The organism is Enterocloster citroniae (assembly GCF_040545455.1).
Classification (GTDB): Bacteria; Bacillota; Clostridia; order Lachnospirales; family Lachnospiraceae; genus Enterocloster; species Enterocloster citroniae.
In genome coordinates this window covers 1-57,671 of record NZ_JBEPLZ010000030.1, presented here as the reverse complement: position 1 = coordinate 57,671, position 57,671 = coordinate 1, and the positions used below count along the sequence as shown (strand labels likewise).

Below are 57,671 nucleotides of genomic sequence, written 5' to 3'. Positions count from 1 at the left end.
ATCTGGAGGTGGTAATGGAGGTATGCCAGAACATCAATGTGCTTAACTTGGGCACCATGCTTGCATCCGGCACTCCTGATGAGATCCAGAAGAACCCGGATGTGATCAAGGCTTATCTGGGAGAAAGGAGGAAGAGAAATGGAAAATAAGCAGAGTATGGTAAAGGTAGAAAATCTGGAAGTTTTCTATGGAGGCATACAGGCGATCCATGGTATTTCACTGGAGATATTCCAGGGGGAGATGGTTGCCATTATTGGAGCAAATGGAGCGGGAAAGTCCACCCTGCTTAAGACCCTGGCCGGTGATAAGGATTACCGTTCAGGAACCATTGCCTTCCAAGGACAGCCGCTTCCATCCAAGTCCCATCAGTTTGTGGAAAAGGGGATCAGCCTGGTTCCGGAGGGAAGAAAGATATTTGTGAATCTGACAGTGCGTGACAATCTAATGGTAGGAGCATATGCAGTCAGGCAGCGTTCCGTGATTCCTGAGCGTCTGGAGGAGGTCTACAGTCTTTTTCCAAGACTTAAGGAAAGGGAAAAACAGATGGGAGGAACCCTATCAGGGGGAGAGCAGCAAATGCTGGCAGTGGGGCGGGCTATGATGGCGTCCCCTAAACTGATGATGCTGGACGAGCCGTCCCTTGGGCTGGCACCCATTATCATTGATGAGATGTTTGAAAAATTTATACAGATCAACAAGAAATATGGAACCACCATGATCATAGTGGAACAGAACGCCCAGTTAGCCTTGGAGACAGCCCATCGGGGTTATGTCCTGAATGTGGGAAAGATTCAAATGGAAGGGGAAGGGCAGGCGCTGTTGGATGATCCGAGAATCCAGGAAGCATATTTAGGTTTTAAGTAAACTAAGGGTACTATAATAATATAATAGGGAAAGAGGTGTGAAAATGACACTGGACTATCTGATCCACAGCGCGTATGTGGTGACCATGGAAGGTCCTGGAACAGGTGTGATTAATCACGGTGCAGTGGGGATCAAAGACAATAAGATTGCCGCAGTGGGAGAAAGCAGCGTGATACGCAGGCAGTACAGCGCCCACAGGGAGATTGATGCTTCCGGCAAAGCCGTTCTCCCGGGATTTGTAGATGTACATATGCATACGGGAGATACTATTTTCCGCGGCTGTGCACAGGACCTGCCGGGGAAAGACTGGATGTTTAAGGGAATACTGCCGCTTCTTGGTCAGGCAGGAACCGAAGATATCCGCAGAGGTTCCATGGTTAATATCGTAGAGGCTCTTAAAACAGGAACCACTACCTTTGGAGACTTTTATTACCCCATGACAGAGTTGGTGAAGAACCATATTAAACTTGGAACAAGGGCAGTGGTCAGCAGTATGATCAACCAATTGCCCCCGGATACTTCCCAGATCGATGTGACGGTTCCTTATCCTCTGGATCCGTCCATTGGGGAAAAGAAGCTGAGGGATAATATTCAGCTTATAGAGCAATATCATGAGAGCCAGAATGGACGGATCCAATGCCGGTTCGGCCCTCATGCTCCGGATATGTGCACCACGGAGATGCTGGAGGAGATCAAGGCGCTGGGCGATAAGTACGGGGTGAATTTTTTTACCCACCTTTCCCAGAGCCCCAAGGAAAACAACCAGGTTCTGATGCGATCGGGAATGAGGCCCACTGATCTGCTGGAAAAACTGGGATATTTAGATGACCGTCTCCTGGTTGCCCATATGACCTATGCCACGGACGAGGAAGTGGAGCGCGTGGCAAAGTCAGGCGCTGCCTTTGCGTTCTGCTGCAACAGCCTGTGTATTATTGACGGAGAACTGCCTAAGGGACAGAGATTTTCAGCATGTGGAGGACGCGTGGGATTTGGAACGGACCAGGCACCGGGCAATAACTGTAATATTATGTTAAATGAGATGAAGGTGGCATCTCTATTACATAAATTTAAAAACGAAGACCCAACCGTAATGCCGGCCTGGAAGGTGCTGCGCATGGCTACCATTGAAGCTGCCCAGGCGCTTTGCCTTGGAGATCAGGTAGGATCATTAAAGGAAGGAAAGCTGGCGGATCTTATAGTCATTGATTTGAGCGCACCTCAGTTAAATCCAATTATGGAAGCCCCGGTCCGAAATCTCATACCCAACCTGGTTTATGCAGCGCGGGGAAGTGAAGTGGAATCAGTTATGGTTGACGGCAGGTTAGTAGTGGAGGATCATGAACTAAAAACAGCGGATGAAAGGGAGATCATCCGTCAGGCGGCAGAATCAGCTGTGCGGATCCAAACAGAATTGGGAAAAAACACATGGGCCAATGACCTTCCACTTGCCAGATGGACGCAGGAAGGCTACTATTAAGCAAAAAAACAGAACCAGGAAAGAGAGGAACAAACATGGCATTTGTAATACCGGAATACCATCATCCGGACTTCAGCCTTCCAAAGTTTATGCAGGCGCCGGATGCGGCATACCAAGCGGTGGATCAGGATGGAGTTGCGCCGGATTATTTCCACAGTACATCTATGTACCCGGAGTATTTTAAGATAAATGGAACGTGGGTGTTGGCAGAGGAGAGCCGTATGGATTCCAGCGTGGTGATCTGTGATGACGGACATCTGGAAGTGGTGGAGAACAGAAACCTGAAAAGGGGTGACAAGGTTATCCTGGGGCGCAGTGAAAATTGTGAGGAAGGAATCTACATGCACTGCAACGGCTTTGCGGCGGAAGGGGAAAAGACAAATGACCAGTTTGTATTCCGCCAGGGGAGAAGCAGGGAGACATCCTATGCAAGGGATTACGACAATTTATTTGAGCTGCTTAAGTATGAGAGGGAACACGGCAATATCCTTTGGGTTATGGGGCCGGCATTTTCCTTTGACCATGATGCACGGGCTGCCATGCAGGCATTGGTGGAACATGGTTATGCCCATGGCCTGATGGCAGGCAATGCCCTGGCTACCCATGATCTGGAAGGGGCACTGCTCCACACGGCACTTGGGCAGGATATTTATACCCAGGTATCACAGCCCAACGGACATTATAACCATCTGGATGTGATCAACAAGGTAAGGCGCAGCGGTTCCATACCGAAATTTATTGAAGACTACCACATTGACAACGGAATTATATTCAGTTGTGTAAAAAATAATGTACCTATTGTACTCACTGGATCCATCAGGGATGACGGTCCCCTTCCGGAGGTCATAGGGGACGCATATGAGGGGCAGGGAGCCATGCGGGGCCTGGTGCGCAGATCCACCTGTGTGGTATGTCTGGCTACCATGCTCCATACCATTGCCACAGGCAATATGACCCCGTCCTTCAGGGTCATGCCGGATGGGACAATACGTCCTGTTTACCTATATACGGTGGACGCGGATGAATTCGTGGTAAATAAGCTGCTGGACAGGGGAAGTCTGTCTGCAACCACAATCGTCACCAATGTTCAGGATTTTATTTCGATTGTAGCCAAGGGTCTGGGAGTGGTATAATAGGGATAGCATCCTGAAATCATTTCATACAGGAAGAACGCATGCAGGAGGTATAAGATATGGGCGGCAGTAATGGTGACAGACTGGAGATCAGCGAGCTGTTAAAGCTGAAACGATGGAATACGCCAACGATCTACAATGGATGGGAGCAGATTACAAACCATGATATTACCAGACATTTTAACAAAGAAGCGGTGACGGACTTCATGCCTTATATGGGGCCTATGGTAGGATATGCGGTCACCCTGCAGTTTGAGCCTTCCAACAAGGACCATAAGAAGAATGAGACTGCATGGAAAGAATACAGGGAATATGTGGCCGGCATACCGGGTCCCAAGATTGTGGTGCTTCAGGACCTGGATAAGCCTGAGACTTACGGCTCCTTTTGGGGAGAAGTCAGCAGCAATGCCCACCGTGCCCTTGGATGCGTGGGAACCATTACGGACGGTGCGGTCCGGGATGTGGATGAGATGATGAACGCGGGGTTTAAGGCCATTGCCCGGCGCATGTGTGTGGGCCATGCCCACAGCATACCGGTAAGATGGAACTGTGAAGTGGAAGTATTTGGCTGCCCTGTGCTTCCGGGACAACTGATCCATGCAGATAAGCATGGATTCCTGGCCATCCCCAGGGAGGATGAAAGGCGCCTTCTGGAAGCCGCCCGTTTTATGGATGACAATGAATGCAACTATGTCATACCTGCGGGCAGGGACACCGCAGGCAGGACAAAGGAAGAGATCCTGGAAAATATGCTGGAGGCCGGCGGCAGATCCCAGCAGGAGATTGAGGGCAGGTATGGGCGGAAGGGCGAGATGCATTAACATCCTCCAGGGGTTAATATACTCCAGGGGTCAGGCGGCAGCTAATTTGCTCCGTCCGGCCCTTTAACCATTTCCAAGGCGGCCTGAAAGCATGACCGGCTGTCGTAATGATATTTTTCCCGCAGCTGGGGGCCGCTTCCGAAACCGGCATAGACCTGGGGGATTCCCATCCGTCTGAATTGTCTGGGAAAGACCTGACGGTCGCAGATCAGGTCGGCGATGGAACTTGCCAGTCCTCCGTACATAAGATGGTCCTCCAGGACCAGGATATTTTGGGTTTCTTTGATGCACCGTAGGACCAGTTCGTCATCCAGGGGTTTGATGGATACCATATCCACCACACGGGCCTGGATTCCCTGTTCTTCCAGCATCCGGGCAGCGGACAATGCATCCACGATCAGTTCGCCGTGGACAAAGATGGTCAGATCCCGGCCGTCCCTTGCCACGATTCCCTTTCCTATGGACAGGGATACGCTGCCCTTTTCATAGATGACAGTGTCAGATTTACCCTGTGCCAGGCGGATATACATGGGACCCGGGTATTCCATTCCAATATACAGCGCGTCACGTATCAGGTTGGGGTCGCCGATGGAGAGCACGGTCATATTCACAAAGGTTTTCATGATGGAGATGTCCTCCATGGCGTTATGGGTGGAGCCGCCGCCAGAGGTAAGGCCTCCCCCTGTCCCAATGATGCGCACAGGCAGATTCTGGTAGCACACATCGGTCCTCACCTGTTCGCAGGCTCTCATGGACAGGAATGGGATCATTCCCATGACCACGGGAATATTGCCTTCCAGGGCCAGTCCGGCAGCCAGGCCAATGACATTCTGTTCCGTGATGCCGGTGTCAATATACCGCTCCGGGAAATCGTCACGGAAAGACTTTAATGCACCGCCAATATCCGGAGTGCACACAAAAAGCCGGCTGTCCGCTGCTCCGATTTCGTGGAGCGTGTCCCCAATCACGCTTCTACCGGATAGACGAAGGCTGAAGTTGGTGGTTTTACTCATGATGTCACACTCCTTTCCCTGCATCGCGCAGCATCTACCTGGGCAATGGCCTGTTCCATATCCTCCAGGGAAAGGGAACCTGCATGCCAGCCAATGTTGCGCTCCATAAAAGATACGCCCTTTCCTTTGACTGTGTGGCATACAATAGCAGTGGGCACATGCGAATCACAGGAGGGCAGGCTGTCAAGGGCATTTATAATCTGCGCCATATCATGTCCGTCAATCTCTTTCACATTCCAGCCAAAGGATTTCCATTTATCCCCATATGGCTCCAGGATCATAGGTTTCTCGGAAAACGTGGTCATAAACTGTTTATTTCTGTCAATCAGGGCAATCAGGTTTCCCAGCTTGTAGGAAGGGGCGGTAAGGGCGGCTTCCCATACGGATCCCTCGGTGGTCTCACCATCTCCCAGCATGCAGAAAACGCGGTGTCCCTGTTTTTTATACCTGGCGGAAAGGGCCATTCCCACGGCCATGGACAGTCCGTGCCCCAGAGAACCTGTGGAGCATTCCACGCCCGGCAGCTGGACCTTGCAGGGATGCATTCCGAATGCGCTGTCCAGTTTCCCGTAGGTGGAGAGTATCTCATCATAATCAAAAAATCCTCTCATAGCCATGGCAATATACATACATACGGCTCCGTGGCCTTTGGACAGGATAAACCGGTCCCTGTCCTCCATGGAAATGTTTTCCGGGTCCACATGGAGTCCGTGGTGAAAAAGACCGACCAGAAGGTCTGCCATGGAAAGGTCGCCTCCAATATGAACGCTGCCTTCATAGTGACCGCACAGGTACAGCAGCTTTTTCCTCATTTCACAGGCCAGATCTTTAAGCCTGTCCACTTCGTTCCTGTCATTCATAGGTTACCTCCTAATTCTGCTGAAGTTCGATCATGTTTCCGTCAGGATCCTTTAAGAATACCCAGTACTTGTCTTCTCCCTTTTTTCCGCGCTCAGACGGTTTAAAAAAGAACTCCACGCCTTCCTCTTCCATGCGTTGGCAGATCTCTTTTATATCAGGTACCCTCAGGCAGATATGGTGATAGCCGGGCTTGTTCCAAACAGCTGCCTCGCATGGAACCTGGACGCTGAACTGGAAGAGCTCAATGACAGTTCCGTCCGGCGCTTCCAGGAAGCCAAAGCGGCATCCCGTGCCATTGGGAAGATGATACAGGGATTCATAGGCTGCAAAAAATTCCGGCTTAAAGCAGCTGTCCAGAGTCTGTTTGAAACCAAAATACCGTGTATAGAACGCCTCGGTCTGCTGAAGATCACTGACTGTCATGCCCACATGCATAAATCTGCATTCTGACATTTTGTCACCTCCTTAAAGTCAATCTGAATTTAATGTAGAACAATGACAGGAGGATTAGTAGTTCAAATAATGCCACAACTTTGACAAAGATGTCGCAAGATGAACTTTATGGTAAAAGTTAAGTGCGGATATAATGGGGTTAACTGAAAACAGAAGGAGATTTACAGGAGGAGGTTACTTAATGGATTATAATTCGTTGAAAATGGAACAGCTGGGGAGTGTCAGGGACATGTTTGGGCTAAAGGGGAAAAAGGCCCTTGTGACAGGGGCTGCAGGAGGGATTGGACGAAGCTGTGCCCATGCCTTTGCGGAATTGGGGGCGGATGTGGCGCTGATGGATATTTCATCCCGGCTGACGCAGCTTACAGGATATGCCGGGTATCTGGAAACTAAGTTTGGAATAAAAGCAGTTCCCCTCACCGGTGATGTGGCGGATGAGGAGTCGGTGGATACGTTCATGGAGGATGCTGTAAGGGAGTTTGGCACACTGGATATCCTGTTCAGCAATGCGGGTATTGCGGGCGGTGTTAACAGGGGTTCTGATATTTCCATGGAAGACTGGAATAAGATCATTGGGATCAATCTGACAGGAATGCTTCTCACCGGAAGATATGGAGCAAATGTTATGAAACGGGACGGGCATGGAGGAAGCATTATTTTTACTTCCTCCATGTCTGGAGCTATTATCAATAAAAAACCGGAGACAGGGGCCAGGTACGCCCCCGGATACCCGGCCACAAAAGCGGCAGTCAGGCATCTGGCCAAATCCATGGCAATGGATTATGTGGAATACGGAATACGGGTAAATTCCATCAGCCCGGGCATTATCCTGTCAGGGCTCCACGATGGGTGGGACCGCGCGATCATGGACGAGGCTGCCAGGATGATTCCCATGAGGCGTTTTGGAAGCTTAGATGAGATTATGGGGGTGGTGGCATTCCTGGCAGGCGGTCTGTCCTCCTATATGACAGGGACCGACATTACAGTGGATGGCGGGTACACCGTGTGGTAATGGAACAGGGAGAGGAAAAGGGGGCAAACATATGCAGATCAGGGCAGCGGTCACCAATGGATTGAATGAGGAATTTTCCATAGAGGAGGTAGAACTTCAGGAACCCGGGGAAGGGGAGATCCTGGTTGAGATCAGGGCGGCAGGAATCTGCCATACGGACAGCGGTGCTGTCAGAGGCAGGTATCCTCTTGGTTTTCCGGCAGTGCTGGGACATGAGGGCGCCGGTATTGTAATAAAAACAGGAAGGGGAGTCAGGAAGGTAAAGCCAGGTGATCATGTGGGGCTGACCTATGGCACCTGCGGGTCCTGTGAGGAATGCAGGCATTCCCGGCCCTATGGATGTACCCACATGGTAAAGATTAATTTTGGAGGTGGGATGCGGGACGGAACACACAGGCTGTCCAGGAACGGGAAGAAGATATCACATTTTTTCGCCCAGTCTTCCTTTGCCCAATATGCGGTTGTCCATGAAAGCAGCGCAGTACTGGTAGAGGACAGGGACATCCCCTTTTCCGTCATAGCGCCCATGGGATGCGGGGTGCAGACAGGAGCAGGGATCGTATTAAACCAGATGAAGCCGGGGTTTGGGGACAGCCTGGCTGTATTTGGCTGCGGTACGGTGGGAATGAGCGCAGTGATGGCGGCCAGGATCGCGGGATGCAGGATCATCATAGCTGTGGGAGGAAATGATGAAAGCCTGGGACTTGCAAGGGAACTGGGGGCAACCCACACAATAAACAGAAGGACAAACCCACGCATCATGGATAGGATCAAGAACATCACCGGGCAGGGCTGCGGCTTTGCCATTGATACCACAGGCGTGCCGGAATTTGCCAGGATGGCCCTTCTTTCCGCTGCGTACAGCGGAAGGACAGCCTTTGCAGCTAATTGTGAGATCAATGTAAACACAGGAAGGGATATGGCCAACAGGACCGTGTACGGCGTGTCGGAAGGAAACGGGATCCCGGACCTGTTTATACCTGAATTGCTCAGGTATTACAGGGAGGGGAGGTATCCTGTGGACCGATTGATCCGTACCTACCCCTTTGAGGAGATCAACAAAGCATTTACGGATTCCCTGAGCGGAAAAGTAATTAAGGCAGTGCTCCTTATGCCAGGATGAGACTTGCTTCTTGTTCCAGCTTTTGGTAAAATAAATGATATATATGCTGGGATAAGGAAGAGGGTGGTGCGGGGTGGATTATCAGTTATTGCGGCGTATCAAAGGCTTTTCCGCCAGGGTTTCTCTGCTGGGGGTTGATCTGCATGTCAACAATATTTCTTATTACAACCAGACGGATGTCCATTTCTATCATTCCCATGAATTCAGTGAGATCATATATGTGCTGTCCGGTGAGATTAAGGTAGGGATCGGTACGGACATCGTCACAGTCAGGGAACATGAGATCCTGTATATGGGAGGCAATATCCGCCATAAGCTGAAGATCTATCCGGATATACCGGTGGAATGCCTGACAATGTCATTTGAACTTACCTACGCCTTGCAGGACAGCCAGATCGCGCCCCAATGGATCAGGGAGGAGCAGGAGCTTGTTAAAACCCTTATGTCCAGCCGTTTTGGGGTGACGGAAGACAAGGGAAGCTGTATCAGGATAATTGACGATATCTGTGAAGGGATCGGGGAAGGGACAGTTGGGGAGTACTCCAAACTGAAGAACCACCTGGGCAATCTTTTTATCTGTACCCTTCAGGCATTTGGAAATAACAGGAAGAGATTAGAGGAGGACGCTGCCAGGGAGGTTGATTTTGTCAATAAGGCTATTCAGATCAATGATTATATTGGCAAAAACTTTACAAGGGAGCTGACTCTCCAGTCAGTTGCGGACGAACTCAATTATTCCACCCGGCAGCTTCAGCGGATCATAAAGCTTTATTATAATATAAGCTTCAGGGAACTGCTGATCCAGTACCGGGTGGGGTATTCTAAGGTACTGCTGGGCCTTACGCCCCACAGCCTTGAGGTGGTGGCCGGAACATGCGGTTTCAGCAGCTTAAAAAGCTTTGAGAAGTATTTTAAATTAAGTGAGGGAATGACCCCATCAGCATTTAAGAAGATCTATGGCAAATGTAATAGTTGATATGGCAGCTGTTTTAAGAAGGAGAGAACATTGGATTTATCTTTATTTTACTATTTTACAGCCCTGTCAAAGTATATGAACTTTTCAACGGCGGCAGAGGAGCTCTACCTGTCCCAGTCATCCCTGTCAAAACGGATCAAGAGCCTGGAGACAAAACTTGATATGGAATTGTTCATAAGGCATCCCCGGACCATTGAGCTGACAGAAGCCGGAAAGGCGATTCTGCCGTATGCAGTCCATATTTCCAATGAATATGAGATGATGAAAGAGGCCCTGGCCGGGTACACGGATGGCCGGAGTCTGCTTCGCATTGCAGCCATCTCGTTTCTCTCCTATTATGGAATGATGAACGGCATTTCCCTGTACATTAAGGATAACCCCGGTGTGAATGTAAACATTAAAGAGATCAATTCCCAGCATGGGATGGAGCTTTTGGACACGGACCGGGTGGATGCATGTATGATGTTCAGCAAGCTGGTATCCACGGATAAGTATAATAAGTATCCCCTTGTAAAGGATGAGATGGTGGCTGTGATGAATGAAAACCATCCCCTTGCCATGAGGGATACCGTGACCCTGGAACAGCTGGGGAACCAGGAGCTGGTCCTGATCTCGGAGCGGGATGAACCCTTTTTTAAAAACTTTATCCTGGAAGAGTTCCAGAAACGGGATATAACACCTAAGATCAGGGCATACGGGGTGTGGATCAGTGCCATTTGGACCATTGTGAAGCAGAGCAGCAGTATATCCGTGCTTCCAAAAAAGGTGACGGAACGGATCGCAGGGACAGGGATCGTGTATAGACGGATCCATGAACTGCCGGAATTTCACTTTTCCCTGATCACAAAATACGATTACAATAAAAAGGTGATCGTGGATTTTATACGGTATATCAAGAATCATTAAAGCAAAGACAATTCAATTTAGGATCAACTGTCAGGAAGCCGGACTTTGGAAACAAAGTCTGGTTTCTTTGCGCTAATGATAAAATGCACAAATAATATAGATATATCTATTCCAAAATGGCAAAAAATACATCTTAAAGCGGAATTGCTTATTGAATATAGTTAGAATATAATAAAAATATCGAAATATCTATAGTTAAATGATGAAAATTATACAATCGGCCGATTGCGAATGGAAAATGTAGGTACAGTTTTAAAAGAGAGGAGATCAAAAAAATGAAATTGGATGCATTGCTTGACCCCAGAGGACATCAGGAACGAGAAGTGATTGAGCTGGCCAGGAGGGTTACCCTGGATGAACTGAGAAATGGGAAGATCCTGTTTTACAATAACACCAAACTGGGATTCTGTAATTATTATACGGTGTTTGACCGGATTAAAGAGCACTTTACAGAGTTGGGCATTACCAATTTTGTGGAGTACACGGAAACCGTCAGGGGCAAGGATGCAAAAAAGCTGTATGAGTATGCATCGGTCCTGGCCAAAGAAAAGCCCACGGCTGCCATTGTGGCATTCGGGGATATGGGTACCTCTTCCTCCACCACGGTGGTGACCATTGCCCTTGAGAAGCTGGGAATCCCCACCGTATACATGACGGCGCCTCCAGGAACCGCCATAACCGAGGGCGTGGGAGTATACAGGGCAGGCCATCTCTGCCTGTGTTCAGTGGACATCTATCAGGCCAGTACAGTGGAGGAAGTGGCGGCCCAGGTGGATTTGAAATGGGAGTACATTATCAGTTCCCTCACATCCAATGGGGACCAGTTGGAAAAACTGGCCCATATTGATTTTAAGATGGACAAGGTGGCTCCGGCAGAAAATGGCCTCCTGCCTCTGGAGCTTGACGCAGATGAGGAGCGGTCTCACGAACCCGGAGCATATATGGAGGAGGTAAACGCATATTTTAACGAAATGCATATCAGTGACGGGCTTCCCATTATTCCTCCCACCAGAAGACGCTACGAGGCAATGATGGAGTATTGTCCCTATGCAGAGGACACGGTGCTGTGCGATGCCAGCGGTCCCAGCGGGCGGACCGTAATGGTCAGGGATGTGGCAGTGGCGGCGGTAATGGCCGGGTGTGTTCCCAAATCCATGCCGGTGCTGATCGCAGCATTTAAGGCCCTTAACAGTCCTTTATATAACCTGAACCAGTCAGTCACCACCTCCCATCCGGGAGGGAATCTGGTGCTTGTGTCCGGTCCCATTGCCCAGGAGATCGGAATATCGGGCAAACAGGGATGCCAGGGACCGGGCTGGCCCATGAACGCAACCATCGGCAGGGCGGTCAATCTGGTAATGATGAATGTGTTCCGCTCAGTTCCCGGGGTGTGCGATCTGGACTGTATTGCTTCCCAGGCCGAATTTACTTACTGCTTTGCGGAAGAGCCGGATGTGGCGCAGTGGAACATGATCAATGAGGACCACTACGATAAGGATACCACCACGGTTTATGTGCTGAAGGCAGAGCCCATCCATGACATCATTGATTTTCTCAGCCTGGATGGATATGATCTGCTGGATACCATCACTGCCTGCTGCACCACCCTTGGTTCCAACAATGCATATATGCCCGGACCCATGATCGTCTGCCTTACACCGGACCATGCAATGATGCTTAAAAAGGCCGGATTTACAAAGGAAATGATTCAGGAGCACATCCATACATATGCCTATCATGAGACACCCATGGTGAAGAACAGGGGATTGGTGCCGGTAAGGCCTGCAAGCTTTAAGAATAAACATCCCATGCCTGTAACCAGATCACCAAAGGATGTGGAGGTAGTTACCATCGGAGGAAGGGGAGGCCATTCCGGCGTCATCCTGCCATGGGCGCTGCACAGCGAGGGATGCATCGAGCCCATTGCGCTTCCGGACGGAACCATTGCAAGAAGCATAGAGGAGTTCAAACAATCATAAGGAGGTACTCATGTATAAGAAAAACAGGTCTTTATTGCTGGCTATGATCATGTTAGTATCATCTTCCCTGCTGTACGGCTGCGGAGGGAACAAAGAGACAGAGGCGCCTGCAAAAGCTCCAAAAGCAGAGAGCGCCGTGGAAACAGATGCAAAAACCGATGAAACCGGAAGCAGCGGTGTGGATTACGGTTCCCTGGAACTGACCATGGGATCCACGGGAGCCGCGGATGATATCTCCACCCAGGCAATGACCTATATGAAGGAATACATTGAGGAAAAGTCCGGCGGGGCCATTGTTGTGAATACATTCCCGTCCTCCCAGCTGGGGGCGGCAGTGGATCAGCTGGAAATGACAGGACAGGGGTCCATTGACCTGTTCCTGGAAGCCAATTTCATGACCAATAACGGGGTAACTGAGGCAAAGGTGGGGAGTCTTACCTTCACCTGTACGTCAAAAGAGGATTACAGGAAAATAAATGAAAGTGAGCTCTGCGAGGGATGGAAGGACAAGTTCTGTGAACTGAACAATATTAAAGTCATTGCAAACAACTGGTACAGGAATGGCACGGCCCTGGTATCCAACCGGGAGATCCATACAGTGGAGGACATGAAAGGCTTAAAGGTCAGGGTTCCCCAGGTGGACATCACCATGGAATCATTTTCAGAGGTAGGCATGAATCCAACGCCCATTGCTTATAACGAGTCGCTGCTGGCGCTCCAGCAGGGAATCGTGGAGGCGATCTGGTGTACGGAGGACGCTGCCTACACCATGGGATTTTACGAGGTGGCCCAGTATCTCATAGAGCTTAATTCCTATTTTGATTCCATGTATGTGTACATGAATAATGACCTGTACAACAGTATTACGGATGTGCAGAGAGATCTGATCGTGGAAGCGGCCCTGGAAGCGGGAAAATACTATTCAGAGCTGGCCGATGAGGCCCTTGTGACCAATGTGGTAAAGATGAAGGAATCCGGCATAGAAGTGATTTCACTTCCTCCCGAAGAGGTGGCAAAACTGCAGGCGCCCATGGAGGCAATGGCTGATAAGTATGAGGCAGCAGGTGAATGGCCGGTGGGGACGTATGACGAAATATTAGAAATCTTAGGAAAATAAAAGGCAATCTCTTCGATAAGGGCCTTCCATATGAGAGGCATCCGTATGGAAGGCCCCTGTTCTACCCTGAATACGTAGAAAGGAGGATTTAATGAAATCACTCACAAAGGCTTTGAACCGGTTTATACTGGTCAGTTATGATGTGATCAAAAATATTGCAGGAGCAGTTATGGTTGCCATTATCATGATTGTGTCTGTAGGTATTGTTTCAAGATACATATTCTCCCATGCTATTTCATGGATTGAGGAGATATGCTGCCTGCTTCTTGTATGGCTTTGTTATTTGAGCGCCTCCCTGACCACTGTGACCAAAGAGCATGTGGTAGCAGATTTTTTATCCGGCTCCCTGCCCGCCAATATGCAGAAGGTTTTAAGAAGTATGATCCGTATTGGAGAAATTATCTTTTTTGGGGTTGTGACCTACAGCGTGATCCGACTGCTGCCAAAGCTCACCAATGTCAGCGCAGCGTTAAAGCTGCCCAGATACTGGTATTATCTTCCCGTATTGATGTTTGGTGCGTATATGGCCCTGGCCATCGTGGTGGATATGGTCAATGATTTTGTGCCTGGGTATGATTATTTTGGTCAGCGAAAGGAAGAAAAGGAAAAGGCGCGTATGGAGCAGGAAAGGAAGGAAAACCTGGAAATGCTAAAACGGGTTGATGCGTTTATGGGAATCGGAAATGAGGAAGGGAAGGGGGAGTAGATATGAGTACAAGTATGATTGTAGTGATCATCAGTTTTCTGGTGCTGATGCTGTTGGGGTTTCCTGTGCTGTATGCACTGGGAATTCCAGGACTGATATGGCTGGCCATGAATGAAAAGATGCCGGTTACCATATTGTCCCAGAACATGATGGCCTATCTGAATTCATTTACCCTTCTGTGCCTTCCCGGGTTCATGCTGGTAGGGCGTTTGATGAACACATGCGGTGTTACGGACCGTCTGTTTAATCTTTCCCTTGCCCTGGTAGGGCGTTTCAGGGGAGGGATGGCATATGCAAACTGTGTGGCATCGGCCATGTTTGCATCCATGTCGGGTTCCGCTATTGCAGATGCAGGCGGACTGGGCCTGGTAGAAATGAAGATGATGAAACAGGCCGGTTACGATCCCGCCTTTTCAGCCGGTGTGACAGCCGCATCATCCATTATAGGGCCGATCATACCGCCCAGCGCGGCCATGGTACTTTTGGGGGCTATTTCCCAGATTTCGGTAGCCAGCATGTTTTTTGGAGGAGTGATCCCGGGCGTGCTGTTGTGCAGCGCTTTGTGCTTTCAGGTATTTCTGATCGCTCATTTTACCAAAAAGGGAAAGGCAATGCCGTGTTCACCCATCCCTGCAAGGCAGGCTCTCATGACCATACCCAAGGCATTTCCCGCCCTTCTCACATTTATCATTATATTGGGAAGCATTCTCACAGGAATCTGTACCACCACGGAAGCTGCTGTGATCGCTGTGTGGTATTCCATCTTTTTGGGGATCTGCTATAAAAAAGTTACCATCAGGAACCTGTGGGAGACATGCAAGGATACTGCGGAGGCATGCGGGCCGCTGTTTATCATTATGACATCAGCAAGCATGTTTTCCTGGATCATAACCAGGGAGGGACTGCCCCAGATGATAGCCTCAGCCATGCAGCGAATTGCGGAAAATTCCAGTGTGATCGTAGTTATCTTTATATGCGTTATCATTTTCCTTCTTATAGGATGTTTTATGGATACAACCGCAGCTGTACTGCTGCTGGCTCCGATCATCATGCCGGTGGTAAAGAGTATGGGCATTGATCCGGTTTACTTTGGGGTTTTGATGATACTAAGCCTGATGGTGGGAATCATAACACCGCCTTTTGGTATATGCCTGTTTGTTGTTTCGGGGGTTGCCAAGCTGCCTGTGAAGGCGGTCACGAAAGAGGCGGTCAGATATATTCCGGGTATGCTGGCGGTTATTGCCCTGATCATGTTTTTCCCTCAGATCGTGGAAATATTGCCCAACCTGCTATTTAAATAGTGAAAGTGAGAGGAATCCAGATGAAAACATTATGTGCCATTAAACAGGGAAGCCTGAAAGATAAGGACCAACATACCAGGGGGAAGCTGGAGGTATGCGAATTTCCTGACAGGGACGTGGGACCGGAGGATGTAAAGGTCAAGGTTGCTTACTGCGCGATCTGCGGTTCAGACCCCCATATTGTGGAGGGGATATTCGGCCCCATAACAGGCCCCAGGGGACTGGGGCATGAGGTATCGGGCGTGGTCGTGGAACTTGGCTCCCAGGCTGGAAAGAGCGGACTTAAGGTAGGGGACAGGATTGGAGGAAATCCATCCGCCTTTTGCGGAACCTGTTACTACTGCCAGAACGGACAGCAGCAGTTTTGCCCTAATATTAAGCGTTACAAAAGTCCCGGGATGTCCGAGTATGTAGTATGGCACGAGTCCATGGTACATAAGCTTCCGCCGGAGGTGGGGCTGAAAAAGGGATGCCTTTTAGAGCCTGTTTCCATTGCGGTGAGAATGGTTGACAAGGCATGTATAAAAATAGGCCAGAGAGTGGCCGTGTGTGGGGGAGGTCCCATTGGACAGCTGGTACTGCAGTGCGTGAAGCGTTTTGGGGCAACTTCCCTTACCATGATAGAACCTGTGCTGGAAAGGCGCGGGACGGCTGCCAGGTACGGAGCGGAATTCACCATAGATCCGTCATCTGAGGATGTGGTGGGCCGGTCAATGGAGATCACCCGGGGACTGGGGTTTGATGTGGTGATCGACTGCTCCGGTTCTGCCAGAGCAGTAGGTTTGCTGCCCCAGATCGCGGCAAAGGGAGGATTAGTAGAGTACGGCTCCATGTATCCCGATGATTTTGAGATGCCGGTCAACCTTTACCGGACATTTTTTGAAAAAGAATTGACCTTTACAGGATGTTTTCTTTCTCCATACAGTTTTCCAAGAGCCGTGCAGATGCTGAAGGAACTGGACCTGGATGAATTTATCCGGGAGGTGTATCCGCTGAGCCGTGGGCCTGAGGCTTTTGATGAGCACGCAGGAGGGAAGTGCCTTAAGATATTGATACAGTGTAATGAAGATCTGCAGGATTGATGAGAGGATAATGAGAGAGGAGGAATAGAGAAGTGTTAGGACTATATGGTAATTATGATGTTGTTGTGTGCGGAGGAGGGACCTCCGGTGTGACGGCTGCGGTTGCTTCAGCAAGAACCGGGGCAAAGACCCTCTTGATCGAGAGGGTGGGGCAGTTAGGCGGACAGATGAATTTTTCCGGCCCTCCGGGATTCTCCTTTGCCCACTTGTTTAACGGAAGACAGGAACAGATCATTGCTGGATTTGCGGAGGAAACTCACAAACGGTTGCTGGATGAGGGACATGCATTGCCCCATATGCTGGTTGAGCACAGAAGCCATTACACATTTTCCTATGTGGATCCCGACTGGTGGGGGCTTTTGGTATACAAGATCTGCAGGGAAGAGGGCGTGGAACTAATGCTCCATTCGCTGGTGACAGAGGTGATCCGGGAAGGGGATGTGGTAAAGGGCGTGATATGTGAACATCCGGGCGGCAGATCGGCGGTGCTGGCCAAAGTAGTCATAGACTGTACCGGAGAGGGTGAGGTGTGTTATCAGGCAGGAGCGGAATGCGAGACCGCACCCATACAGATCCTGGAGCCATCCACGGTCGCATTTACGGCTGACGGCGTGGACTGGGACAAAGTAGTAACATATATCCATGAACACATCGATGACTTTATCTTTAATCAGATCTACAATCCTTACAGCAAATGGACAGATGAAAAAATAAGACAGAGAGTCATGGAAATTGACGATATTCTGGAGATCGGCGAGGTGATGGGATACCTGGGATTCAAAAAGAGGGCCACATGGACTGGAGAGTGGCACAATAAATCAGGGGTAGGCTTTTTCCTTATGCCTAAGGAAGGCCGGATACTGGCCCATTTCCAGCATTCATCCCAGGAGGATCTGTGCGATTGCTCCCAGGTAAGAGGGATCACCCAGGTAGAAGTGGAGTGCCGCAGGCAGAATATGATGGCATGGCGGTTCTTTAAGAAGTACGTGCCCGGGTTTGAGAATGCATACATTACCAGGACATGTCCGGAAGCCAGGATCAGGGAAACGAGGCGTGTGATGGGGGATTATGTGCTGAAGTTTGAAGATATCAGGGATGCCAGAAAGTTTGATGACGTGATCGGAAAGAGCGCCTTCCCCACAGGGGCAAAACACGCAGTGAACGGCCGGGCCCTTGCCCTGGAGCACATGGCTGTTCCCAAGGATATGGGATCCAATGATATTCCTTACAGGGTACTGGTGGTAAAAGGATTGGAAAATATCCTTGTGGCAGGCAAGGCCGTGTCAGCGGACCGGGCATCCCATCAAAGATTCCTGCAGCAGACCATTGTCACAGGTCAGGCGGCCGGTGTGGCGGCGGCGCTCTGTGCCCGGGACGGGATCACCCCAAGGCAGCTGGAGGAGAATGTAAGCGAACTTCAGGAGATCTTGATCTCACAGGGCGCTATATTATACGGAACACATTAATCAGGAGGTGGAGAGATGTTAGGATATTACGGCGAATATGATGTAATTGTATGCGGAGGAGGGACCTCCGGGGTATCAGCAGCCATTGCGGCGGCCAGGGCCGGTGCAAAGACCCTTATCATAGAGCGTGTGGGCCAATTGGGAGGCCAGATGAATTATTCCGGACCGCCAGGATTTTCCTTTGCCTGGTTATATAATGCAAGGCATGAACAGATCGTGGGCGGAATCTCCAAGGAGATTTACGACATGATGCTGGAGGACGGACATGCCATGGCGGAGCACCATCAGAAGTGGAGAGCCGCTTACCAGTTTAACTACATAGATCCGGATTGGTTTGGCATGTACATTTATCAGCTTCTCACCGAGGCCGGATGTGAGTTTATGCTCCACTCCCTGGTTACGGAAGTGGTCCGGGAAGGTGATGAGGTCAAGGGGGTCATCTGCGAACACCCGGGCGGCAGGTCCATGGTGCTTGGGAAGGTGGTCATTGACTGCACGGGGGAGGGAGAGGTCTGCTATATGGCCGGCGCCCAGACAGACATTCTGCCAAAAGACCTCCTGGAACCGGCCACGGTTGCATTTACCTGCGATGGGGTGGACTGGGACCGGTTTATGGAATACTTTATGAACCATCTGGAGGAGTTTGATTTTAACCATATCTATGATCCCTATATTAATATGAACGAGGATGAGATCCGGGACGAGATCCGGAAAAATGTAAAGACCATCGAAGATGTGGGCGAGATCATGGGCTTTGTATGCCTGCATGAAAAAGCAATGAAGGTGGGGGAGTGGCATAATTACAGCGGTGTGGGATTCTTTATCATGCCAAGGGAAGGCGGACGCATCCAGGCCCATTTCCAGCACTCCTCCCAGGTGGGGCATGTGGACTGTACCGATGTAAGGGATCTTACAAGGGTGGAGATCGAGGCAAGGGAACAGAATGAAATCGCATATAAATTTTTCCGAAAGTACGTTCCGGGCTTTGAGTCCATGTACATCACCAGAGTATGCCCTGAGGCCAGGATCAGGGAGACCAGAAGGGTGGTCGGGGACTATATCCTGACCGCAGAGGATGTGGCTGAGGCCAGGAAGTTTGAGGATGTAATCGGAAAGAGCTCCTTCCCCACCGGGCCCAAGCATGTGCTTCCCACGGATGAGAACACCACTAACGGAACACTGACCGTTGCGTCCGTGGCAAGGCATCCAAAGGATGGCGGTTCCAATGATATCCCCTACAGGACGCTGGTGGTCAAGGGACTGGAGAACATTCTGGTAGCAGGAAAGGCCATTTCCACGGACAGACCTTCCCATAACCGTTTCCTGCAGCAGACCATGGTGACCGGACAGGCCGCAGGCTGCGCCGCTGCCATCTGTGCCGGGAAGGGGATCACCCCCAGACAGCTGGAGGAATCCGTTAACGAGCTTCAGGACCTGCTGTTAAAACAGGGAGCGATCCTATACGGTACACATTAAACATGTTTGAGCAGTAAAACTGCTCTCAGGTAAATGGCAAAGTTAATGGCAAAGTATATGGCAATAAGCTGACATTCTTAAATAAGGAATGCCGGCTTATTGTTTTACATGTTGGTATCAGCTGTGATATACTCAACAGATGGGAATAGCATTGGTTTGATATTAAGGGGTTAATTATGACAGTAACGCAGATGAGATGTTTTTTGACAATATGTGAGACAAAGAGGTATTCAGAGGCAGCGGATAAATTGGGAATGATGCAGTCCACCTTGTTTAAGCAGATAAAAGCCATGGAGGATGAGCTGTTCATCAAGATATTTGATAAGGATAAAAAAGGGGTAAAGCTGACCGGAGCCGGGGAGGTATTATACCCTTATATTGTTTTTATGTATGGCGAGTATGAGAAAATGATCGGCCGGCTTCAGGAATATTCCATCAGTGAAAATGCAAGCCTTCAGCTGGGAAGCCTGTATTTTACAAAACAGTATGACATCCTTCAGATCATAAAGGAATTCGGCACCATACAGCCCAATATAAAGATCAGCATGGATGAGTACCGGTCCAATGAACTGGAAGAAATGATCCGTACCGGAAAACTGGATGCGGGTTTTACTTATAAAGAACTGGTGGAATGGGAGTATAGGAAGATCCTGCCCATACGGGAGGATTATCTGGTAGCAGTGATGAATAAGAACCATCACCTTGCCCTGCGCGACAGCATACAGCTTTCTGAACTTAAGGCAGAACAGTTTGTGCTTATGAAAGGGGATGAAAGGCTGTATAAACAGCTTCTCAAATTCTGTATCGATGAGGGGTTTGTCCCTAAGGAATATAATATGGATATCCGCCTGGAGACTATGAAGGAATTGATCTCCACCAGCGGATGCGTGACAATCCTTATGAGGACCATGGCAGAGGATCTGATCGAGGATAAGAATCTCGTGATGGTCATGATCGAAGGCAGCAAGAAACTGACACTGTCATTTGTCATGGAAAATGATACCAAGGCATGTGAGGCATTTGCCAACTATATCAGCTGACCATAGGGTAAAGCCCCCATAAAAGCCCAAGGGACGCGCCCATGCACGTCCCTTGAATTTACTCAGGAAGATGTTTCATATGCCTCAGTTCCCGCACCACGAATGTAACCGCTAATACAGCGGCCATCAGATCCGCCACAGGGGCAGAGAACATGACGCCCTCGATCCCGAAGATCATGGGAAGGGTGACGATCAGGGGCAGAAGGAAGATGATCTGTCTGGTCAGGGAGATGAAGATGCCTTTGGCCGCCTTGCCGATGGATGTAAAAAAGTTGGCTGTAATGGGCTGAAGCCCGTTTATAAATGTAAAAAACAGGAAGATACGGAAGTACTCCTCCGCAAAGTAAAAGTATTCCTCGCTTCCCGAACCAAATATGCTTATGATCTGGCGGGGGATCAGCTGGAAGCACAAAAATGCAAATACGGATATGGCTGTGGCGATGCAGACTGCCTTTAGGTAGGCTTCACGCACACGGCTGTATTTTTTTGCCCCGTAGTTAAAGCTGACAATGGGCTGAAGACCCTGGGACAGACCGATGACCAGGGAAAAGAAGATCATGTTTACTTTGGTAATAATGCCTGCACAGGCCAGGGGGATCTCGCTGCCATAATGGGACTGTGCTCCGTAATGGCGCAGGACATTGTTCATCACGATTTGTACCACCATCATGGCCATCTGGTTAAAGAAGGGGGCCATGCCCAAGGCGGCAATGGCTTTTAAATGGGATGGTATGGGCTTAAGGGAGTGCAGGGACAGGTGCACTGTCTTAAACCGGGTCAGGTAACCGATCACCATGAGACCGGATACAAACTGGCCTATGATGGTTGCCAAAGCGGCTCCGGCCATTCCCATGTTGAATCCAAATATAAACAGGGGATCCAGTATGGTGTTGATCACAGCGCCGGTCAGGGTACACATCATAGAGTACCTGGGGCTTCCGTCCGCCCGGATGAGATTGGAGCCGCCTGTGGACAGGATCAGGAAGGGAAAACCAAGGGATGTGATCCCTGTATAGGTAAGGGAATAGTCCAGCACGTCCGGTGTGGCGCCGAACAGGACCATCATGGGGCTCAGGAACAATCGGACGGCCAGACACAGGATGATACCGATGGCAAAAAGCATGAAGACCGCGTTGCCAGCATACCGCTCAGCCTCCTCCCGGTCCCCCCGCCCCATGGACAGGTTAAAATTGGCGGAGCCGCCGATCCCGCACATCAGTGATACGGCCGTGCAGGTGATGGTAAGGGGAAATGCCACATTGGTGGCTGCATTGCCCAGCATGCCCACACTGCGGCCAATAAAAAACTGGTCCACTATGTTGTAAAGCGCGCTGACCAGCATGGCTATGATGCTTGGAATGGCAAAGCGGGCTAAAAGCGTGTTAATGGGAGTGGAAGCAAGGGGATTCTCCCGGGGCGGCTGGCCGGAATCCCCCCGGAGCGGTTGGCGCGTTGATTCAGAAGCCATTTTGTTACCTCATCTTTCGTGGAAATGAAACAAAGGACTCCCTGTCAGATATCAGGTGACAGGGAGTCACTCGTATAGATAGAAGTATACTACGATTCATGAGAAGGCGTCAAGATGTTATGTTCACCCAATACCGCCAAACACGATTCCCAGAATGAACACAAGCAGGGTCAATCCGCAGAACACATACCTGGCCATAAAGCAAAACCATTTCCCCGGTTCCCGCCTGCGCCCCTTCCTTACCTCACTCTGCACAAAATCCCATCCATATACCCAGAAGAACATAATGCCTGCAAGACCGGCGCCCAGGGGGCAGATATAGATGGATACAAAATCCATCCGGTCAGCCACGATCCCCCGGATACAAATGACAATGAGAAAAGCCAGGGCCACTATAAGGGATACGGAGATCCGGCGGCTTAAGCCAAGCTGCTGTTCCATGGCGGCGATGGGCGCCTCAAACAGGTTGATCATGGAAGAGATCCCGGCAAAAAGCACGGCCACAAAAAATACTATGATCAGGATATTGCTTCCCGGCATGGCCTGGAACAGATTGGGCAGGAAAATGAAAATAAGCCCCGGTCCGCCCTGATTGGCCAGCCCCAAAAGACATTTCACCGATCACCCCGGAAAGCCCGATTACAATAACAAAAAGAAAATATGGAAAAAGAAAGGTTCCTCCTCCAGATAACGCACTGTCTGTCAATGATTTGCCAATATTTTTTATGTTATAAAATCGTAATTTTTTATCCATGTAAAAAATTCTGGGATATCTTACAGAAATTTGGCAAGGTAAAAACCCGCGGTCCAGAGATAATAATAAGGACACGTGTTGTTACGTTCATTATGAAAGGAGTGTTATTATGAATTTATGCGATTGCAGCAAACCTGCACCTGCATCCTGCGGATGCGGGGATAAGCTTCCCGCGCCGGGACCAGGGCTTCAGCTGGGTATAGCTACGGTTCCCATGCAGCCATGGGAGACACCATATGAACCAGCCAAGGCCCTGAAACAGGGAACCATATTCCCAGGCCTGGATCTTCCATTTTTTATAACAGGAGGTGGGACAAATGCCTGACCGCTGCCAGCTTCTCAAACAGATCAATGAAGTAAGTTTTGTGGTAAATGACCTGAACCTGTATCTGGATACCCATCCTCTGGATCCGGAAGCCCTGGACGCATTCAGCCAGGCCATGGCTCAGAGGAGGCAACTTCTGGATACCTTTGCCAAGGAGTACGAGCCTCTGACATTAAACTGTGTGTGCCCTGAAACAAATAACAAAACGGAAAGCAAGACAAAATACCCAGGCCAGAAACATTTTACCTGGTCCGATGGACCACTTCCCTGGGATAATCAAGGAGGTGCCGTATAATGTGGACTTATGAAAAAAGACTTCAATTTCCTGTTAACATCACTCAGACCTGTCCCAAAACCGCTTCTTTGATCATCAGCCAGTTTGGCGGACCTGACGGAGAACTTGCAGCTTCCATGCGTTATCTTTCCCAGCGATACACCATGCCATGCAAGGAAGTGGGAGGACTTCTCACCGATATCGGAACAGAGGAGCTGGCCCACCTTGAGATGATATGCGCCATCATCTATCAGCTGACCAAGAACCTGACCGCAGAGCAGGCCAAGACAGCGGGATTTGACGCTTACTATATAGACCATACAACTGCCCTTTGGCCCACTGCAGCGGCAGGGGTACCTTTTAATGCCTGCGAATTCCAGTCCAAGGGTGATGCCATCACGGACCTCCATGAAGATTTGGCGGCTGAGCAGAAGGCCAGGACCACTTATGACAACCTGATCCGTGTGATCGAAAATCCGGAAGTACGTGAACCCCTTAAGTTTTTAAGGGCACGTGAGGTGGTCCATTTCCAGCGGTTTGGGGAGGCCCTGGAAAAGATAAAATCCAAACTGGATGAGAAGAACTTCTATTATTTTAATGCGGAGTTTGATAAACAGTTTGTAAAAGAGCAGTAGATTTCCTAAAGTCCAATGATAGGGTATTGATAGGGCATTGACAGGACATCAATAGGGCATCGGGGCAGGTATCGGGGTCTGGCATTATGATCATTGTCTGCCCTATGCTGCCCTGTCCTGATAACCCTGATACCTGTACATATTGAAGATACTTAATTTAATTAGGAGAAATGAATAAAAATATTGTTAAAATAAGGTTTTAACTTAATATAGTTAATAAAACAAATAATTCTCCAAAGTATTTCCTTTTGATGCAGAAAGTGATATGCTCCAATTATATAAATTGCCGGACCGGGGGTTCGGACGCCGGCACACAAGATAACAGGAGGAAGGTAAAGTTATGGCTACCAGGGAGGAATCGGATTCCATAGGATTGATGGAGGTGCCTCAGAAAGCATATTACGGGGTCCAGTCATTGCGGGCAAAGAATAATTTCCACATTACAGGAAGGCCGCTTCATTCGGAGTTTATTAAGAATCTGGCAAGGATCAAGAAGGCGGCTGCATTTACCAATATGACAGCCCATGTGCTGGATGAGCGCACGGGCAATGCCATTGTCCAGGCATGTGACGAGATCATAGGAGGTAAACTCCACCCGCAGTTTATCGTGGATGCCATACAGGGCGGGGCAGGTACATCCGCCAATATGAATGCCAACGAGGTGATCGCCAACCGTGCGATCGAGATCCTTGGCGGCGAGAAAGGAGATTACTCCATCGTGCATCCCAATGACCATGTGAATATGGCGCAATCCACCAATGATGTGATACCCTGTGCGGGCAAGCTCACCATCCTTGGCCTGCTGCCCGGCCTGACCGATGAACTGGATCGGCTTCAGAAAGCCCTTCACCAGAAATCCATTGAATTTGATGATGTGGTAAAGATGGGCAGGACCCAGCTTCAGGACGCGGTGCCCATCCGCCTGGGCCAGTCCTTTGAGGCGTATGCGGCTGTGATCGGAAGGGATATCAGGCGCATACGGGAGCAGATGGACGAACTGAAGTATTTAAACATTGGCGCAACCGCGGTGGGAACAGCCATCAATGTGAATCCCGTGTACCTGTTCCATATCATCCGCAACATCAACCTGGTGTGCGGTACGGACTGCGTCCAGGCGGACGACCTGTTTGACGCGACCCAGAACCTGGACTGTTTTGTACATACCTCATCTGTTCTGCGCATATGCGCGGTGAACCTGTCCAAGATATGTAATGACCTCAGGCTGTTATCCAGCGGTCCAAGGGCGGGACTTGGGGAGATCAACCTGCCGCCCAAGCAGAACGGTTCTTCCATCATGCCCGGTAAGATCAATCCTGTTATCCCTGAGGTGGTTTCCCAGGTGGCGTTTAATGTAATTGGAAATGATGTTACGGTTACCATGGCGGCAGAGGCCGGACAGATGGAGCTGAATGCATTTGAGCCCGTGATTTTCTATAAGATATTTGAATCCATTGATACCATGAAGGGCGCGGTGGAGACACTGATCGATAACTGTATTCTTGGGATCACTGCCAACAGGGAACACTGCCGTAAGCTGGTGGAGTCCAGCGCAGCCCTTGCAACAGCGCTGTGCCCTGCGCTGGGGTATAAAAAATCAGCGGAAATAGCCAAGCGCTCCATGGAAACGGGGATTCCCGTAAGGAGACTGGTGCTGGAAGAGGGGCTGATGACAGAGGCCCAGCTGGACCAATGTCTGAACCTGAAGGACATGACCCAGCCGGGACATCAGGTGGAGTACCACAAAATGGGCGGGGCGCCCATTCAAAATCATAAAGAATCATAGAAAACAAAACAGAACGGCCAGGCACTGGGGATGCCTGGCCGTTCTTATATTGTATTGTGTATAAAGGGGGATAAAATGTGTGAAAGGGGGAGGGCCCTTTCGGTTTTTGCAACAATTTATTTGCTGTATTTCTCTTGCTTACAGGTGATATTATATGATATTTATATTGCAAAAACCATTGCCATAAGCCAAAGAAATATTGCAAATCGCGCAAAAGCTGATACAATGGAAATATGGATGCCGGAAACACAGTCAGAAACACAGATAGAAACACAGTCAGAAACACAGTCAGAAGCACAGGGAGGCCGAATTGTACCAGGAGGAAAGTTTTAAGACAAGCAAGGTGATCTATGCCCATACCCGCAGCAACGAGGCGGATATGGAGTATAAGATGCACTGCCACGGCAGCTATGAGATCTATTATATGATAACGGGAAATGTGGAATACATGGTGGAGGGAAGAACCTATATACCCAGGCCGGGAAGCCTTGTCATAATACCTCCGGGCTGTTTTCACGGGCTGAGGATACTGGATTGTGAGGAGTACCACCGCATACGCCTGCATTTTATGGAGGATCTTCTGGGGGACAGGGAGCGCGGGCTTTTATTAAAGCCGTTTTCCTCAGAATGGCGCTGTTATGAGGAGCAGTTTCAGATGGAGTGGTATTTTCATGCGCTGGAGGAGTGCGGGACCTATGGAAAAGAATTACAGGACATTGCAATCAGCGCACGGGTCCTGTCTGTTTTAACCAGGATTTTTGCAATATACCAGGAAGGGTCGGGAACGGCTGCGGGCCAGGAAGGGCAGGCCAGGGAGATCATACGTTATATCAATGAGCACCTGAGCGGGCCGCTGACCCTGGAAGGGCTGGCCGGAACATTTTTTATGAGTAAAAACCATCTGACGGCCGTGTTTAAGAGGGCCACAGGGACTACGGTGGCCAAATACATCCAATATAAGCGGATGGCGATGGTGCAGGGCTGGCTGGCGGCCGGGGTCCCGGCAGCTGAAGCGGCAGCCAAAGCGGGATTTGGGGATTATTCCAGCTTTTTTAGGGCTTATAAGAAGATGTTCGGATGCGCGCCATCGGACAGAGGCAAGGCTGTGCTGCCTGACATGGATAAAAGCGGGATGTTCTGACCGGGAAATTAAGAAAAAAGTTTGTGGTAACCCCAGGAAGTGATGATATAATAAAAAGCAGGAATACAGTATGGATACAAGGACAATCAATACGATTTGAGGAAAAGTGTATGAGCGACAGAGACTTCAGCAAAAGCTTTGTATTTCACAATATGGAGTGGGTGGATGATATCCTGCATATGTCGGACCTGGGACTGTGGAACATGGTAACGGACCCGGATATGCGGGACGTAAAATTTTATATTGACCAAACCATGGCAAGGCTGCTGGGGTTAAAGGAAAACCTATCCCCGGAAGCCTGTTTTGAGTTCTGGTACAAACGGATCAACAGGGGGAACCATTCCTATGTGAATGAGGCTATGGACCGGATTGCCCACTCCGGCAAGCTTTGTGAAGTCCAGTACACCTGGAACCACCCTGAATGGGGGGATATCCCGGTACGGTGCGGGGGCAGGACCAGACAGCTTCAGGATGGACGGCTTCTGATCACAGGATATCACCAGAATATGACCAACCTGGACCAGATGAAGAGGTGGTCCCTGAATGTGAGCTGGGAAGAGGTATTTGAATATAACATGACCAGCGGCACGGCATTGACATATACAGACCATAAGATTACATATGGAACAGAAAAACAGATCCAGGATTTTCCCCAGTCCTGGGTGGATACACAGATCGTGCATCCGCAGTTTGGCAAGACATTTTTGCAGGCATTTCATGTCCTGCGAAATGGGGGGGATCATGCCCGCTGTGAGGTAAAGATCAAGAACCGGAAAGGGGAATACAGCTGGTTTGCGGTGGAAATGGAGGTCCTGGCCTACGAGGAGGGAAAACCTGAGATTGTTCTGGGGCGGTTTGAGGATATAACCAGACGTAAGGAACTGGAGAACGCCTATATCAGGCAGGCCAGGGTCAATCAGCTGATCCTTGAAGATGCTTTGGCATACGGCGAGGTGGATCTGACGGATGACAGGGTGAAGCGGCTTCACGGAATCTGGAAGTGCTTATCCGGCTGCGGGGAAGAGTGCCGCTACACCCTCCTGACGGAGCAGTTGACGAAGAAGGCTGTAAAGCCTGAGGAAAGGGAAGCTTTGCAAAGGGCCTTTTGCAGGGAGACGCTGGTGGAAGGGTTTGAAACCGGCAGGGACCGGATTTCCCTGCCTTATATGCGCATGTCTGATGGCGGCAGGATGGGGCTTGTCCGAATGGAAGGGTATTTGTACCTGAGCCCGGATAATGGGCATGTGGGCGGCCTGTTCTGCCTGTGGGATATGGATGGGGCGGGGAGTGAAGCAGCGGGGGAACCTGGGGACGCCGGGGAGAAAAGGGCGGAATCGTCCGGTGAATTTGAGCGTCTGCTGTCGTCTGAGGGAGATCCTGCCTGCCTCATTGATCCGGATACGTATGAGCTTCTTGCGGCAAACCAGGCATACTACACCATGGTCGGCAGGAACGGGGAGGAGTGCAGGAACCGCAAATGTTATGAACTGTTCTGTGGCAGCAGCAGCCCCTGCGCGTTCTGCAACGGCTTTAACTGGGCTTGGGATCACTTTTCCCTTTGGGAGAATCCGGATTCGGTGCGCGGTGTAAAGCGGCTGGTGAAGACACGCTTGGCGGAATGGAAAGGAAAGCCTGCCGTCCTGTCCATTGGGATGGAGCGGTCAGATAAGGCGGATGGCTATTTCCGGGGAATGAGTGACGGAAGCGGCGGTTCAGGGGCGGATGTGGCCAATACGGTGATCAGCTGTATTTACGCCATGGTGGAAGCCAAAACCATGGAAGAATCCCTGCGCCGCCTTATGGATGTGCTGGCGGACCACTATGAAGCAGTCCATATCCAGATATTCCTTCAAAAGGACAATGGCTTTGGCTATGAGTGTGCCTGCAGGAGAGATGAACCTGATCTGCCGCCGGCCAGCCGGGATCTGGAATGCCATCTGGAAGGATGGCTGGACCAGCACCATCAGGGCGGGGTCAGAAGCATAGAAGAGTCCCATGATATCCTGCCGGAATCCTTTGAACTTTATCAGGACATGGAGAGGGAGCAGATCAACAATATGACGGTATTCCCCGTTGTGAGCAAAAAGGGTGAGCTGGGATACATCGTGATGATGGGGTGCAGAAGCCGGCATTCCCTGGAACTGATCAATATGCTGATCTATTTTATTGCCCAGGAGATCAGCCGGAGGCAGGATGCCAGGCAGCTGGAGCACAGCATTTACTATGATTCCCTGACCGGACTTCTTAACAGGAGCAGCTATGACGGGTACCGAAGGACGTATAAGGCGGATGAGGTGGTTTCCATAGGCGTCATCATGGTGGATATCAATGACCTTAAATCCGTCAACGACACCATGGGGACCGAGGCGGGAGATGAACTGATACGGCTGACGGCCCAAATCATTGAGAAGAGATTCAAAGATTGTATCGTATTCCGGCTGAACAGCAATGAGTTTGATATTATCATGGAAAATGTATCCAGGGCCGAGTTTGAGCACAGGTTCGGGGGTCTGATAGGTGAGCTGAATGCAAGGCCGAATTTGTCTATATCCGCGGGAAGGGTGTGGGATGACAGGCAGAAGAATCTGGACTGGGCGGTTAAACAGGCAGGGGAACTGATGCGTATTGACAAGCAGCGGTATTATGAGACAAAGCCTGATCTTTCAGGAAATGGGCGGTTGGAGCTGATCAAGAAGCTGCTGCACAGCATTGACCGAGGAGAGTTTAAGGTAGTTCTTCAGCCGAAACTCTACCTTAAGACCGGCACCTGTGCAGGGGCGGAGGCCCTGGTGCGTTACTTCCACCCGGACAGGGGCATGATCATGCCATCCAGGTTTATCCAGATCCTTGAACGGCAGAATCTGATCAGCTACGTGGACCTGTTTGTGTTTGAGGAATGTTGCCGTCTGTTGGAAAACTGGAAATCTTTGGGGTACAGGGAACAGATCCTCTCCTTTAATTTTTCGCGCATGACCCTTCTCAATGCGGATATTGTATCAAGTGTAAGCTCCATTGCAAAAAAATATGATGTGGAACCGGGAATGCTGGAAGTGGAAGTGACGGAGAGCATCGGGGAGCTTGGGCGCGATATGGTTTACAGGGCCCTGGCGGAGTTAAAGAAAAGAGGATACCGTATTTCCCTGGATGATTTCGGCACTAAATACAGCAATATGGATATCCTGTCGGATGTGGAATTTGATGTCCTGAAGCTGGATAAAAGCCTGGTGGACAAGATCGACAGGGACCGGGTGAGCGGACAGATCGTAAAGCATATCATCTCCATGTGTCATGACATGAAGATACAGACCATTGCAGAGGGCATAGAGGAGGAACTGCAGGCAGCATACCTGAAGAAGTGCAGGTGTATGATCGGTCAGGGATACCTGTATGGGAAACCCATGTCGGTGGAGGAATATGAGAGACAGTTTTTAAGCAAAGGATCTGTGGATCACACAAGCGTGTAAAAGGAAATGAAAAACCGGAAACCTGGAGAAATTCAGGGGGCCGGTTTTTGCATATAGGAAAGACCGGTCCCATCCCATGTCTTCTTGTTATACCTGTTCGTTATGGCCCTTTGCCACACTTGATTGTAATCGATAACATGACCGATGCATTTGAAAAGTTAAATATTGGAAGTAATGAGCCGGTTATTTAAGAAACTGCCTGAATTTAGAGGATAAAAATCTGATATCGGCCAGATATTCCAGATTCCGGCCTGGATTTTTGATTTCCTTGTTGTTATCGGTTACATAAAAAACAGGAGGGGGAGGGATTGGATGATAAAAAAGACAAAATGACGAATAAAATGCACAAAAATAAAAAGATATATGTGTATATAGTGACAAAAATGCAAAAATACTATTGTGTTTTTGGCGAATATGTAATACAATCGCTTTATGAAATTGATTACATAAGGAGAAGGAATGAAAGAAAAGCAGAGTGTAAATGAACGGTTAAATATCCAAGAGATATCCAGATTGGCGAATGTGTCCACGGCAACGGTCTCAAGGGTTTTAAATGGAAGCTCTCATGTATCGGATCATACCAGGGAAAAGGTACTTGATGTGATGCGGAGGACAAATTATACGCCGAATGTATTTGCCCAGAGTTTGAAACGGGACTCCACAAAGACGGTTGGTATCATGTGCCCGGATACCATGGACGTCTACATAACCAGGGCAATCTTTAATGTACAAAGGGAATTGAGCCGGTATAACTATTCATCCCTGTTAAACTGTACAGGATACGAGCTGGAGGATAAGAAAAAGGGAATGAGCCTTCTGCTTCAGAAACGGGTGGACGGGATCGTGCTCATAGGTTCCAGTTTCAATGAGGTGGATGCAGATGATAACAAGTACATCATTGAAGCCGCCGGGCAGGTCCCCATTATCTGGATCAATGGAACACTGGACGCGCCCAATATATACAGTGCTTACTGTGATGACCAGGAAGCGGCTTACCGGGCGGCTAAGCGGCTGTTTAGCACCGGAATGAACGGAAAGCGCACCATTTATCTCTACAACCGGGAATCCTACAGCAACAAGTGTAAGATCAACGGATTCCTGACAGCCATGATCGAGAGCGATCAGCCTGTTTTTGAAAATTCCATTACGCTCTGTCCGCTGGACCGTGTGGACCAGGTTTTGGACAAGCTGATGAAGAATCCGGAGGATCTGTCAAAGATCGGAGCGGTCATGACCTCGGGTGACAGCCTTGCCGTCAGGGTGCTGAGGTATCTGCGGAGGCGCGGGCTCCGGGTTCCGGATCAGATTCAGGTGATTGGATACAGTAATTCGGAGTTAGGCAATTACTGTGTGCCGGAGCTGACCTCCATTGACAGCTGTGTCAACGAACTATCAGGGGAGGCGGTGAAGATGCTTCTAAAGGTGCTGGGGGGAGAGACAGTGGAGGAAAATAAAGTGCTGAAGGCCAGGATCATCCCCAGGGAATCCACCAAAGAATTATACAATGGGATCCAGGATGATACGGTCCAGTAAAGAAGAAGCATAATATGAAGATGAAAGTACAGGGAGGATGGTAATGGGCGGTCTGTGGATCATTGCCGGTTTTGTGGCAGGATTTGTGATGATTATAAAGGGCGGGGATGTCTTTGTGGATGCGGCGCTCTACATTGCACGGAAGATGAAGATACCCACGGCGATCATGGGGGCAACCATCGTCAGCCTGACCACCACATTGCCGGAACTGCTGGTATCCAGCATGGCGGCAGCCACCGGGCACAGTGAAATGGCCATTGGAAATGCCATCGGCTCCATTATCTGCAACACCGGACTGATCCTGGGCTTGTGTCTGATCCTGACAAAGACCGTACATTCGGACCTGTTTGCATTAAAAAAGAGCCTTTTGCTGCTGACCACCATTGTAGTCTACGGACTGTTGGTATGGCTGAACCATGGACTGGGAAAGGTGAGCGCCCTGGTCCTGTACGCGCTGCTGGGCGGTTTTGTGTGGCTGAACCTCATGGAACTGAACGGCGGCCAGGAGGAAGACACAGGCGGGGAGGAACCATTCCAGCTGATGCAGGTGCCAAAATTCATACTGGGAGCGGCATTGATCGTAATAGGAGCCAGGCTGCTGGTGGACAACGGCAGCGCTCTGGCGGTGCTCATGGGAGTACCGGAAAAGGTAATCTCCCTAACACTGATCGCCTTTGGGACATCCCTTCCGGAGCTGGTTACCTCCATTACGGCCATTATTAAGAAGGAGAATGCCCTTTCCCTGGGAAATATCATTGGCGCCAATGTCCTCAATATTACGCTGGTGCTGTCCACGGCCACCATGGTTTCCAGCACAGGCATGCTTCCTCTTATCAGAACGGAAACAGGGCGTTTGGCAGGACAATACCAATTATTTCTTTTGGATATACCGGTGGCCATGGCGGTTTGCATAATCCTGGCGGCCGGGGTGTGGAGGAGGAAGCTGACCAGGGTCCACGGGGTGGTCCTTATGGGAACCTACATCATATACCTGTTAATTCTTTTGTTTACTATGGGGTAATCATATGAAGAGAGAACTGTTTTCTTTGCAGGATAAGGTTGCGCTTATTGCCGGAGGGGCCGGCGATATCGGGGCGGCTTGCGCCAGGGCATATGCGCATTACGGGGCCAGGATCATTATCTTTGACCGGGATCCCGGAAAAATACGGGAACGGCTGGACGAATGGAAAAAAGAGGGGATCCAGGCGGACAGTTACTGTGGAGACATCACAGACGAAGGGTTTCTGGAATCCATGGTAAAGGAGATTGCCGCAATCTATGGGCGGATCGATATTGCACTGAATAACATTGCGGTGACAAACCGAAAACCAATGTTGGAGTTTACCACCGCGCAGTGGCGGGATGTAATTGATATCAATCTCAATGGCGCTTATTATTTCCTACGGGAGGTGGGGCGCGTGATGTGCGGCCAGGACCATGGGAAGATCATACAGATCCTGTCAACAGGAGCATACCGGTTTGGGGCGAATTTTTCAGCCTATGGAGCCAGTAAGGCAGGGGTATCGGCCCTGGTCAAATGCCTGGCAGTGGAATGGGCTCCACATAACATCCAGGTCAACGGGATCGCTCCCACTGCCACGGAGACGGGCTTTACCAGAGACTACTACAGGGAGTATCCGGAACGGATGGAAGCCACCATTCAGAACCACCCGTACAAACGGCTGGGACAGCCTGAGGATTATGTGGGGGCCGCGGTATATCTGGCTTCGGAAGCCGCGGATTTTGTAAACGGCGAGGTTATCATCATAGATTCCGGTAAGACGGTAAAGTGAGGGGATGTACATTGGGGATGAAAAAACAAATTAAACTTGGTTTCCAAATGGACGGGAGGGATATCCGGCTGGTAAATGGTCTGCTTGGAAAGATCCTGAATCTGGGACAAATCAGCCTCAGCCTGATCTTCTCCCTGGCAATGACAGTAATCCTGGCAATCTCCATGAAGGGCAGTGAAGCAGCAGCTCCGCTTATGATATTCAGCGGACTCATATCGGTCCTGTTTTTAACATTACTGGTATACGCGGCAGCCATCAGGCCCCAATTAATACAGGGGCTTCAGTCACTGGAAGGGCAGAGGGGGTGGGTAACGTTTAGGAACAGGGATATACTGGTGAAGGTGGGGAATTGTCCTGAAGTAACGGTGGGATATAAAGCCCTGCGCGGTCAGTATTGGTGCGGGGAAGACTACATCCTGTATTTTGATGATAAAGTCTTTAAAAACCTGCTGGCCATCCGCATTGACAAGGAAAGCTTTGACGATGTCTATCTGCTGGCAAACGTCCTGCAAGAGCATAAAAAACGGTTCATACAACTGAAAGTAAAGCACAAAAGGGGGAAGGAAGATGAAGGAAAAAATATTGTCCAGAATGAATAAGATTGTGGCCCTGGCGCTCCTGCTGTTTGGAATTGCGGCTTTTTTTACATCGCGTCATGATCTGAAATTTGGTTCATTTGCAAGGCCTCAGGGCGGGTTCGCACCCACCATATTCTCGGTGGGCCTGATCATCTTCTCTGTGATCAATCTGGTGATTGAGCTGTTTAAGGAGAACAAGACGCCTGAGAAGCTGGCGGAGGTGGACTGGAAGAAGTGGCTGTACTACACCCTTCTCTGCGGTGCTTACGTATTCCTGATCAAGAAGATCGGATTTGCGGTGGACACATTCATCTGTCTGGTGATCATGCTGAAGCTGACAGGACAGAAGGGATATGTCAAACCAGTGGTGATTTCGGGAATTTTCAGTGTACTGGTGTGGGCTCTGTTTACATATGCCATGAATGTCCCGCTGCCTGGCGCAGCGTGGTTCTAAAGGGAGGACGGGTATGATTGAGACATTGGGTTTGCTGGGACATGGTTTTTTGGACTGTCTGACACTTATGAATATTTTTTGCGCGGTGATCGGCTGTCTCCTGGGATCGCTGATCGGGGTATTGCCCGGGCTTGGGATTTCCGGAACAGTGGCCATCCTCTTGCCTGTAACCTTTGGTATGCAGCCGCTCAGCGCACTGATCATGATCTCGGGAATCTATTTTGGTTCCCAGTATGGCGGCGCCATCACCTCCATACTGGTCAATATTCCCGGCGAGGCCACCAGCATTGTGACCTGCTTTGACGGGCACCCTCTGGCCAAACAGGGAAAAGGAGGGAAAGCCCTGAGCGTGGCGGCTATCAGTTCCTTTTGCGGCGGAACCATTGGCCTCATCGGCCTGACCTTTGCGGCATCGGCCCTGGCCAGGGTTGCCCTGAGTTTTGGAAAGGTAGAGTTTTTTGCGATCGTGGTGTTCGGACTGGTCCTTCTCACCACCATATCCGGGAAAAACCAGCTGAAAGGCCTGATCGTGGTCTGCCTTGGCGTGATCCTGGGCTGTGTGGGACTGGATGACCTGTATGGGACCCTGCGGTTCACATACGGTGTGGTGGATCTGTACAAGGGTATCAGCTTTGTTACATTTATCATGGGTGTGTATGGGATCACGGAACTGATGAGTGCCATCTGCATACCTGAGAATCAGGGTGAAGTAGCGGATTTTAACCTCAGGGAACAATTTCCCAATAAGAAGGATTTCGGACAGATCTATAAGACCATTGGCAGATGCGGCATCATGGGATTCGGAGTGGGTCTGGTGCCCGGAGCAGGCTCCACACTTGCCACCTTTTTCGCCTATGGAATGGAGCGCTCCTTGAGCAAGCATCCGGATGCCTTTGGAACCGGACTTTTGGAAGGAGTGGCAGCGCCGGAAGCAGCCAATAACGCTGCAATGTATGCGGGCATGGTTCCCCTTCTGAGTTTAGGCATTCCATTCACCAGTTCCATGGCGCTTTTAATGAGTGCTTTTATCGTACATGGGATCACACCAGGCCCCATGTTTATCTCAGAACATCCGGATCTGTTCTGGGGGCTGATCGCCAGTATGTTCATCGGCAATATCGTGCTGCTGATTATCAACCTGCCGTTGGTAGGGATCTGGGCAAGCCTGCTGAAGGTGGACTTTACCATTTTAATGCCGCTGATCACATTTATCACGTTTGCCGGCGGTTACGCCATTAACAACAGCGTGTTTGATATGGGGGTTATGGTGATCTGCGGTATCTTCGGATTTTTCCTAAGCGCCTGCGGGTATAATATGGCGGCGCTGGCCGTAGGGCTGTTCCTGAGTCCCACGCTGGAAAATTCATTTTTAGGCACCATGACGCTGTATAAAGGCAATTTGCTGGCAGCGCTGATGGACCGTCCCATCGCGGCGGCGATCCTTTCCATTGCCATGATCGCGCTGGTCTACTCAACTGCAAAAAGCCTGATACAGTTTTTCGGGAAACAAAAGGCAGCAAATCAGGGGGAAGCTTAAAACTTGTAAACTATTAGGAGGAGGTAATATTCAATGAAAAAGAACTTAAGAAAAGCAATGGTAACGGTTCTCGCGGCGGCAATGACCATGACCATGGGTGCCTGCGGCAGCTCATCCAAAACCGAGACAGCAGCGGCCACTACAGAGGCGCCCGGTGGTGCACAGGCAACAGAGGCGGCAGGAGGAGGACAGACGGAGAAGGCCCCGGAAGCGGAGGGGTGGAAACCGAATAAGGACGTATCGGTCATAGTAGCTTATGGACCGGGCGGAAGCTCGGACCTGCTGGCCAGGACCTTTGCCAATGAAGGGGGTTCCTGCTTTGCCACACCTCTGGTGATCAACAATATCAGCGGCGGCGGCTGTGCTATTGGTTTTACGGAGCTGATCAATGCAAAACCGGACGGGCTGACCATCGGCAACACCAACTCAGCGGTTGTGGTAAACTGCCTTACCGCGGAGACCCCGTACCAGTATTATGAGGAGCTGCAGCCTCTGTGCCAGATCGGCTATGCTCCCTACGTGGTCTATGTGGCCAAGGACAGCGATATCCAGAACCTGGACGATCTAAAAGATGCCATCCTCAGCCGGGACGTGGTAATGGCCTGCAATAACAGGGGCGGACAGACCCACTGGGAACTGGAATATTTTGCATTTAAGAATGGCGGCGACATCTCGGCAGTCATTTATGACGGTGGGGCCTCCTCCATTGCAGCCCTGCTTGGCGGACATGCGGAAGTAACCGTACAGGCTCCCTCCGATGGTCAGGAATATGTAAAATCCGGCGATTTAAGGCCCATCGCTGTTTTGGATCCAAACCGCCTTACAAGTGACATCTACAAAGATGTGCCCACATCCAAGGAGCAGGGGTATGAGTGGCTGACCAACGGCTTCTTCCATGGCTATGCGGCTCCCAAGGGCGTGTCCGATGAAGTGATCAAATATTATGAGGATTGCTACCGCGCCTGTCTCGAAGTGCCGGAAGTAAAAGCAGCCATTGAGAGCTATGGATTTACCGTGGCTTTCCAGGATCATGAGGAGTTTGGAAAGACATGGACAGATTCAGTTGACATGTATAAGAGCGCATTTGAGGAGCTGGGAGACCGTTTGACCGAATAACAGGGCAGGAAAACAACTACTGACTGATTCTGAATATAGCCGGATTTTAAGGTATAAATTGAAGTCCGGCTATTTTTATAGGCTTTTTTAACAGAGCAGAAAGGATGAAAATGAGACAACCAGACTATAAGGACAGGCTGTTGGAGATCCACGGAACTAATATGTGGAACGGATACCATGTGGAGAGGGCCATTGAGTTTGCCAAGAAGTTTAATCTGACCGGTATTATTTTCCACTGCAATGACATAATCGACCGTGCCATTAAGCCTGATAAATATTTTCCGCCCAATGTGTCCCTGCTTTCCTACAATAACAGGGATGGAGACACAAAGAACCACAAGTATTACCTGGGAAATGTAATTGACAAGATCACGGCTGCCGGGCTTGAGTTTTATGTGGAGGTAAAGGAAATCTATTATCCCCATGAGATCCTTCAGGAATTTCCTTATCTGAGAAAGGAAAACGGGGCGGTCTGCCCAACGGAACCATTTTGGTGGGAATTTTTGGAAGAAAAAATCCGTGAATTTGTCCAAAGGTTTCCAAAGGTGTCGGGGATCATTGTCAGCGCAGGAACCAGGGAGAGCATGGTATCCCTGGCTGCCAACAAGTGCGAGTGTGAGCGCTGCCGGTGCTGCGACATGAATCTGTGGTACAGGAAACTGATCACAGCCATGTTTAAGCCCCTGGATGCTGCCGGTAAAAAGCTGATCGTCAGGGACTTCTCCTACACGGCAGACCACCAGTATGCAATGGTGGATGCGGCCAGGGATGTATCTGAAAAGATCATTATGGCGTTAAAGAAAACGCCTCACGACTACTATCCCACATTCCCGGACAACCCCTCTGTGGGCAACTGCGGGAACCTGGAGCAGTGGATCGAATTTGATACCTGGGGACAGTACTTTGGTCTGGGGATCATTCCGTGCAGCGTGGCGGAAGATATGCAGGGACGGCTGCAGCGTTACCTGGAAAAGGGGGCCAGCGGGATCATGCTCCGGACGGATTGGGAGCGTCTGCTTCAGGGAAGCACCTTTAATTCCTTTAATATCTTTAATCTCATTGCCGGAGCAATGCTGGGGGCTGACGTAAATATGGATCTGGATGACGCCTACAGGGAATGGCTGCGGTTTGGCCTGGTCAGCCCCCTGGAATACGATTCCTGTCCCCAGGAGCCCTGTGTGCCCAAAGCACCCCAGGCATTTGACGTTTTTAAGAGGCTGATGAAGGATTCATGGAAGATCCTGGAGAAAACATTGTATGTGCGTGGCCATGTGTTTAACCGGAATGCCCAGATGTTTGACCGGTATTTCCTCACCTATTTTATTATGACCGTGCAGCATACGCGGGATCACTGGGATGCTGGGGCTTCAGAAAAGGTGCAGCCCGTGGGGGATCATATGGAGATCATGTTCCGGGAAAAGCAAGAGGCGCGTCAGATGGCCGCGGACTTAAGGAACTGGCTGAAACCGGAAGCCCTGGGGGTCAGCGCAGACATTGAAAAGTACCTGAACTTTGTATTGGATGTATATGAGGTCTATGTGGAGATCTTCGATGCCCAGATCCGTACCGCTGCCTGGATCAGGAAGGCGGAGCAAAGCTGCAGCGCGGAGGATCGAAGGAGCGCAGGAGAGACCCTGGCAGAATATGACGGGCTGGCGGACCGCCTGGCCGCAGTGGTGTCCGGCAGGGGTTACTCCAACAATGTGGAATATGTGATGGATCCGGAGCGGATAAGGCGGTTCAAAGAGGACTGCTCCAGGACACTGGATGAGTTGGGAGGCTGAAGGAAATGAGTGTACCAAGTTACAAAGACAGGCTGTTGGAGATCCATGGGATCAATATGTGGAACACCTTTCATGTGGACCGGGCGATCCGGTTTGCAAAGAGCTGCAATCTTACGGGAATTATCTTCCACTGCAATGAGCTTATTGACAAGGTGGTGTTTCCGGATAAATATTTTGATAAGGACGAGCTGCTGAGTTTTAATCCGGTCAGGAACAGCGTCACTAAGAATTACCGCTATTATCTGCGTTCGGTCTTGGACAAGTGCCGGGAAAATGGGCTGGAATTTTACGGGGAAGTAAAGGAAATCTATTTTCACAATGACCTGATCACAAAATATCCCCAGCTGCGGGGAGAGAACGGCGCACTGTGCGCCACGGATCCGTTTTGGTGGGAGTTCCTGGAGGAAAAATACCGGGAGTTCTTTGCAATGTTTCCGGATGTGGCAGGCATCATTGTCAGCCCCGGAACAAGGGAGAGCATGGTGTCCTTTGCAGCCAACCGCTGTACCTGCCAGCGCTGCAGGGACTATGATGTGGATGAATGGTACCGCAGTCTGCTGGCAGCCATGCACCGGGCCGTTGACGGGGCCGGAAAGAAGCTGATTGTCAGGGATTTTTCTTATACCAAGGCCCACCAGTACGCCATGGTGGATGCGGCGGGCAGCGTGTCCGACAACATCACCATGTCCATGAAAAAGGTTCCCCATGATTATTATCCGGTGTTCCCGGACAATCCTGCCATTGGAAACTGCGGAAAGCTGAACCAGTGGGTGGAGTTTGATACCTGGGGACAGTTCTTTGGCCTGGGAGTATTTCCCTGCAGCGTATCGGAGGATATGAGAGGAAGGATGCAGCGGTACCTGGATAAGGGGGCAACCGGAATCATGCTCAGGACTGACTGGGAAAATATGACCCAGTCCAGTGTGTTCTGCGGTTTTAATATGTTAAACCTGATTGCAGGCGCCATGATTTCCTTTGATGTGAACACGGACATGGATGCGGTCTATGATGCATGGTTTGATCATGGGCTGGTGTCCCCGTTGATCCCGGACAGCTACAGCCAGATCCCCTGTAAGATAACGGAAGGTAAGGACCGGGAACTGTTCCGGGAAATGATGCAGCTGTGCTGGAAGATCCTTGAAAAGGGGATCCATGTGCGGGGCCATGTGTTTAACAGGAACTGCCAGATCTTTGACCGGTACGACCTGACCTACAATATTATGACCGTGTTCCACAGCCGGGACCAGTGGGAACCGAATGCATCCAAGCGGGTGGAACCAACCGGGGAGAATATTCCGGTTATGATAGCGGAAAAGGATGAGGCTTTGGCCATGGCCCGGAAGCTGAGGGATATGATCGCCGCCGCAAGCCCGGGTGTCAACCACAATGTAAAGACATATCTTGAATTTGTGGCAGAGGGATTTCCGGCTTATATTGAGGGCTTTCGCCTGGAACTCATTTCCACGGTCTATACAAAGAAAGCGGAGATCTCACAGGATCCCGGGGATGTACAGAAGGCGAGGGAGACACTGGCGGGGTATGAAGAGCTGGCGTCCCGCTATGACAGCCTGGTGAGAAACAAGGGATATTCCCATGTGGTGGAATATATGCTGGACGGAGACCGGCTGATCCGCTTTAAAGCAGATGTCAGCAGGGTATTGGACGCAATCTGACAAAGACAGACGGCAGGGAAGGGAGGAAAATCATGGACCAAGCAAAAGCGGACTTTGAAGTGCGGGGGCTGGAACTGCACAGCCTGTATGCCTGGGACTATCCGTGGGTGGTCAAGGCCCTGGATTTTATTGAAAAGCACGGTATGAACACGCTGGTACTCCACCGGAATGATTTTGTGGACCTGATCGTATACCCGGGAGCCTATTTCGGGTATAAGGAACAGGAGGGTGATTCTTCCATATTTGATATCTACAGCCAGATCTTCAGGAAGCTGTACCAGTATACACCTACGCGGCGCTCCTGCCCCTACCAGAGAAGGTCCTTTTTAAAAAGAGTACTGGAAGAGGCGGGCAGAAGGGGAATCCAGGTCTATATTGAGAACAAGGAATTGTATTTCCCTGATATTATCCTGGAATTTTACCCGCACCTGGTCCATGACGGTCATGTGTGTGCCACGGACCCCTTCTGGCAGGAGTTCTTAGGAGTCAAATACAGGGAGTTTTTCCGGGAGTTTCCCCAGGTGGCGGGGATCATCACCTCACCGGCCACAGGGGAGAGCCGTGTTTCCATCAAGTCCAACCGCTGTACCTGCGACAGGTGTAAGTCCGCCGCCAGGGAGGACTGGTACCGGATGGTACTGACATCCATGTATGAACCCATCCGCCAGGCTGGCAGAAAACTGATCGTGCGTGACTTTGTGTTTGATTCCGCTTCCCAGAAGGAGATATCCGCAGTGATGGAGGAATTGCCGCCGGATGTGATCATTTCCTTGAAGAATACGCCCCATGATTACTATCCCACATTTCCGGCAAATCCCAGGATCGGTCATGTGGGAGACCATGAGCAGTGGATTGAGTTTGATACCATGGGACAGTATTTCGGATGGGGCGTGGGGATCGCGGACCTGACAGAGGACTACCGGCGCAGACTGTCAGACGCCAGGCAGAAGGGAGCATCAGGGGCAGTTTTCCGCCTGGACTGGGAAAGCCTGGACGGACATTCCTCCTTTTTTACACCCAACAAGATCAATGTTTATGCGGGGGCTGCCCTTACCAGGGATCTGGATACCCCGGACCAGGAAATATACCGCAGATTCCTTCTGGAGGAAGGATGGTCAGAGGATACTGGATGTATCAGCCGTCAGGCAAAATGGTTCGGCAATATCATGAAGAAAACATGGGAGATTACAGCCGGGACCGTGTTTGTAAATGACTGTGTATTCTCGGATTCCAGCGTGCTTCCCATTTCTTTGGAGCACGCGGTATGGCTCTCGGAGGAAAAGAACTCTTTAAAGGACTGGGACCCCCAAAAACAGGATTGTGTTTCTCCCAGAAGGTCATCCCTGGAGCCTGCGATCCGGGAAAAGGAGGAGGCATTTAAAAAGATCAGCGCCCTCTGCGAGGAGGCGGGGGAATACCCGGAGGGGCTGAGTCAGGATAAGGTGAAATGGTTTCAGGAGCGTCTGGCGCTTAATGCCCGGTATGTGGACATGTACCGTTGCGGGACGGAGGCGATCCTGCTGACCCGCTATGTGACGGAGACAGAAGAACAGGATAAAGAGTTTTGGCAGAGCGCCCTGGAAGGGGCCAGGCAGGCTCTTTTGGCCGTAAGCCGGATGAAAGGGGAATTTACACAGCTTTTCCGGGAAACGGATTATGAACCCCATGTGATCTACACCCTGCTGGACCCGGACCGTCTGGACTGCCTGTACCGGAAACTGAACGCCCGGCTGCCGGGAGACTGAAGTGCCGGGAGACTGAGCTGCCGGTTACCTGGCAGCTGTCTTTGGAAAGAAACGTTTTAGAGGAAATATTTAGGAAAAAACAGGAAGCGCTGGATCCATTACGCGATCCGGCGCTTCCTGTTTTCCATTTGTCCATGACAATTTGCCAGTCAGTGACCGGCATTTCTGATAGGCCAGATAAAAAGAACGCATATTTTGCAGATTAGACCGCGAATCCAAAAGCTATTTTAGATTCTTCTTGGTATGAACGGATCAGATCGGTGAGCTGAGCGATATCACTGATAGTATGGGAAAAGTCATGTGGCTTTGATAGAACAGTCCTATCAGATCGGATAATTGCAACGGTGCTTTTGGATTTAGATACATCGATACCTACAGCTAACATATAGGGGGGATCCTCCTTTGCGAATTAATATGATTGGGTCCAGCACTCGGTTATCTATTCATTTTCGTTAGTTACCCGGGAGCGAATCCCAACTTGCTTAATCGAATAAAAGATAATGAGTGATGGTTAACACTTTCAGTTTCGGGAACTATGTCCCATATTTGTGCCGTTAACCAATCAAACTCATCATAACAAAACATAAGAATAGGGGATAATTTCCCTACTCTTATATAGTACGAAATTTGGGAAAATATGAATATGATTATTTATCTTCCAGAAATGGGATTATAGTCAGCAGTAAATTTCTAAACGCTCTGTCAGAAGTTTCAGCTACAGGCAATATGGTAAAGGAGATCGAATTATCAGGATGGTACAACGGCAATGGCAAAATACGTTTAGACAAAAATATCGATGATTATAAAGAACTCGTGATAACGGGGCGTTGCGGATATATGAGAAACAAAAGGCAGGAATTAATAAAAAGCTGTGATCTGTGTAAGACTGTGGCGTCCAGCAAAGAACGGGATGGATATGGCGTGGATTTAAATGAATGGGATGGCTCTGATATCTGCTTTTATACGAATTTAGTATGGGGGCATGTCATAGTCACAGAAAAAGTTAAAAACATATTAGAAAAGAAGAAAATGAAAAGCATATACTTCCAAAAAATCGAAGACTATGTATAGGTTGGGTGCGAAGCAAACTAACAGTGACACTTTATTAAGCATTACAATATAGAGAGAATAAAATGTGGAAAAAGAGTGGATTAATCATACTTCTTCTGGCATTAACCGGATGTGCAAATACGGCAGGGGACAGCGTTAAAGATACGGCCGGTATCACACAGAGCTTGCCAAACGGTACAGAGGATGGGGAGAACAGCGTGGGAAAACAAATGGATACTTATGAAGAGGACGGTCTGAGGCTGGAACTTGTATCAGAACTGGATGGCGCAGGCAACATAGTACCGGAAAGCGTGAGACTGAAAATCGAGAACAGTATGGACGATGAGTGCATGATAAGGTCAATCGGCACTGCCGTAAACAACGTGACAATCGGCAATTCCCTGACATATGCTGAAATAGAAGGAAATGACAGTACCGAAGAGGATATCATGCTGTCGAATCTAGAAATGGGATCTTTACACAGGGATCTGTTGGAATTTGAAAAAGAATTCTGCAATATAAAAGAATGCGAGTCGGAGGATGTCTACAATAACCTGCGCGCCAAAAAGATTGAATGTGAAGGGCCATCGGAAACCGTGACTGTTAAAAGAGGCGGTTTCAACCTTTAAGTTTAGCCCCCGCTGTGGAGGTGGGAACAGCCGGACCGGATTGCTGTTTCTGCCGTATAAAATGCAGAAACTGATCGGGGCATCCTTCAGTGAAACTGTTTTTCCAGATGATCAATGCCTGTTTTGACGTTGTGATTACAAAAAAATACATTGGAAATTCCTCTATACTGCGGATCTGGGAGTATTCCATATATCCGCTGACGCAGCTGGTTTCCCAACGGATGTTATCTTTCAGAAATTGATACACTGCCTTTTCGCAGGGAATACCAAGGCTGGCCTGCTGTTTCAGTTGTTCCGCCTGTTTCTGGCATTGTTTGTGTTTCACGCTTACCCGTCTGATGCTAAAATAAGGCCATATAAATATGAAAAGAAGCAGACATCCTATGATTAGCGTGCGGAACAGCTGCCTGTACATAAAATAGTGCAGCGCCATGACAACCAGCAGTACAGCTATATCCAGACTCAGCCGTTTTCCACTGTATCCGCGTTCTAACTGATACTTTGCCAGTTCATAAAGGGATTGGGCATCCCTGGCTATTGTAACTTGGAATGACGGTGTCATATCCCGGTTCCCCCCCTTAAACTGCTGATGTTTACTTCATTAGCGACATATCTTTTCCTGTCTTTTGCATAATGAATTCTTTAAAATTCAGGGAATCACCGACTGTAAAGCAGTGTTTGGCAAAATACATCCCTTGATCTTTTGCAAAGAATATGTAATAGGCCTGCGGGTCCTCTGCCAGCTTATCTACAGCCGGATATTTCCAGACCAGTGATTCTTTACTGGGATAATATGTAAAATCATTCTCAAAAAAATCGATTTGGCTGCGAACCAGCTCCGTCTTTCTCAATTTCCGGAAAATCCTTCCAATAATCAAACCGGTGTTCAGCAACACCTTGCGGCGAAGGCGCGCAGACAAGGCAAGAAACCATACTGCTACCATCAGAAAGAGAATGGCTCCCAACTCGCCAGGCATGAGAATAGAGCTTATCACAACGATACCCCACCAGACCAGAAACACCCAGTTTCCGATGGAACGCCGTTGCTTCTGGTAATACAGCATATCAGATATACGCATAAATTGCTCTTTTTGTTTTGAATTATCCTCATTGATAACGATTCTAAAAATCGGTTCCATATCCACGCGTACCTCCAACAGTTTATCCGTAATTTCTTCCGTAATTCCGATAAGCCGTGTTATCTGCGGAGTTAATATGATTACAGCATCCCATGCGACTGGATTCAAGCGCTTTCTCCGTTATAATTTGCTAATCAAAAACAACTCTTTTTGTTGTGAATTCGGCTTCTCTATAGATATAGGAACAGCCCGAAAGCCTTGATTCTGTCAGACTTTCGAGCTGTAAGTTCTAATGTTCCTGAGCGGATTCGAACCGCTGGCCTTCCGCTTAGGAGGCGGACGCTCTATCCTGCTGAGCTACAGAAACACATCAATTTGTATCATTGATATCTGCGAACCGTATCACACGGTCCGCATTATATAATAACCTATCTTGGGAAAAAAATCAAGCCTCAAATTGCACAGTTCCCTGCATCCATACCTGACCTTTGAATCGGCGGCCTACTTTTGGCTCTCCCAGGAGGTCCTGGCGGTTGATGACAACATGGAAGATCATGTCATTGCAGTCCAGGGTCAGGTCATAAACCTCTTCCTTGGTAATCCGGTTGGCACTCAGCTCAATTCCGGTGATCTCCCCTATTACGGAGTATTGGTCGCATTCAATGCCGCAGGGCATAAAGCAGGTCTCAATAATGGAATACACATCCTCATGGGCGATCCGCCTGGAAACCATGGAGTAAAGGTCAATGTCCTCAATGGTCAGTGTTTCAATAGCATCCTCGTCCCCGCGTTTGGCTGCTTCCAGCAGATTGCTCCTCTTTCTGGCAGCCATTCTGGAATCCTCGGCCTGTTTTTCTGTCTTTTGTATGGGAAGGAGGATCCTGCCCTGCACGCACAGGCCCGAAAGGGCGGCGCCTAAGGGTTTTACAGGCTTATGGCCGGCTTTGCGGAGCCGGTATTCCATGGAGTTTTCTATATAAAAGATAAGAGAGATGCCCACTCTGTATTCATCCAGCAGTCCGGCAAATGTTTCCCGCTCCGTGTGACGCTGGATGGAGCATTCCGCATCCGAACTTATATCCGTGCTTTTCACATAGGGGAAATAATATTCGCGGTTAAATGTTCCCTTTGGACTCATCTCACCAGCCATGGCAACACCCATGCCGGGAGCGGTCTCTACCCGCAGTTCACAGAACGTACTGCCTTCCCGTTCGGACAACTGTCCGTTCTCCCTGGCTTCTTTTGCAAGACGCCGCAGCAGTTTTTCCATATCCTGTTTCTTCTGGTACATGCTAAACCCAATGGTCCGCATAAACTTATGCATGTGGTCACCTTCTTTCCTAATCTATTATCATAAGCCGTATTTTTTATCAGACAACAATGAGGCAAAAGGAACACCTTCGCCTCATCATCTTTGCCCATTATATACTACTTTATATCAGATTACCAGTATTTTTTCTTTGGACAGGCTAATTTATTCGTTAATTGTAAAGATTACTTCAGAGAACGTTCATATAAGACGATCCGGTTCCCGGCGCCGGAGCAGGAAAAGACCTGTTCCCTGTCCAGTATAGCTTCATACTTCCAAGTATTCCCAATCTTATCAGGCTGAATTATCGTTAAATTATAAACAACCTTTATCTATTGACTGAAAACATCACCTGTGTTAGTATGAACTTAGCAAGGGCGGGGCGGTGAGCCATACGTTTGCGGACAACTGCATATCATCGGATGATGGATTCGGGAGAGACTGTCCGGGGGCTGGAGTGATGATCCGGCAGTGACTTAGGGCAGCGCCGAAGGGGAAGCGGAGAACTCTCAGGCAAAAGGACCGGATACCGGACGATACTCTGGAAAGCGATGAGCACCGACGAAGCCAAATCTTTCAGGTCCAAAGACAGAGCGCATGAACATGTTTATTTGTTCATGCGCTTTTTTAACAGTCTTTCAGCGCGGATTTAAATGTCTGCGCATTTTGGGACACTGGACAGCATATGAAGGAGGGTAATGATTTATGGGCACAGAAGTAACTGGCGGCACTGAATTAAGGACACCGCTCTATGACACACATGTAAAGTACAAGGGGAAGATTGTGCCGTTTGCAGGCTATCTGCTGCCGGTGCAGTATGACACAGGTGTGATAGCGGAGCACATGGCAGTGCGCACCAAGTGCGGCCTGTTTGATGTTTCACACATGGGGGAGATCATCTGCAGAGGCAGTGATGCACAAAAGAACCTGAACATGATCCTGACCAATGACTATACGGTCATGGCCGATGGCCAGGCCCGCTACAGCCCCATGTGCAATGAAGATGGCGGTGTGGTGGATGACCTGATCGTGTACAAGGTAAGGGACAACTGCTATTTTATAGTGGTAAATGCAGCAAATAAGGATAAGGATTTCCAGTGGATGAAGGCCCACCAGTTTGGGGACGCGGAATTTGAGGACATTTCAGACAGAGTGGCGCAGCTGGCGCTGCAGGGACCGAAGGCCATGGAGATCCTCAGGAAACTGGCAAAGGAGGAGGATATACCGGAGAAATATTATACTTGTCTCTTTGACCGTATGATCGGGAATATCAAATGCATTATCTCCAAGACCGGTTACACGGGTGAGGACGGGGTGGAGATCTATCTGGCCCCGGAGGACGCGCCGGCCATGTGGGAGATGCTCATGGAGGCAGGACAGGAGGAGGGGCTGATCCCATGCGGGTTAGGGGCCAGGGACACCCTGCGACTGGAGGCATCCATGCCTTTGTACGGACACGAGATGGACGATACCATTTCACCCAAGGAGGCTGGGCTGGGAATATTTGTAAAAATGGATAAAGAGGATTTTATCGGAAAGCAGGCGCTGGTGGATAAAGGCCCCCTGACCAGGAGACGGATCGGCTTAAAGGTGACGGGACGGGGAATCATCAGGGAACATCAGGCGGTTTATGCGGACGGCAGGCAGATTGGGATCACCACCTCCGGCACTCATTGTCCTTATCTGGGATATCCGGTGGCAATGGCTTTAGTGGATGTTGGATATAAGGAACCGGGCACTGTGCTGGAGGTTGAGGTAAGAGGACGGCGGGTGGCCGCAGAAGTGGTGAAGCTGCCTTTCTATAAACGTTGAGTATCATATAACAGGAGGTATTGAGATGAATGTTCTGGAGGAATTAAAGTATTCAAAGTCACATGAGTGGGTCAAGATGGTGGATGAGAACACCGCTTTGGTAGGATTATCGGATTATGCCCAGGATGCCCTGGGAGACCTGGTGTTTGTAAACCTGCCGGAAGCAGGGGACGAGGTGACGGCAGGGGAGGCATTTGCAGATGTGGAATCCGTGAAGGCTGTTTCTGATGTGTATTCACCGGTGACAGGCACGGTGGAAGAGGTGAATGAGGCGCTTTTGGACGCGCCGGAGTCCATCAATGAGTCTCCCTATGATGCGTGGCTGGTGAAGATCGGAAGTGTCACGGATACGGAAGAGCTGATGAGCGCTGCTGAGTATGAAGCATATGTAAAGACTCTGGAATAAAAGCATCTTTATTCCATTAGAAATGGGGTGTAATATCATGGGTACTTATGTGCCGAATACGAAGCAGGAACAGCAGGAAATGCTTCATGAGATAGGATTTAACAGTTTTGAGGAAATGTTTTCCCATATACCCGGTGAGGTGATGTTAAAGGACGGCGTTCAGATCCCCTCCGGCCTCAATGAGCAGGCGGTAATGTCCAGGATGGAGGAGATGGCGGAAAAGAATGTGGTGTTCCGGCATATTTTCAGGGGAGCGGGGGCCTACAACCATTACATACCCGCTATTGTCTCCAGCGTGATCTCCAAGGAGGAGTTTGTAACAGCATACACGCCTTACCAGGCGGAGATCAGCCAGGGGATCCTGCAATCCATATTTGAATATCAGACCATGATCTGTGAGCTGACAGGAATGGATGCTTCCAATGCATCGGTGTATGATGGCGCCACTGCGGCGGGGGAGGCTGTGGCCATGTGCAGGGACAGGAAGAGGAGCACTGCGTATGTTTCCGCCGCAGCCAGTCCGGGAACGATCGAAGTGATCAAGACATATTGTTTTGGCAGCAATACCAGAGTGGTCATTGTACCGGAAAAGGACGGGGTCACGGACACACAGGCCCTGGAGGATATGATAAAGGCAGATCCCCAGGCAGCCTGCTTCTACGTGCAGCAGCCAAACTATTACGGCAACCTGGAGGACGGGGAAGGTCTGGGGCGTATTGCCCATGAAGCCGGAGCCAAATATATCATGTCCTGTAATCCCATGGCTTTGGCAGTGATGAAGACGCCGGCTGAATATGGCGCTGACATTGCAGTGGGGGACGGGCAGCCCCTTGGAATGCCCCTTGCGTTCGGCGGTCCCTATCTTGGATTCATGGCGGCCACAGCCGCCATGACAAGGAAGCTGCCCGGACGCATTGTGGGGGAGACAACGGACAGCCGGGGTGAGAGGGCGTTTGTCCTTACGCTCCAGGCCAGGGAACAGCATATCCGCAGGGAAAAGGCCAGTTCCAATGTGTGCTCCAACCAGGCGTGGTGTGCCCTGACCGCATCGGTGTATATGACGGCCATGGGGGCAGACGGCATGGAAAAGGCTGCCATGCAGTGTATGTCCAAAGCGCATTATTTCAGGGATGTGCTGAAGCTTGCAGGATTAGAGCCCAGGTATGACCGTGAGTTTTTCCATGAGTTTGTAACAGTAAGCCCGGAGGGCGCATGCAGTGGCAGCGCCCATATCCTGGGCGCCCTTGAAAAACAGGGAATCCTGGGCGGCCTGCCCCTGTCCGACAGGGAGATACTCTGGTGTGCCACGGAGATGAACACAAAAGAGGAGATGGATGAAGCTGCATCCATTGTCCGGAATGTGCTGGAATGCGGACATAAGGAGGTGTGCGGCTCATGAAACTTGTATTTGAAAAAGGATCCCAGGGACGAAGGCTGGACCTGATCGGTGAATGGGATGTGCCCATGGTATCATTTGAACGGGACCATTTAAGAAAGTCAAAACCGCGCCTGCCCCATATGTCGGAAAATGAGATCAGCCGCCATTACACGGAGCTGGCAAAGCGCTCCCACGGTGTCAATGACGGGTTCTACCCCCTTGGCTCCTGTACTATGAAGTACAATCCCAAGGTAAATGAACAGGCCGCTGCATTAAAAGGCTTTCAGCGCGTCCACCCCCTGCAGCCCCAGGATACGGTCCAGGGCTCCATGGAGGTGCTGTATCTGGCTGAGAAATACCTCTGTGAGATCACCGGCATGGATGCCATGACCTTCCAGCCCGCGGCCGGCGCTCATGGGGAGTTTACCGGACTGCTTCTGATCAAGGCTTACCATGTGCACAGGAATGATACAAAGCGGACAAAGATCATTGTGCCGGATTCCGCTCACGGAACCAATCCTGCCAGCGCTTCCATGTGCGGCTATGACGTGGTCAGCATTCCGTCCAGGGAGGATGGATGCGTGGACCTGGAGCAGCTGAGGACAGCCGTAGGTGAAGATACGGCAGGCCTTATGCTTACCAATCCCAATACAGTGGGGCTGTTTGACAAGAATATACTGGATATAACAAGAATCGTCCATGAGGCGGGGGGACTCTGCTATTATGACGGAGCAAACCTGAATGCGGTCATGGGGATCGTGCGTCCCGGCGACATGGGATTTGATGTGGTGCACCTGAACCTGCACAAGACATTTTCCACACCCCATGGCGGCGGCGGTCCGGGCAGCGGGCCTGTGGGCTGCAAATCATTCCTGGAGCCGTATCTGCCCGGTGTGAGAGCAGTGAGATGTGAGGATAAGGGACAGGGCAGGTACGTGTTCCAACGGGGCGGGGAATCCATCGGGGATGTTAAAATGTTCTACGGCAATTTCCTGGTGGTGGTTAAGGCCCTGGCATATATCATAACCCTTGGCAGGGAAGGAATCCCTGAGGCGTCCTCCAACGCGGTCCTGAATGCCAATTACATGAAGGTAAAGCTTTCCGATGTGTATGACATGGCATATGATGAGACATGTATGCATGAGTTTGTAATGAGCCTGGAGAACATGAAACATGAGAATGGCGTTACGGCCATGGATATTGCCAAGGCATTGCTGGATTACGGCATCCATCCGCCCACCATGTACTTCCCTCTGATCGTCCATGAGGCCCTGATGGTGGAGCCAACGGAGACAGAGTCAAGGGAGACATTGGATGAGGCCATTGAGGTATTCCACAGGATCTACCAGGATGCCCTGAGCGCGCCGGAGGAACTTCACGGCGCGCCTCACACCACGCCCATTGGAAGACCGGATGAAGTGACGGCTGCCCGCAAGCCGGTGCTGCGCTACACCTGGGAAAGTGAATGAACATAGGGTGAACTGTCTGCCCGGACAGCGGGATACGTTGTCCGGGCAGGTTTTTCATTCCATAGGAACGTGCTCCTATAACAGGATTCTTTTTATATGAAAGGTGACGGTATGATTGACAGGATCATGTGGATCGACACAGAGAATACATATCCCTACAGGAATCTGGCCATGGAGGAATATATGACTATCCATGTGCCGGAGGGGACCTGCATCCTTTTCCTGTGGCAGAACCGCCATACGGTGGTAATCGGCAGGAACCAGAATTGCTGGAGCGAATGCAAGGTGAATTTCCTGGAGGAGGAAGGGGGATATCTGGTCCGGCGCCTGTCCGGCGGCGGAGCGGTGTTCCACGACCTGGGGAACTTGAACTTTACATTTATTGTAAAGAAAAAAGACTATGACGTATCAAAGCAGCTGGATGTGATCCTGGAGGCGGTCAGAAGCCTGGGGCTGAAGGCGGAGAAAACAGGGCGCAACGACATTACCGTGGACGGGCGCAAATTCTCAGGCAATGCATTCTATCATTCCGGTGACTGCTGTTACCATCACGGAACCGTGCTTCTGAATGCGGACAAAGAGTATATGTCCCGGTATTTGAACGTGCCCAAGGAAAAGCTGGCATCCAAAGGGGTTTCCTCCGTGAAGGCGAGAGTGGCAAACCTGTGCGAATTCTGCCCGGACCTGACTGTGGGCAGGATGAAGGAAGCCCTGGTAGGGGCATTTTCCCGGGTTTATGGGCTGGAGGCTGAAAGAATGTACGAAAGCAGCCTTCCGGAAGATGAGATTGGGACCATGACAGGAAAGTTTGAATCCTGGGAGTGGAAGTATGGAAGAAAGATCCCCTTTGAATATGAGATGGGACGCAGGTTTTTCTGGGGCGGTATCCAGATGCAGTTTCATGTGGATGAGGGAAAGATACGGGAAGTGAATGTGTTTTCCGATGCAATGGAGCAGGAGATGATCGGAGATCTGGCAGTCTGCCTTAAGGGCTGCCCCTATGATGAAGCCGCTGTGTGCGGTGGGATGGAGAAGGTGGGCCGGGCTCATGGGGAGGGCGCCAAAATAAGTGACATCATAACACTTGTTAAAGAGTGTATGTAAGGAAAAATGTGAGTAATTCTGTACATATAGGGTAAGCTTAAAGGGAAGAGAGGTTTGGATATATGGCGGACAGATTGAATCTGGTGGTGATCGGGGCCGGACCGGGAGGGTATGAGGCTGCGATCGAGGGTGCAAAAAAGGGAATGAAGGTCGCATTGGTGGAGAACAGGGAGTTGGGAGGTACCTGCCTGAACAGGGGGTGTATCCCTACAAAGACCATCCTGCACACGGCTGATCTGTACCATGAACTCCAGGCAGGGCCTTCCATAGGGCTTGCGGTATCCGGTGCGGAGGTTGATATGAATGCGGTCCAGATACGCAAAGGCGAGGTACTGGAACAGCTGCGAAAGGGCATTGCCTCGCTGATGAGAATGAATAAAATATCCGTGTATTACGGCACGGGCACCATTATAGACAGAAATATGGTAAAGGTAACCATGACAAAAGGGGAAGCTGCAGAGGGCCCTGTGATGCTGGAGACGGATCACATTTTAATCGCAACCGGCTCCGTGCCCGCCTGCCCGCCTATCCCGGGTTCTGATCTGCCCGGGGTGGTGACCAGTGATGGACTGTTGGAAAAAACAGACATGTTTGAACATCTGGTCATCATAGGCGGCGGTGTCATTGGGATGGAGTTCGCCTCTGTTTACACCGCCCTTGGACGTAAGGTTACTGTGATCGAGGCACTGGACCGGATCCTTCCGGGAATGGATAAAGAGATTGCCCAGAACCTGAAAATGATCCTTAAGAAGCGCGGGGCAGAGATCCATGCCGGTGCAAAGGTGGAGTCCATCCAGGCAGCAGGGGATGGATCCGGCCTCATATGCCGGTATGTGGAAAAAGAAAAGCCCTGTGAAGCCAGGGCGGATGGAATCCTCATAGCCACGGGCAGGAAGGCATATACAGAGGGGCTTATTACACAGGAGAGCAGCCATCAGATACAGGCCATGGCCATGGAACGGGGCAGGATCGTTATCAATGAATACTATGAAACCAGTGTTCCCGGTATATATGGGGTGGGTGATGTCACGGGCGGCATTCAGCTGGCCCATGCTGCCACTGCCCAGGGCCGAAACGCCGTATCCCATATGGCGGGAGAGATCATGGAGATCCGCACGGAGGTGGTGCCCTCCTGCGTCTACACCAGCCCTGAGATCGGATGCGTGGGCATCAGCGCGGATGAAGCGAAGGAGCAGGGGCGTCCGGTCATTACAAAGAAATACCTGATGTCTGCCAATGGGAAGTCCGTTCTGTCCCAGCAGAAGCGGGGATTGATCAAGGTGGTGGCTGACAGCGAAAGCCACAGGATCCTGGGCGCCCAGATGATGTGTGCCAGGGCAACGGACATGATCAGCCAGTTTGGGGTGGCTATTGTAAACGGCCTGACGCTGGAAGATGTGGCCAGGGCCATTTTCCCCCACCCCACGTTCAGTGAGGGGATCCTGGAGGCTGTGCGGGATTAAGAGTATATGACTGAGTAAATCTATGAATGATGACAGGAGGTGCCGGGATGTGCGGAAGATATCACTTCAGCTTTGATCTGATGGATGAGGTGGCAGGGCTGGTGGAAGGGACGGATTGGAAGCTGGAGCTGGGCCTGATGGATAAGGATATCCATCCAGGGGAAATCGCTCCTGTGATCACGGCCCGGACAGAGGCGGCTTATGGCGGGGAATATCAGAAAGGCGCCCCCGAAATCCAGGACCACAGGCAGGGAACCGGCGGTCCCGGACTTCAGATCCGCAGGCAGAGATGGGGATTTCCCGGACCGGGAGGCAAGGGGCTGGTCTTTAACGCCAGGTCGGAGTCGGTAACGGAAAAGCCCATGTTCCGGGAGGGCGTGGCCAGGAGACGCGTGGCTGTCCCGGTGTCCTGGTTTTATGAGTGGAATAAGAGCAAGGAAAAGTATACTTTTACCAGGGAGGGCAGCAGGGTGCTGTTCCTGGCGGGTTTTTATAATAGGTACCAGGACGGGGAGCATTTTGTGATTCTCACAACAGAGGCCAACAGCTCCATGGCTCCGGTCCACAGCCGTATGCCTCTGATCCTTGATAAGGACCAGGTCAGGGACTGGATCCTTGACAGTGACAGGACAAGGGAACTGCTGGGGCAGGTGTCCCCTGAGCTATTAAAGTCATGTGAGTATGAGCAGCAAACCCTTTTTTAGGGAAAAAATCAGTTAGTTGGAAAACTCTGTCATTGCCTTCCCGCCTTATTTCAATTATACTATTTGAAACGGCCGGGTTTTGGCCCGGGTATTAAGTGCCGGTGATCGCGGAGGATACTATGACAGAAGAGAAATCCAAGTTCCATGACCGGGAACAAAGGGCGGAAGGAAAGGCGGTCAATATGCAGTTTGCGCTCCTTTCCGCCCTGGGAATGTTCTTTGTGGTGGACGGACATCTGAATAACAGTTATCTGGATATTGGGGGTCTGTTTCCCTATTATTCATTCCATATGCCCTTGTTTGCTTTTATATCAGGGTATTTTTACAGGCCGGGCAGCGAGGAACGGATAGGGGAGTATGCCAGGAAAAAGATACTGCGCCTGCTGGGCCCGTATATGGCGTACAACCTGATCTACGGGATCGCGGCACAGTTCCTCCACGGGGCGGGCTTTTCTTTTGGGGGCAGCCTCAGCTTCAGGAGCCTGTTCCTGGAGCCGTTTATGACAGGGCATCAGTTTGAATATAACCTGGCGGCCTGGTTTGTTCCCGCCCTGTTCCTGGTGGAGATGGCCAATGTGCTGCTGCGCCGGGGAGTGAAAGGACTTAGAACGTCCGGGACCGCGTGGAATGAGTATGGTATCACGGTTCTGTACCTCCTCATCGGTGCAGGGGGGATCTCCATTGCCATGAGCGGACGGTTCCAGCAGGGATGGCTGACCCTGGTGCGCATGATGTTCCTGCTTCCCTGCTACCAGTGGGGAACTCTGTACAGGCAAAAACTGGAGGAAAAGGACCGGGCCGGAAGTCTCCTGTATATGGGAGTACTGATCGCCATCCAGTTCATTCTCGTGCTGTCGGGCTGGCCCCTGATCTACTCCGTGGCGTTCTGCAACGGCTTTACCGGGCTGCTGCTGCCTTATGTGACGGCCGCCACAGGGATCGCCTTCTGGCTGAGGGTGTCCCGCATAGGCGCAGGGGTGGTGAAGAACAGCGCCGCCCTGCGGTATTTCGGCGGACATACATATGCGGTGATGATGCACCATGTCATGGCACTGATGGTGTTAAAGACCCTGTTTGCCGCATTTGCGAAATATACGTCCCTGTTTATGGGATTTAGTTTTGAACAGTATAAGACAGACCTTTGGTACTGTTATTTTCCCAAGGACCTGCCTCAGTTCCGTGTGCTATATTTAATCTGGGCCATTGCCCTGCCGCTTGTGTTCCAGTATCTGTTAGACCGGGTCAAAGGTGTGTGCCGGAAAGGGAGGATGCCCTCTTCCTGGGCTCCGCCGGCTTGAGAGGATAGCTGTGGTGGAGTACCAGATTATTCACCGTGTCCCGGCGTGTCTCATAATAGATCTTGATGACACGCCGGGCTATTTTTTCCGTATCTTCCCCGGATACGCCGGATACCATAACCAGATATTGGCAGCTGCTGTACTGGGTATAAATATCTCCCATGCGCAGGCTGTTTTGCAGTTCCTTACCAAGCAGGTCCATTTCCCGGTCGCGGATGTCCAGGGAAAGAAATTCATTATTCTGATCCGTTAAGGTAAAGAGAATGATGTATACGCTGCGCCGTTCCCTGGCCAGCCTTCGTTCAGTCAGACGGTATACCTGTTTAAATGTTTCGTAATCCTGGCAGTATGCGCCGGGTATGATATCTTTTTCTTCTATTTCCCCGGCGATCAGGTCCATATCCAGATTGATGCTGCCAGGGGCGGTTCCTGATTTTGTGCGGGGTGTCCCTGTGTTGCGCTGCCGTTTCATTTCCATTATTTTCTGATCCGCACAGTCAAAGATATTCTTATACCGTTGTTTCCCAAGACTGTCTGCACCTGCTATGGTGATAGATAGTTTGATGAGAATGGAGTTTTTCAGGCGGATCTCCTGGAAACGGCTTTTGATCCGCTCAAACAATTCTTCCATATCCTTCGCGGACATGAGACGGGGCATGAAGATAACAAACTCATCGCCGCCAACTCTTCCCACCAGGCTCTGACGGCCGGACATCTTGTTCAGGATCGTGGCCACACTGCAGAGAAGTTCGTCCCCTATGATGTGTCCGTATCTGTCATTGACTTGCTTAAAATGGTCCAGGTCCAAAACGATCATGGTTCCGGGCAGTTTCTTTTTCAGATATTCATCGACCCTGCATTCCATGGCGCCCCTGTTGTACAGGCCGGTAAGCCAATCACGGTCCGCAATATACTGAAGCCGGCTGTTTTCTGCCTCCAGCTGTTTTTTTGTCATCCTGCCGGGATCTGTGTATTTGGACTGTCTCATATCTCATTCCTCCTCATATATTCCGGTAGTGTCAAGTTTCACTACCTGTTTTATTGTTTAAACCTTGATTTTATGGGAGTTTGCAATAAAAAGAGCAATGACCTCCCTTTTTTTGGTAT

Annotated in this window: 53 protein-coding genes, 1 tRNA gene, 1 pseudogene and 1 riboswitch (1 of these 56 running past the window's edge); of the genes and pseudogenes, 45 read left to right on the top strand and 10 right to left on the bottom strand. The window is 50.2% G+C overall.

Annotation, left to right across the window (positions count from 1 at the left end; translation table 11 throughout):
• The 5 genes in view from ABID13_RS25280 to ABID13_RS25260 are tightly spaced (at most 59 nt apart) and all read left to right on the top strand, a layout consistent with a single transcriptional unit that may run on beyond the window.
• Window positions 1-149, top strand: the end of a protein-coding gene (locus ABID13_RS25280) for an ABC transporter ATP-binding protein (RefSeq protein ID WP_007862523.1). Its footprint begins 634 nt before the window's first position; only the last 149 of its 783 coding nucleotides appear in the window; its start codon lies off the left edge, out of view; the stop codon is at window positions 147-149.
• Window positions 139-864 carry an ABC transporter ATP-binding protein gene (locus tag ABID13_RS25275; protein WP_048929212.1) on the top strand — a complete coding sequence of 242 codons (726 nt, stop codon included), beginning with the start codon at window positions 139-141 and terminating at the stop codon, window positions 862-864. The genes ABID13_RS25280 and ABID13_RS25275 overlap by 11 nt, the downstream gene beginning before the upstream one ends.
• Before the next feature lie 43 nt (window positions 865-907).
• On the top strand, window positions 908-2,341 hold the full coding sequence (locus tag ABID13_RS25270) for an amidohydrolase family protein (protein WP_007862519.1): 1,434 nt from the start codon (window positions 908-910) through the stop codon (window positions 2,339-2,341).
• A gap of 35 nt (window positions 2,342-2,376) precedes the next feature.
• Window positions 2,377-3,474, top strand: coding sequence for a putative NPN-dependent ornithine cyclodeaminase (locus ABID13_RS25265; RefSeq protein ID WP_007862517.1), 1,098 nt, complete (start codon window positions 2,377-2,379; stop codon window positions 3,472-3,474).
• 59 nt (window positions 3,475-3,533) lie between these two features.
• On the top strand, window positions 3,534-4,295 hold the full coding sequence (locus ABID13_RS25260; protein ID WP_048929211.1) for an RraA family protein: 762 nt from the start codon (window positions 3,534-3,536) through the stop codon (window positions 4,293-4,295).
• A gap of 41 nt (window positions 4,296-4,336) precedes the next feature.
• On the opposite strand, the gene ABID13_RS25255 is transcribed toward ABID13_RS25260, so the two are convergent.
• Genes ABID13_RS25255 through ABID13_RS25245 form a run of 3 tightly spaced genes read right to left on the bottom strand, consistent with a single transcriptional unit; the run spans window position 4,337 to window position 6,622 of the window.
• Window positions 4,337-5,308, bottom strand: a complete 972-nt coding sequence (locus tag ABID13_RS25255) for a transketolase family protein (protein ID WP_048929210.1) — start codon at window positions 5,306-5,308, stop codon at window positions 4,337-4,339.
• Window positions 5,305-6,168 (bottom strand): transketolase, encoded by an 864-nt coding sequence (locus ABID13_RS25250; RefSeq protein WP_048929209.1) that lies wholly within the window; start codon window positions 6,166-6,168, stop codon window positions 5,305-5,307. Before ABID13_RS25250 ends, ABID13_RS25255 begins: the two co-directional genes overlap by 4 nt.
• Window positions 6,169-6,178: 10 nt before the next feature.
• Window positions 6,179-6,622 carry a VOC family protein gene (locus ABID13_RS25245; protein ID WP_048929208.1) on the bottom strand — a complete coding sequence of 148 codons (444 nt, stop codon included), beginning with the start codon at window positions 6,620-6,622 and terminating at the stop codon, window positions 6,179-6,181.
• A 181-nt stretch (window positions 6,623-6,803) separates the two neighbouring features.
• Here ABID13_RS25245 and ABID13_RS25240 point away from each other — a divergent pair, with 181 nt between their 5' ends.
• The 12 genes from ABID13_RS25240 (at window position 6,804) to ABID13_RS25185 (ending at window position 20,806) form a co-directional block, all read left to right on the top strand.
• On the top strand, window positions 6,804-7,634 hold the full coding sequence (locus tag ABID13_RS25240; RefSeq protein WP_048929207.1) for an SDR family NAD(P)-dependent oxidoreductase: 831 nt from the start codon (window positions 6,804-6,806) through the stop codon (window positions 7,632-7,634).
• 31 nt (window positions 7,635-7,665) lie between these two features.
• Window positions 7,666-8,757: an NAD(P)-dependent alcohol dehydrogenase gene (locus tag ABID13_RS25235; RefSeq protein WP_048929206.1), complete on the top strand. Its 1,092-nt coding sequence runs from the start codon at window positions 7,666-7,668 to the stop codon at window positions 8,755-8,757.
• A gap of 73 nt (window positions 8,758-8,830) precedes the next feature.
• On the top strand, window positions 8,831-9,733 hold the full coding sequence (locus ABID13_RS25230) for a helix-turn-helix domain-containing protein (protein WP_048929205.1): 903 nt from the start codon (window positions 8,831-8,833) through the stop codon (window positions 9,731-9,733).
• A gap of 30 nt (window positions 9,734-9,763) precedes the next feature.
• Complete coding sequence (locus ABID13_RS25225; RefSeq protein WP_045091597.1) at window positions 9,764-10,639, top strand: LysR family transcriptional regulator; 876 nt, start codon at window positions 9,764-9,766, stop codon at window positions 10,637-10,639.
• A 275-nt stretch (window positions 10,640-10,914) separates the two neighbouring features.
• On the top strand, window positions 10,915-12,618 hold the full coding sequence (locus ABID13_RS25220; RefSeq protein WP_045091598.1) for a UGSC family (seleno)protein: 1,704 nt from the start codon (window positions 10,915-10,917) through the stop codon (window positions 12,616-12,618).
• A gap of 10 nt (window positions 12,619-12,628) precedes the next feature.
• Window positions 12,629-13,735 carry a TRAP transporter substrate-binding protein gene (locus tag ABID13_RS25215; RefSeq protein WP_048929204.1) on the top strand — a complete coding sequence of 369 codons (1,107 nt, stop codon included), beginning with the start codon at window positions 12,629-12,631 and terminating at the stop codon, window positions 13,733-13,735.
• A gap of 91 nt (window positions 13,736-13,826) precedes the next feature.
• The gene (locus ABID13_RS25210) at window positions 13,827-14,441 is read left to right on the top strand and encodes a TRAP transporter small permease (RefSeq protein WP_045091600.1); all 615 of its coding nucleotides are present in this window, start codon (window positions 13,827-13,829) and stop codon (window positions 14,439-14,441) included.
• A gap of 2 nt (window positions 14,442-14,443) precedes the next feature.
• The gene (locus ABID13_RS25205) at window positions 14,444-15,742 is read left to right on the top strand and encodes a TRAP transporter large permease (protein WP_048929203.1); all 1,299 of its coding nucleotides are present in this window, start codon (window positions 14,444-14,446) and stop codon (window positions 15,740-15,742) included.
• 20 nt (window positions 15,743-15,762) lie between these two features.
• Window positions 15,763-16,824, top strand: a complete 1,062-nt coding sequence (locus ABID13_RS25200; RefSeq protein ID WP_048929202.1) for a zinc-dependent alcohol dehydrogenase — start codon at window positions 15,763-15,765, stop codon at window positions 16,822-16,824.
• A gap of 32 nt (window positions 16,825-16,856) precedes the next feature.
• Window positions 16,857-18,290, top strand: a complete 1,434-nt coding sequence (locus ABID13_RS25195; RefSeq protein ID WP_048929201.1) for an FAD-dependent oxidoreductase — start codon at window positions 16,857-16,859, stop codon at window positions 18,288-18,290.
• A 15-nt stretch (window positions 18,291-18,305) separates the two neighbouring features.
• Window positions 18,306-19,766, top strand: a complete 1,461-nt coding sequence (locus tag ABID13_RS25190) for an FAD-dependent oxidoreductase (protein WP_048929200.1) — start codon at window positions 18,306-18,308, stop codon at window positions 19,764-19,766.
• A 176-nt stretch (window positions 19,767-19,942) separates the two neighbouring features.
• Entirely contained in the window at window positions 19,943-20,806 is an 864-nt protein-coding gene (locus ABID13_RS25185; RefSeq protein WP_045091604.1) for a LysR family transcriptional regulator, read from the top strand.
• Between the two features lie 58 nt (window positions 20,807-20,864).
• Here the strand turns inward: ABID13_RS25185 and ABID13_RS25180 are convergent, their stop codons facing one another.
• Both ABID13_RS25180 and ABID13_RS25175 read right to left on the bottom strand, forming a co-directional pair.
• Window positions 20,865-22,274 (bottom strand): MATE family efflux transporter, encoded by a 1,410-nt coding sequence (locus tag ABID13_RS25180; protein ID WP_048929199.1) that lies wholly within the window; start codon window positions 22,272-22,274, stop codon window positions 20,865-20,867.
• Window positions 22,275-22,397: 123 nt separating this feature from the next.
• Window positions 22,398-22,868, bottom strand: a pseudogene (locus tag ABID13_RS25175) (hypothetical protein); the annotation flags it as partial.
• Window positions 22,869-23,137: 269 nt separating this feature from the next.
• Between ABID13_RS25175 and ABID13_RS25170 the strand changes: the two are divergent.
• From ABID13_RS25170 to ABID13_RS25075, 20 genes are all read left to right on the top strand, one after another.
• Window positions 23,138-23,353 carry a spore coat associated protein CotJA gene (locus ABID13_RS25170; protein WP_007862498.1) on the top strand — a complete coding sequence of 72 codons (216 nt, stop codon included), beginning with the start codon at window positions 23,138-23,140 and terminating at the stop codon, window positions 23,351-23,353.
• Window positions 23,346-23,648, top strand: coding sequence for a spore coat protein CotJB (locus ABID13_RS25165; RefSeq protein WP_007862494.1), 303 nt, complete (start codon window positions 23,346-23,348; stop codon window positions 23,646-23,648). Before ABID13_RS25170 ends, ABID13_RS25165 begins: the two co-directional genes overlap by 8 nt.
• Window positions 23,648-24,262, top strand: coding sequence for a manganese catalase family protein (locus tag ABID13_RS25160; protein ID WP_007862493.1), 615 nt, complete (start codon window positions 23,648-23,650; stop codon window positions 24,260-24,262). Before ABID13_RS25165 ends, ABID13_RS25160 begins: the two co-directional genes overlap by 1 nt.
• 340 nt (window positions 24,263-24,602) lie before the next feature.
• Window positions 24,603-26,045, top strand: a complete 1,443-nt coding sequence (locus ABID13_RS25155; RefSeq protein ID WP_007862492.1) for an aspartate ammonia-lyase — start codon at window positions 24,603-24,605, stop codon at window positions 26,043-26,045.
• Window positions 26,046-26,120: 75 nt separating this feature from the next.
• Window positions 26,121-26,378, top strand: a complete 258-nt coding sequence (locus ABID13_RS25150; protein ID WP_048929198.1) for a hypothetical protein — start codon at window positions 26,121-26,123, stop codon at window positions 26,376-26,378.
• A complete protein-coding gene (locus ABID13_RS25145) occupies window positions 26,356-27,186 on the top strand; it encodes a helix-turn-helix transcriptional regulator (RefSeq protein WP_045091607.1) in 831 nt (276 codons plus the stop codon). Before ABID13_RS25150 ends, ABID13_RS25145 begins: the two co-directional genes overlap by 23 nt.
• Window positions 27,187-27,296: 110 nt before the next feature.
• The gene (locus ABID13_RS25140) at window positions 27,297-30,650 is read left to right on the top strand and encodes an EAL domain-containing protein (protein WP_045091608.1); all 3,354 of its coding nucleotides are present in this window, start codon (window positions 27,297-27,299) and stop codon (window positions 30,648-30,650) included.
• A gap of 308 nt (window positions 30,651-30,958) precedes the next feature.
• Window positions 30,959-31,135 (top strand): hypothetical protein, encoded by a 177-nt coding sequence (locus ABID13_RS25135; protein WP_156200010.1) that lies wholly within the window; start codon window positions 30,959-30,961, stop codon window positions 31,133-31,135.
• Window positions 31,110-32,183 (top strand): LacI family DNA-binding transcriptional regulator, encoded by a 1,074-nt coding sequence (locus ABID13_RS25130; protein ID WP_007862481.1) that lies wholly within the window; start codon window positions 31,110-31,112, stop codon window positions 32,181-32,183. Before ABID13_RS25135 ends, ABID13_RS25130 begins: the two co-directional genes overlap by 26 nt.
• A 43-nt stretch (window positions 32,184-32,226) precedes the next feature.
• Window positions 32,227-33,204, top strand: coding sequence for a calcium/sodium antiporter (locus ABID13_RS25125; RefSeq protein ID WP_007862478.1), 978 nt, complete (start codon window positions 32,227-32,229; stop codon window positions 33,202-33,204).
• 4 nt (window positions 33,205-33,208) lie between these two features.
• Window positions 33,209-33,976 carry an SDR family NAD(P)-dependent oxidoreductase gene (locus ABID13_RS25120; RefSeq protein WP_045091609.1) on the top strand — a complete coding sequence of 256 codons (768 nt, stop codon included), beginning with the start codon at window positions 33,209-33,211 and terminating at the stop codon, window positions 33,974-33,976.
• Between the two features lie 17 nt (window positions 33,977-33,993).
• Window positions 33,994-34,575, top strand: coding sequence for a hypothetical protein (locus tag ABID13_RS25115; protein WP_040416070.1), 582 nt, complete (start codon window positions 33,994-33,996; stop codon window positions 34,573-34,575).
• Window positions 34,544-35,008 carry a tripartite tricarboxylate transporter TctB family protein gene (locus ABID13_RS25110; RefSeq protein ID WP_007862475.1) on the top strand — a complete coding sequence of 155 codons (465 nt, stop codon included), beginning with the start codon at window positions 34,544-34,546 and terminating at the stop codon, window positions 35,006-35,008. The genes ABID13_RS25115 and ABID13_RS25110 overlap by 32 nt, the downstream gene beginning before the upstream one ends.
• 13 nt (window positions 35,009-35,021) lie before the next feature.
• Window positions 35,022-36,545, top strand: coding sequence for a tripartite tricarboxylate transporter permease (locus tag ABID13_RS25105; RefSeq protein ID WP_007862474.1), 1,524 nt, complete (start codon window positions 35,022-35,024; stop codon window positions 36,543-36,545).
• A gap of 33 nt (window positions 36,546-36,578) precedes the next feature.
• Complete coding sequence (locus tag ABID13_RS25100; protein WP_007862468.1) at window positions 36,579-37,661, top strand: tripartite tricarboxylate transporter substrate binding protein; 1,083 nt, start codon at window positions 36,579-36,581, stop codon at window positions 37,659-37,661.
• A gap of 104 nt (window positions 37,662-37,765) precedes the next feature.
• Window positions 37,766-39,445, top strand: coding sequence for a hypothetical protein (locus tag ABID13_RS25095; RefSeq protein ID WP_242849215.1), 1,680 nt, complete (start codon window positions 37,766-37,768; stop codon window positions 39,443-39,445).
• Window positions 39,446-39,450: 5 nt separating this feature from the next.
• Window positions 39,451-41,118 carry a hypothetical protein gene (locus ABID13_RS25090; protein ID WP_045091611.1) on the top strand — a complete coding sequence of 556 codons (1,668 nt, stop codon included), beginning with the start codon at window positions 39,451-39,453 and terminating at the stop codon, window positions 41,116-41,118.
• Between the two features lie 32 nt (window positions 41,119-41,150).
• Window positions 41,151-42,863, top strand: coding sequence for a hypothetical protein (locus ABID13_RS25085; RefSeq protein ID WP_048929197.1), 1,713 nt, complete (start codon window positions 41,151-41,153; stop codon window positions 42,861-42,863).
• A 627-nt stretch (window positions 42,864-43,490) separates the two neighbouring features.
• On the top strand, window positions 43,491-43,934 hold the full coding sequence (locus ABID13_RS25080) for a hypothetical protein (protein WP_048929196.1): 444 nt from the start codon (window positions 43,491-43,493) through the stop codon (window positions 43,932-43,934).
• 62 nt (window positions 43,935-43,996) lie between these two features.
• Window positions 43,997-44,542, top strand: a complete 546-nt coding sequence (locus ABID13_RS25075) for a hypothetical protein (RefSeq protein ID WP_045091614.1) — start codon at window positions 43,997-43,999, stop codon at window positions 44,540-44,542.
• Here the strand turns inward: ABID13_RS25075 and ABID13_RS25070 are convergent.
• The 4 genes from ABID13_RS25070 to ABID13_RS25055 form a co-directional block, all read right to left on the bottom strand.
• A complete protein-coding gene (locus ABID13_RS25070) occupies window positions 44,532-45,104 on the bottom strand; it encodes a YcxB family protein (RefSeq protein WP_048929195.1) in 573 nt (190 codons plus the stop codon). The genes ABID13_RS25075 and ABID13_RS25070 overlap by 11 nt on opposite strands.
• 31 nt (window positions 45,105-45,135) lie before the next feature.
• Complete coding sequence (locus ABID13_RS25065) at window positions 45,136-45,789, bottom strand: YcxB family protein (protein ID WP_048929194.1); 654 nt, start codon at window positions 45,787-45,789, stop codon at window positions 45,136-45,138.
• A 125-nt stretch (window positions 45,790-45,914) separates the two neighbouring features.
• Window positions 45,915-45,988 (bottom strand) — tRNA-Arg (locus ABID13_RS25060).
• Between the two features lie 78 nt (window positions 45,989-46,066).
• On the bottom strand, window positions 46,067-46,945 hold the full coding sequence (locus ABID13_RS25055) for a DUF3881 family protein (protein WP_007862344.1): 879 nt from the start codon (window positions 46,943-46,945) through the stop codon (window positions 46,067-46,069).
• Between the two features lie 407 nt (window positions 46,946-47,352).
• Window positions 47,353-47,465: riboswitch (glycine riboswitch) on the top strand.
• 170 nt (window positions 47,466-47,635) lie between these two features.
• Between ABID13_RS25055 and gcvT the strand changes: the two genes are divergently transcribed.
• The 8 genes from gcvT to ABID13_RS25015 all read left to right on the top strand — a co-directional run bounded on the left by gcvT (window position 47,636) and on the right by ABID13_RS25015 (window position 56,564).
• A complete protein-coding gene (gene gcvT / locus ABID13_RS25050) occupies window positions 47,636-48,742 on the top strand; it encodes a glycine cleavage system aminomethyltransferase GcvT (RefSeq protein WP_045091616.1) in 1,107 nt (368 codons plus the stop codon).
• Between the two features lie 25 nt (window positions 48,743-48,767).
• Window positions 48,768-49,148, top strand: a complete 381-nt coding sequence (gene gcvH / locus ABID13_RS25045; RefSeq protein WP_007862338.1) for a glycine cleavage system protein GcvH — start codon at window positions 48,768-48,770, stop codon at window positions 49,146-49,148.
• A gap of 37 nt (window positions 49,149-49,185) precedes the next feature.
• Entirely contained in the window at window positions 49,186-50,547 is a 1,362-nt protein-coding gene (gene gcvPA / locus ABID13_RS25040; RefSeq protein WP_048929193.1) for an aminomethyl-transferring glycine dehydrogenase subunit GcvPA, read from the top strand.
• Window positions 50,544-51,995, top strand: a complete 1,452-nt coding sequence (gcvPB, locus tag ABID13_RS25035) for an aminomethyl-transferring glycine dehydrogenase subunit GcvPB (protein WP_048929192.1) — start codon at window positions 50,544-50,546, stop codon at window positions 51,993-51,995. Before gcvPA ends, gcvPB begins: the two co-directional genes overlap by 4 nt.
• Window positions 51,996-52,106: 111 nt before the next feature.
• Window positions 52,107-53,099, top strand: coding sequence for a lipoate--protein ligase (gene lplA / locus ABID13_RS25030; RefSeq protein WP_048929271.1), 993 nt, complete (start codon window positions 52,107-52,109; stop codon window positions 53,097-53,099).
• A gap of 62 nt (window positions 53,100-53,161) precedes the next feature.
• Window positions 53,162-54,562, top strand: a complete 1,401-nt coding sequence (lpdA, locus tag ABID13_RS25025; RefSeq protein WP_048929191.1) for a dihydrolipoyl dehydrogenase — start codon at window positions 53,162-53,164, stop codon at window positions 54,560-54,562.
• 47 nt (window positions 54,563-54,609) lie between these two features.
• Complete coding sequence (locus tag ABID13_RS25020; protein ID WP_048929190.1) at window positions 54,610-55,266, top strand: SOS response-associated peptidase; 657 nt, start codon at window positions 54,610-54,612, stop codon at window positions 55,264-55,266.
• Between the two features lie 119 nt (window positions 55,267-55,385).
• Window positions 55,386-56,564: an acyltransferase family protein gene (locus ABID13_RS25015; protein ID WP_048929189.1), complete on the top strand. Its 1,179-nt coding sequence runs from the start codon at window positions 55,386-55,388 to the stop codon at window positions 56,562-56,564.
• Here the strand turns inward: ABID13_RS25015 and ABID13_RS25010 are convergent.
• Window positions 56,509-57,552 (bottom strand): GGDEF domain-containing protein, encoded by a 1,044-nt coding sequence (locus ABID13_RS25010; protein WP_048929188.1) that lies wholly within the window; start codon window positions 57,550-57,552, stop codon window positions 56,509-56,511. The genes ABID13_RS25015 and ABID13_RS25010 overlap by 56 nt on opposite strands.
• Window positions 57,553-57,671: the final 119 nt, after the last annotated feature.

What these genes read in the sequence shown, in the direction of transcription:
- ABID13_RS25110 (WP_007862475.1), top strand. Translation starts at nt 34,544, where the DNA reads ATGAAGGAAAAAATATTGTCCAGAATGAATAAGATTGTGGCCCTGGCG.
- ABID13_RS25235 (WP_048929206.1), top strand. Translation starts at nt 7,666, where the DNA reads ATGCAGATCAGGGCAGCGGTCACCAATGGATTGAATGAGGAATTTTCC.
- gcvH (WP_007862338.1), top strand. Translation starts at nt 48,768, where the DNA reads ATGAATGTTCTGGAGGAATTAAAGTATTCAAAGTCACATGAGTGGGTC.
- ABID13_RS25130 (WP_007862481.1), top strand. Translation starts at nt 31,110, where the DNA reads ATGAAAGAAAAGCAGAGTGTAAATGAACGGTTAAATATCCAAGAGATA.
- ABID13_RS25085 (WP_048929197.1), top strand. Translation starts at nt 41,151, where the DNA reads ATGGACCAAGCAAAAGCGGACTTTGAAGTGCGGGGGCTGGAACTGCAC.
- lpdA (WP_048929191.1), top strand. Translation starts at nt 53,162, where the DNA reads ATGGCGGACAGATTGAATCTGGTGGTGATCGGGGCCGGACCGGGAGGG.
- ABID13_RS25270 (WP_007862519.1), top strand. Translation starts at nt 908, where the DNA reads ATGACACTGGACTATCTGATCCACAGCGCGTATGTGGTGACCATGGAA.
- ABID13_RS25240 (WP_048929207.1), top strand. Translation starts at nt 6,804, where the DNA reads ATGGATTATAATTCGTTGAAAATGGAACAGCTGGGGAGTGTCAGGGAC.
- ABID13_RS25185 (WP_045091604.1), top strand. Translation starts at nt 19,943, where the DNA reads ATGACAGTAACGCAGATGAGATGTTTTTTGACAATATGTGAGACAAAG.
- ABID13_RS25245 (WP_048929208.1), bottom strand. Translation starts at nt 6,622, where the DNA reads ATGTCAGAATGCAGATTTATGCATGTGGGCATGACAGTCAGTGATCTT.
- ABID13_RS25095 (WP_242849215.1), top strand. Translation starts at nt 37,766, where the DNA reads ATGAAAATGAGACAACCAGACTATAAGGACAGGCTGTTGGAGATCCAC.
- ABID13_RS25265 (WP_007862517.1), top strand. Translation starts at nt 2,377, where the DNA reads ATGGCATTTGTAATACCGGAATACCATCATCCGGACTTCAGCCTTCCA.
- ABID13_RS25055 (WP_007862344.1), bottom strand. Translation starts at nt 46,945, where the DNA reads ATGCATAAGTTTATGCGGACCATTGGGTTTAGCATGTACCAGAAGAAA.
- ABID13_RS25200 (WP_048929202.1), top strand. Translation starts at nt 15,763, where the DNA reads ATGAAAACATTATGTGCCATTAAACAGGGAAGCCTGAAAGATAAGGAC.
- ABID13_RS25075 (WP_045091614.1), top strand. Translation starts at nt 43,997, where the DNA reads ATGTGGAAAAAGAGTGGATTAATCATACTTCTTCTGGCATTAACCGGA.
- ABID13_RS25170 (WP_007862498.1), top strand. Translation starts at nt 23,138, where the DNA reads ATGAATTTATGCGATTGCAGCAAACCTGCACCTGCATCCTGCGGATGC.
- ABID13_RS25015 (WP_048929189.1), top strand. Translation starts at nt 55,386, where the DNA reads ATGACAGAAGAGAAATCCAAGTTCCATGACCGGGAACAAAGGGCGGAA.
- ABID13_RS25115 (WP_040416070.1), top strand. Translation starts at nt 33,994, where the DNA reads ATGAAAAAACAAATTAAACTTGGTTTCCAAATGGACGGGAGGGATATC.
- ABID13_RS25190 (WP_048929200.1), top strand. Translation starts at nt 18,306, where the DNA reads ATGTTAGGATATTACGGCGAATATGATGTAATTGTATGCGGAGGAGGG.
- ABID13_RS25100 (WP_007862468.1), top strand. Translation starts at nt 36,579, where the DNA reads ATGAAAAAGAACTTAAGAAAAGCAATGGTAACGGTTCTCGCGGCGGCA.
- ABID13_RS25220 (WP_045091598.1), top strand. Translation starts at nt 10,915, where the DNA reads ATGAAATTGGATGCATTGCTTGACCCCAGAGGACATCAGGAACGAGAA.
- ABID13_RS25020 (WP_048929190.1), top strand. Translation starts at nt 54,610, where the DNA reads ATGTGCGGAAGATATCACTTCAGCTTTGATCTGATGGATGAGGTGGCA.
- ABID13_RS25180 (WP_048929199.1), bottom strand. Translation starts at nt 22,274, where the DNA reads ATGGCTTCTGAATCAACGCGCCAACCGCTCCGGGGGGATTCCGGCCAG.
- ABID13_RS25215 (WP_048929204.1), top strand. Translation starts at nt 12,629, where the DNA reads ATGTATAAGAAAAACAGGTCTTTATTGCTGGCTATGATCATGTTAGTA.
- gcvPB (WP_048929192.1), top strand. Translation starts at nt 50,544, where the DNA reads ATGAAACTTGTATTTGAAAAAGGATCCCAGGGACGAAGGCTGGACCTG.
- ABID13_RS25090 (WP_045091611.1), top strand. Translation starts at nt 39,451, where the DNA reads ATGAGTGTACCAAGTTACAAAGACAGGCTGTTGGAGATCCATGGGATC.
- ABID13_RS25160 (WP_007862493.1), top strand. Translation starts at nt 23,648, where the DNA reads ATGTGGACTTATGAAAAAAGACTTCAATTTCCTGTTAACATCACTCAG.
- ABID13_RS25120 (WP_045091609.1), top strand. Translation starts at nt 33,209, where the DNA reads ATGAAGAGAGAACTGTTTTCTTTGCAGGATAAGGTTGCGCTTATTGCC.
- gcvT (WP_045091616.1), top strand. Translation starts at nt 47,636, where the DNA reads ATGGGCACAGAAGTAACTGGCGGCACTGAATTAAGGACACCGCTCTAT.
- ABID13_RS25105 (WP_007862474.1), top strand. Translation starts at nt 35,022, where the DNA reads ATGATTGAGACATTGGGTTTGCTGGGACATGGTTTTTTGGACTGTCTG.
- ABID13_RS25125 (WP_007862478.1), top strand. Translation starts at nt 32,227, where the DNA reads ATGGGCGGTCTGTGGATCATTGCCGGTTTTGTGGCAGGATTTGTGATG.
- ABID13_RS25205 (WP_048929203.1), top strand. Translation starts at nt 14,444, where the DNA reads ATGAGTACAAGTATGATTGTAGTGATCATCAGTTTTCTGGTGCTGATG.
- ABID13_RS25010 (WP_048929188.1), bottom strand. Translation starts at nt 57,552, where the DNA reads ATGAGACAGTCCAAATACACAGATCCCGGCAGGATGACAAAAAAACAG.
- ABID13_RS25275 (WP_048929212.1), top strand. Translation starts at nt 139, where the DNA reads ATGGAAAATAAGCAGAGTATGGTAAAGGTAGAAAATCTGGAAGTTTTC.
- ABID13_RS25255 (WP_048929210.1), bottom strand. Translation starts at nt 5,308, where the DNA reads ATGAGTAAAACCACCAACTTCAGCCTTCGTCTATCCGGTAGAAGCGTG.
- ABID13_RS25165 (WP_007862494.1), top strand. Translation starts at nt 23,346, where the DNA reads ATGCCTGACCGCTGCCAGCTTCTCAAACAGATCAATGAAGTAAGTTTT.
- ABID13_RS25260 (WP_048929211.1), top strand. Translation starts at nt 3,534, where the DNA reads ATGGGCGGCAGTAATGGTGACAGACTGGAGATCAGCGAGCTGTTAAAG.
- ABID13_RS25155 (WP_007862492.1), top strand. Translation starts at nt 24,603, where the DNA reads ATGGCTACCAGGGAGGAATCGGATTCCATAGGATTGATGGAGGTGCCT.
- gcvPA (WP_048929193.1), top strand. Translation starts at nt 49,186, where the DNA reads ATGGGTACTTATGTGCCGAATACGAAGCAGGAACAGCAGGAAATGCTT.
- lplA (WP_048929271.1), top strand. Translation starts at nt 52,107, where the DNA reads ATGATTGACAGGATCATGTGGATCGACACAGAGAATACATATCCCTAC.
- ABID13_RS25210 (WP_045091600.1), top strand. Translation starts at nt 13,827, where the DNA reads ATGAAATCACTCACAAAGGCTTTGAACCGGTTTATACTGGTCAGTTAT.
- ABID13_RS25140 (WP_045091608.1), top strand. Translation starts at nt 27,297, where the DNA reads ATGAGCGACAGAGACTTCAGCAAAAGCTTTGTATTTCACAATATGGAG.
- ABID13_RS25150 (WP_048929198.1), top strand. Translation starts at nt 26,121, where the DNA reads ATGTGTGAAAGGGGGAGGGCCCTTTCGGTTTTTGCAACAATTTATTTG.
- ABID13_RS25250 (WP_048929209.1), bottom strand. Translation starts at nt 6,168, where the DNA reads ATGAATGACAGGAACGAAGTGGACAGGCTTAAAGATCTGGCCTGTGAA.
- ABID13_RS25070 (WP_048929195.1), bottom strand. Translation starts at nt 45,104, where the DNA reads ATGACACCGTCATTCCAAGTTACAATAGCCAGGGATGCCCAATCCCTT.